The organism is Streptomyces humi, from assembly GCF_001005085.2.
GTDB classification, from domain to species: domain Bacteria; phylum Actinomycetota; class Actinomycetes; order Streptomycetales; family Streptomycetaceae; genus Streptomyces; species Streptomyces humi.
The window spans coordinates 1-57671 of record NZ_LBMU02000040.1; the positions used below are offsets into that span (position 1 = coordinate 1).

The window sequence follows — 57671 nt, forward strand, 5'->3', positions numbered from 1 at the left end:
GGGGGGCTTGGTCGGGGGGGCTTGGTCGGGGGGGCTTGGTCGGTTCCTGACCGGGTTCCTGGCCGGGGGGTCCTGGTCGGTTCCTGGCCGGGTCCTGGCCGGGTTGCTGGCCGGGGGCCCGGGCGCGGTCGGCAGGACGCTTCGGAGTCGCCTGTGTCTCATCTGTGCACTGTGCCGCACTGCCGTGCGGGCATATGCGCGAGAATGGCCCGGTGACCTCAGCGACCCGACAGCCCGAGACCCCTGCCTGCGCGACCCCGCCCCGGCTGATCGCCACCGATCTCGACGGCACCCTGCTGCGCGACGACAAGTCGGTCTCCGCGCGGACGGTCGCCGCGCTGGCGGCCGCCGAGGAGGCAGGGATCGCGGTCTTCTTCGTGACCGGCCGCCCGGCCCGCTGGATGGACGTCGTCAGCGACCACGTCCACGGCCACGGCCTGGCGATCTGCGGCAACGGCGCCGCAGTGGTCGACCTGCACGGCGGCCCCGGCGCCCACCGCTTCGTGAAGGTGCGCGAGCTGGCCAGGGAGAACGCGCTGGACGCCGTACGGCTGCTGCGCGACGCCGCGCCCGGCACGGTGTACGCGATCGAGCAGACGTACGGCTTCCACCAGGAGCCGGCCTACCCCAAGCTGCACATGGAGATACCGGACCACCTGCTGGCCGCCGAGGACATCCTCGCCGTCGACGGTCCGAGTGGCGGCGAGCCCGTGCTCAAGGTCCTGGCGTACCACCCCGACCTGGATCCCGACGCCTTTCTCACCCTCGCCCGGCTGGCCGTCGGCGACCGCGCCACCGTCACCCGGTCCAGCCCCAGCGCCCTGCTGGAGATCAGCGGCCCGGGTGTCTCCAAGGCCAGCACGCTCGCCCTGGAGTGCGCCGAGCGGGGTATCTCGCACGAGGAGGTCGTCGCCTTCGGCGACATGCCGAACGACGTCGAGATGCTGACCTGGGCCGGCCAGTCGTACGCGATGGGCAACGCCCACCCCGCCGTCATCGCCGCCGCCTCCGGCCGCACGGTCGCCAACAACGAGGACGGCGTGGCGGTCGTGATCGAACAGCTGCTGGCGGCACACGGCTGATCCGAACGCCGATCCGGCCGGTCCGGGAGGACGGTCCGGCCGGTCCGGGAGGACGGTCCGGCCGGTCCGGGAGGACGGTCCGGCCGGTCCGGGAGGACGGTCCGGCCGGTCACGTCGCTGCGACCAGCGACTCCGCCGCCGCCTCCCGCTCCGCCATCGTCCGCAACGGGCCGGCCACCGCGACCAGTTCCGCGTACGGCCCGCGCTGCACCACCCGGCCCTCGTCGAGCACGATCACCTCGTCCACCGCGGCCAGGCCCGCCAGCCGGTGCGTGATGAGCAGCGTGGTACGGCCCTCGGTCGCCGCCAGCAGATCCGCGGTGAGCGCGTCCGCCGTGGGCAGGTCGAGATGTTCGGCGGGCTCGTCCAGGACCAGCACCGGGAAGTCCGCGAGCAACGCCCGGGCGAGTGCCAGCCGCTGGCGCTGCCCGCCGGACAACCGCGCCCCGTGCTCACCCACCAGGGTGTCGAGCCCCTCGGGCAGCCCGTCCACCCAGTCGAGCAGCCGGGCCCGGTCCAGCGCGTCCCGCAGATCCGCCTCGTCGGCGCCCTTCCGGGCGAGCAGCAGGTTCTCCCGCACGGAGCTGTCGAAGAGGTGCGCGTCCTGGGCGCACAGTCCGACCAGCCGCCGTACGTCGTCGCTGTCCAGGCCGTACGCGTCCACGCCGGCGACCGTGTAGGTGCCCGCGTCCGGGTCGAGGAACCGCAGCAGGACCTGGGCGAGGGTCGTCTTGCCGGAGCCGGAGGCACCGACCACGGCGACCCTGCGTCCCTCGTGCAGGGTGAGGTCGACCCCGGCGAGCGCGTCCCGTGTCTGCCCGTGGTGCCGGGCCGTCAGCCCCTTCAGTACGACGGGGAAGGGCACGGCGGGCGCCTGGCGCGGCCGCTCCGGCTCACGTACCGGCTCGGGCGCGTCCAGCACCTCGTAGACGCGCTCGGCGCTCTTGCGCACCCGCTGGCGGTGCCGGACGGCCGAAGGCAGGCCCAGTACGGCCTCGAAGGCGGCCAGCGGAGTGAGCACGACGACGGCCGTCGCCACCCCGCTCAGCCGCCCGTCGGCGACCCCCTGGGCGCCCAGCAGCGCGGAGGCGGCCACGGTGAGCCCCATCAGCAGGGTGGTCAGGCCGTCTCCGAGCGCGGTGGCGGTGGCGCCCCGCGAGGCGATCCGGGTGAGCGTGCCGTCGGCCCGCCGGGCCTCGGCGCTCCGGGCGGGCAGCGCACCGGCGACGGTCAGTTCGGCGGTGCCGGTGAGCAGGTCGGTCACCCGGGTGGCGAGCAGCCCCCGGGCGGGTGCCAGCCGGTGCTCGGCCCGGCGGGCGACGGCTGAGGTCAGCAGGGGAACCCCCACGCCGGCGGCCAGCAGCCCCGCCGCGAGTGCCGCCCCGGCCTCGGGCAGCAGCCAGGCGGTGAACCCCACCGCGCCGGCGGACACGGCCACGGCGACGCCGACGGGCAGCAGCCACCGGAGCCAGTAGTCCTGGAGGGTGTCGACATCGGCGACCAGCCGGCTGAGCAGATCGCCCCGCCTGGTCGCCCGGAGCCCGGCCGGGGCGAGGCGCTCCAGCCGCCGGTACACGGCGACCCGCGTATCGGCCAGCATGCGCAGCACCGCGTCATGCGACACGAGGCGCTCGCCGTAGCGGAACACGGCCCGCCCGATCCCGAAGGCCCGGGTGGCCGTCACGGCGACCATCAGGTACAGCACCGGCGGCTGCTGCGAGGCCCGCGAGATCAACCACCCGGAGGTCGCCATCAGACCGACGGCGCTGCCGAGCGCGAGAGCCCCCAGCAGCAGTGCGAGCAGCAGTCGTCCCTGCCGGGCCCGGGAGGCGGCACGTACCCGGCCGAGGACACTCCGCCGACGCACGGACACCGGATCCACGGAGCCGTCCACGGCTCGCACGGACTGTTCCGCGGCCTCCCCGTCCGATGAACCGGGCCGGGTGACCGACGGGGTGTGGTTGGGGGCGTCCAGGGGGCTCCGCGTCCCGGGGACATCGCCGCCGGAGAGCCGCACCACCCGGTCCGCCGCCGACAGCAACGCCGGCCGATGCACCACCAGCAGCACGGTGCGACCCGCGGAGAGCCGCCGTACCGCCGCGACGACCTCCCCCTCGGTCGCCCCGTCCAGTGCGGCCGTCGGCTCGTCCAGCAACAGCACCGGCCGGTCGGCCAGAAACGCCCGTGCCAGCGCCAGCCGCTGCCGCTGCCCTGCGGACAGGCCCGCCCCGTCCTCGCCGAGGACCGTCTCCGCTCCGTCCGGCAGCGCGTCCACGAACTCCAGCGCCCCCGCGTCCCGCAACGCCTCCCGCACCGCGTCGTCGTCCGCGTCGGGACGCGCGAGCCGTACGTTCTCGGCGATCGTCCCGGCGTACAGGTGGGGCCGCTGCGGCACCCACGCGATCCGCGACCGCCACCTCGCCAGATCGACGTCGGCGAGATCCACACCCCCGGCCCGCACCCGCCCCTCGGTCGGCCGCACGAACCCCAGCAGCACGCTCAGCAGGGTCGACTTGCCCACCCCGCTGGGGCCGACCAGCGCGACGGTCTCCCCGGGTTCGACCGTGAACGAGACGTCGGTGACCGCGTCCGCCGACCGGCCCGGATAGCGGACCGTCACCCCTTCGAAAGCGAGGGAAGCCCCCGCAGGCGCCTCACCGGCGCCCGATACCGGTACCGGCGTCTCCAGTACCGCGAAGATCTCCTCGGCCGCCGCGAGCCCCTCTGCCGCCGCGTGGAACTGCGCGCCCACCTGGCGCAGCGGAAGGTATGCCTCGGGCGCCAGCACCAGAATGACCAGCCCGGTGTACAGATCCATGTCGCCGTGCACCAGCCGCATCCCGATGGTCACGGCGACGAGCGCCACCGACAGCGTGGCGAGCAGTTCCAGCGCGAAGGACGAGAGGAACGCGATCCGCAGGGTCCGCATGGTCGCCTGCCGGTACTCGCCGGTGATCCGGCGGATCGACTCGGCCTGCGCCTTGGCCCGGCCGAACACCTTCAGTGTGGGCAGCCCGGCGACCACGTCCAGGAAGTGACCGGACAACCGGGACAGCAGCCGCCACTGGCGATCGGTCCGGGACTGCGTGGCCCAGCCGATCAGGACCATGAAGAGCGGGATCAGCGGTAGCGTCCCGACGATGATCGCCGCCGACACCCAGTCCTCCGTGACGATCCGCGCCAGCACCGCGACCGGCACGACCACCGCGAGCCCCAGCTGCGGCAGGTACCGCGAGAAGTAGTCGTCGAGCGCGTCGACACCGCGCGTGGCGAGGGTCACCAGCGACCCGGTCCGCCGGCCGCTCAGCCAGTCCGGACCGAGGGCGGCCGCCCGGTCGAGAAGCTGCTCTCGCAGGTCGGACTTGACCGCCGCACTGGCCCGGTGCGCGGCGAGCTCGGTGAGCCAGGAGACCAGTGCCCGGCCGACGGCGACGGCGGCCAGCAGCAGCAGAGGAGTGCGGAGTTCGGAGACCGAGTGGCCGTGCTGGAAGGCTCCGACCACCACTTCCGCGATGAGCATGGCCTGGGCGATGACCAGTGCGGCACCGACGGCACCGAGTCCCACCACGGCCACCAGGAACCGGCGGGTGGCGTGCGTGTAGCGCAGCAGACGGGGATCGATTGGTTTCACGTGAAACATGCCCTTCGGTCCGGATGGGGTGTTTCACGTGAAACACCCCCGTCCTCGGACTCAGTGCGCGGCTTCGGTCGCGATGTGCTGCGTACCGATCCGCTTGCGGAACACCCAGTAGGTCCAGCCCTGGTAGAGCATCACCAGGGGCGTGGCGATCACTGCCAGCCAGGTCATGATCTTCAGGGTGTACGGGCTCGACGAGGCGTTGGTGACCGTGAGGCTCCAGTCCCCGTTGAGCGACGACGGCATGACGTTCGGGAAGAGCGAGAGGAAGAGCATCGCCACAGCGGCCACGATGGTCACGCCGGACAGAGCGAAGGCCCAGCCCTCGCGGCCTCGCAGGTTCGCCCCGAGAGCGGCGACCAGCGCGGCGACGGCCACGACGACGGCCACCAGGCTCTTGCCGTCACCACTGTCGATCTGGGTCCACAGCAGGAAGGCAAGCGCGATCACGGCGGTGAGCAGCCCGACCTTGGTCGCCAACTTCCGCGCCCGTACCCGTATGTCACCGACGGTCTTGAGCGCGGTGAACACCGCCCCGTGGAAGGTGAACAGGGTCAGCGTCACCAGTCCGCCGAGCAGCGCGTACGGGTTGAGCAGGTTCCAGAGGGTGCCGACGTACTCGAAGTTCCGGTCGATCTTCACTCCGTGGACGATGTTCCCGAAGGCCACGCCCCACAGGAACGCCGGGATCAGCGAGGTCCAGAAGATCGCGGTCTCCCAGTTGCGCTGCCAGTTCTCCTCGGGCCGCTTCGCCCGGTACTCGAAGGCGACTCCCCGGACGATCAGGCAGACCAGGATGACCAGCAGCGGCAGGTAGAAGCCGGAGAAGAGGGTGGCGTACCACTCGGGGAAGGCGGCGAAGGTCGCGCCGCCCGCGGTGAGCAGCCACACCTCGTTGCCGTCCCAGACGGGGCCGATCGTGTTGATCAGCACCCGCTTCTCCAGCCGGTCGCGGGCGAGCAGCTTGGTGAGGATGCCGACCCCGAAGTCGAAGCCCTCCAGGAAGAAGTAGCCGGTCCACAGGACGGCGATCAGGACGAACCAGACGTCGTGAAGTTCCATGACTGCGTCTCCCTCGGCCTAGTACGAGAAGGCCATCGGCTTGTCGGCGTCACGGGCCTCGCCGCCGATCTTCGTGGGCGGGTTCAGGTCGGCCTCGGTGAGCTCGGGCGGGCCGGCCTTGATGTACTTCACCAGGAGCTTGACCTCGACCACGGCGAGGACGGCGTAGAGCGCGGTGAAGGTGAGCATCGAGATGAGGACCTCGGTCTGGGAAACACCGGGGGAGACCGCGTCACGGGTCTGTAGGACGCCGTAGACGACCCACGGCTGACGTCCCATCTCGGTGAAGATCCAGCCCCAGGAGTTGGCGATCAGCGGGAAGCCCAGGGTCCAGATCGCCACCAGCCAGTACAGCCTGCCGAGCTTCGGGCTGAGGGCCTTGTTCCTGAAGAGGACCAGGTTCGGCACCTCGTCCTCGCCCACCCTCAGATGCTGCGGCAGCATGAACTTCTTGCGGGTCAGCCAGAGCCCGGCCAGGCCGATGGCGAAGGACGCCATCCCGAACCCGATCATCCAGCGGAAGGCCCAGAAGGTGACGGGGATGATCGGCCGGTAGTCGCCGGCTCCGTACTTCTGCTGCTCGGCCTTGTTGGTGTCGTTGATGCCGGGGACGTATGAGTTGAAGTCGTCGTCGGCGAGGAACGACAGCACGCCCGGGACGGAGAGCTCGACGGTGTTGTGGCCCTTGCTCACATCGCCGTAGGCGAAGATCGAGAACGGCGCCGAGTTCTGGCCGTCCCACAGGGCCTCCGCGGCGGCCATCTTCATCGGCTGCTGCTTGAACATGACCTTGCCGAGGGTGTCACCGCTGACAGCGGTGAGCAGACCGCCGATCACCACGGTGATCAGGCCGAGCCGCAGCGAGGTCTTCATCACAGAGATGTGCTTCTTGCGGAACAGGTGGAAGGCGGCGATGCCGACCATGAAGGCGCCGCCGGTCAGGAAGCAGGCGCTCAGCGTGTGGAAGGCCTGGGCCAGGGCGGTGTTCTGGGTGAGCACGGCCCAGAAGTCGGTGAGCTCGGCCCGCCCCTTCGCCTTGTCGATCTTGTAGCCGACGGGGTGCTGCATCCACGAGTTGGCCGCGAGGATGAAGTACGCGGACAGGACGGTGCCGATGGAGACCATCCATATGCAGGCCAGGTGGATCCTCTTGGGCAGTTTGTCCCAGCCGAAGATCCACAGCCCGATGAAGGTGGACTCGAAGAAGAACGCGATCAGCGCCTCGAAGGCGAGCGGAGCGCCGAAGATGTCGCCGACGAACCGTGAGTAGTCCGACCAGTTCATACCGAACTGGAACTCCTGCACGATGCCGGTGACCACGCCCATCGCGATGTTGATCAGGAAGAGCTTGCCCCAGAACTTGGTCGCCCGGAGGTACTTCTCCTTCTCCGTGCGCACCCAGGCCGTCTCCAGGCCGGCCGTGAGCGCGGCCAGCGAGATCGTCAGCGGGACGAACAGGAAGTGGTAGACGGTGGTGATGCCGAACTGCCAGCGCGCCAGTGTCTCCGGCGCCAAAGCCAGGTCCACGTCGTCAGTCTCCTTACGTCGCCGAGGTACAGCGGCATTCGCCCCCTTTGTCACGCGCATCACGCGACAAACAGGACACGCTTGTGAATGCATTCACATTCACAAGCCATTATGACGCACTGATTATCGAAACCCGAAGGGGGGTCGCGCTTGAGCCGTTCGGCACCCCCGCAGACGCACGTGCGGGGCCGCTCGGCCCTTGATCGGCCGCGCGACCCCGCACCCGTGGACACCGCCAGGGCTAGAGCTCCTTGCGGAAGCCCTCCGCCACCTTGAGGAAGATGTCGTTCGCCTCGTTCTCGCCGATCGTGACCCGCACGCCCTCGCCCGGGAACGGCCGGACCACCACACCGTGCTCCTCGCAGGCGCCCGCGAAGGCCCTCGTGCGCTCCCCCAACCGCAGCCACACGAAGTTGGCCTGGCTCTCGGGCACCGTCCAGCCCTGGGCACGCAGCGCACCGACCACCCGCTGCCGCTCGCACACCAGCGAGCCCACCCGGCCGAGCAGCTCGTCCTCGGCCCGCAGCGAGGCGATCGCCGCCTCCTGAGCGAGCTGGCTCACACCGAACGGCACGGCCGTCTTGCGCAACGCCGCCGCCACCGGCTCATGGGCGATCGCGAAGCCCACGCGCAGCCCGGCGAGACCGTACGCCTTGGAGAAGGTCCGCAGGACACAGACGTTCGGCCGCTCACGGTAGATCTCGACGCCGTCGGGCACCTCGGGGTCGCGGATGAACTCCCGGTAGGCCTCGTCGAGCACCACCAGCACGTCGCTCGGCACCCGGTCGAGGAATCGTTCCAGCTCCGCACGGTTCACGACCGTGCCGGTCGGGTTGTTCGGGTTGCAGACGAAGACCAGGCGGGTGCGGTCGGTGACGGCGTCCGCCATCGCGTCCAGGTCGTGCACGTCACCGGGGGTGAGCGGCACCTGCACCGAGCGGGCACCGCTGATCTGCGTGATGATCGGGTACGCCTCGAAGGACCGCCAGGCGTAGATCACCTCGTCGCCGGGGCCGCTGGTGGCCTGGATCAGCTGCTGGGCGACACCGACCGAGCCGGTGCCGGTGGCCAGATGCCCGAGCGGGACCCCGAAGCGGTCCGACAGTTCGTTCATCAGCCCGGTGCAGGCCATGTCCGGGTACCGGTTGAAGGCGGTGGCGGCCGCGGTGACGGACTCCATCACGCCCGGCAGCGGCGGATACGGGTTCTCGTTGGAGGAGAGCTTGTACGCGACCGGCCCGTCGGCCGCGGCCGGCTTGCCCGGCTTGTAGGTGGGGATACCCTCCAGCTCGGCGCGCAGCTTGGGGCTCGTCTCGCTCACCGCAGTCCTCCTCGCGACCACCGGCGGACCGTCCGCACCGCCGGCATCCAATACTGCTCACCTTATGAGGATTCGGCGCCACTGCGTACAGCCGCGGAGCGCGCGAGGGGCCGCGCGGGACGTGTCGGGAACCGGCCGTGGTCAACCTCGTACGTCCCACAGGCATCACGGGCATCACTGTACGAAGGCGCATTTATCGGGGGCGCGCCCTACATATATCTACGCGCCGGTGGCTCACGCCGTAGCGCGCATCACCCGTGCAGGTGAGTTGAGACCTCTTCGAAACATCGGGCACTTGGCAGGCCCATCCGTGCCGACAAGTCACGTCTCGCCATTGGATCGTTCAACTGACTTTCTTTCTAAGGTAGTTGACCCTGTTTGACCTTGCAGAAACGTGCCTGTCAACGCGTGCATATGCGTCCGCACTACCCCACCGCCTGAGCCCTACTATCGGCTCGCCATGACAGCAGCAGGGAAGCACCAGGTGAGCCGCGCGGAAACCTCTCGGCGAGGCAGCCGGCCGGGCCGGGCGGGCATCAGAGACGTGGCCGCCGCCGCCGGAGTCTCCATCACGACCGTCTCCGACGCCCTGAACGGCAAGGGCCGGCTTCCGGATGCCACCCGACGCCATGTCCGCGAGGTGGCCGACCGGCTGGGGTACCGCCCCTCCGCCGCCGCCCGCACCCTCCGTACCGGCAAGTCGGGACTCATCGGCCTGACCGTGACGACGTACGGGGATGAACCTTTCACCTTCACGGAGTTCGCGTACTTCGCCGAGATGGCCCGGGCCGCCACCTCGGCCGCGCTCGCCCGCGGCTACGCCCTGGTCATCCTGCCCGCGACCTCACGCCACGACGTCTGGTCGAACGTCGCCCTGGACGGCACCGTCGTCATCGACCCCTCCGACCAGGACCCGGTGGTCAGCGAGCTGGTCCGGCAGGGGCTGCCGGTCGTCTCCGACGGCCGCCCGGCCGGCTCGCTGCCGGTCACGGCCTGGGTGGACAACGATCACGAGGCCGCCGTACTCGGCATCCTCGACCATCTCGCCGCCGCGGGCGCCCGCCGGATCGGCCTGCTCACGGGCACCACGACGGACACCTACACGCACCTGTCGACCACCGCCTACATGCGCTGGTGCGAGCGCGTCGGCCAGGACCCGGTCTACGAGGCCTATCCCGCGCACGACCCGTGTGCGGGCGCCGTCGCCGCCGACCGGCTGCTCGCCCGCCCGGACCGGCCCGACGCCGTCTACGGCCTGTTCGACCCCAACGGCACCGACCTGCTCGCCGCCGCCCGCCGCTACGGGCTACGGGTCCCCGACGACCTGCTGCTGGTGTGTTGCAGCGAGTCCACCGTGTACGCCAACACCGAGCCGCCCATCACCACGCTCTCGCTGAAGCCGCGCCGGATCGGCACGGCGGTGGTGCAGCTCCTCATCGACGCCATCGAGGGCGTCGAGTCGGACCAGCCGGTCGAACAGGTGATACCGACCGAACTGATCGTGCGTACCTCCTCCCAGCGACGGGCGCCGCGCACCACGGTGAGCCCGCCGCGGGCACCGGAGGAGGAGTAGCACGGACACACGGAGGGGCCCCCGGCCGCCTGCCCGCCACCGCCGGGCGGGGGCCGGCAGGTGAACGGCCGACGGTCGAAGCCCTGCCCAACCGGGGCGAAAGCGGCACCGAACCGGTGGCCGGTCCCGATTCACCACCCCTGGGTCATCACACGGCGCGACCGGCATTCCTATGATGGGCCCACGACACCGCGGGCCGCTGCGACCAGGCAGTCCGAACCGGTGCAGTTGCGGCGCGATGGTGGAGGGGTCTGATGACTCAGGGGGCCGGTCAGGGACCCGAGGCGGAACGGACGGCGACGTTGCGCGATTTCCGGGTGCCCGCGTACGTCAACGAGACCGGTCCGTACGCCCACAGCACCCACCCCGGCGAGGCGGCCCCGGCGCTCGACGAGCCTTACCCCGAGGACTACCCGGAGGGGTACACCCCGACCGAGCGCGACCTCCCCGTGATCAACCGCGGCGACACGCTCCAGATGCCGGTCGAACCCGCCGCCGCCCCGGCCGCGCAGCCCGCGGACGGCCCCGGCCCGCTGTACGTCGTCGGAGACGTGCACGGCTATCTCGACGAACTGCTCACCGCGCTGCGCGAGCAGGGCCTGGTCGACGCCGACGGCCGCTGGTGCGCGGGCACCGCCCGCCTGTGGTTCCTCGGCGACTTCACCGACCGCGGCCCGGACGGCATCGGCGTCATCGACCTCGTGATGCGGCTGTCCGCCGAGGCCGCGGCGGCCGGCGGCTACTGCAAGGCCCTCATGGGCAACCACGAGCTGCTGCTCCTCGGCGCCAAGAGGTTCGGCGACACCCCCGTCCACTCCGGGGCGGGCACCGCCACCTTCCAGGCGGCCTGGCTGCTCAACGGCGGCCAGAAGACCGACATGGACCGGCTCCAGGACCACCACCTCCAGTGGATGGCGCGCCTGGACGCGGTGGAGGAGGTCGACGGCTATCTGCTGGTCCACTCCGACACCACCGCCTACCTCGACTACGGCGACTCGATCGAGGCGGTCAACGACACGGTCCGTGAGACCATCACCCGCAATGACGCGGACGAGGTCTGGGACCTGTTCCGTAAGTTCACCAAGCGCTTCTCCTTCCGCGACGAGGGGGGTGCAGACGCCGTCCGTTCCCTTCTCGATACGTACGGCGGTACCCGCATCGTTCACGGACACAGCCCGATTCCCTACCTGCTGGGCGAAGTCGGCTCCGAGGACGACGAAGAGGGCACCAGGCCCGTTGTGGAAGGTCCGCACATCTACGCGGACGGACTCGCCATCGCCATGGACGGCGGAGTGACCATGGCCGGAAAGCTGCTGGTGAGGCAACTCCCTCTGGACGTATGAGCGTTCTGTACGCTGTTCTGTCCCTCCGGCGTCGCACGCGGGCCACCCCCAATTTCGGGCAACCCCCTGTCACCGCGTGCCTTGACGGCTCTACCATCGGTTTATCCGTAGCAGGCTCCCCTCCGTTTCTGCCCGACGGTTCGCCGGCGTGCGAGCCACAAGCCCTACGGAGCATCGGGGGATGCACATGAACAGCGTTCCGCAGCACCTGCACAGCGAGGACCGCCAGGAATACGAGCGGATCCTCGATGAGGCGCTGCGCTCCGCCCCTTACCGTCCCGAACTGGCCCCCATAGGCCGGCATTTGAACTCCGAACAGCTGCGCACCATGGCGCTCAACGCCACCGCACTGATCACGGCGGCCGCGGCGACCGAGTACCAGCACTACGTGAAGGTCCGCGAGGAACTGCGCAATCCCGCGCGGTCCACCCCTGCCCCCGCCCAGCAGTCCGACTCCGCCGAGCCGGCCGTGGGCGGCGCCCTGGGGCTCGCCACCACCCTCGGCGAGGCCGCCGAGACCACCGGCGCCGGCGGCTTCGCCCTCGCCCTGGTCCTGGCGCCGGTGCTCGCGGGCACCGCCGCCGCGATCTTCCTGCTCGTCGGATACGTCCTGAAGATGCTGGACCCGGCCCCGGCGTTCGCCCAGACCATGCTCACCGCAGGCTGGGTGTTCGGCGCCGTGACCGCGGCCGCCATCCTCATGGCGGGCGCGGGGCTGCTGCTCACCGCACTGCGCAACAGCCCCTCGCTGGAGGCCGGAGCCTACGGCGAACCCGACGGGGAAGTGGCCAAGGCCCGGGAGGCCTGGCGGGACGCCCTGCTGGAGCGTGGCATCCTGCCCTTCCTGCGGGAAGCGCTGGCCACCGACGCGGGCCCGGCCGAACTGCACCGCACGGCACCGTCGGGTCCGGCGGGCCGGATGCCGCGCCTCGGCTACGACCGCCCCGGCTTCAGCACCGACGACGGCGCGACCCCCGCGTCCCGCCCGAGCTTCAGCAGCCCGGACTACACCAGCCCGGACTTCGGAGGCCCGGATCACCAGCCGGAATAGCCCGGTCCGCGCCCCCACCCGGGGGCGCGGACCGGACACCCGGCCAGATCAGTCCGCGATCGGCAGGTACACCCTGTTCCCGCCGGCCGCGAACTCCTTCGACTTCTGGAGCATCCCCTCCGCCGCCTCCTCGGGTGACGCCCCCTCAGCGGCCGCACCACCGAACCGCTCCGTGATGCTGTGACTGATCTTCATGGAGCAGAACTTCGGCCCGCACATGGAGCAGAAGTGAGCCGTCTTCGCCGGCTCCGCCGGAAGGGTCTCGTCGTGGAACTCACGGGCCGTGTCCGGGTCCAGGGCGAGGTTGAACTGGTCCTCCCACCGGAACTCGAAGCGCGCGTCGGACAGCGCGTCGTCCCACTCCTGCGCACCCGGGTGGCCCTTGGCGAGGTCCGCCGCGTGGGCCGCGATCTTGTAGGTGATGACACCGGTCTTGACGTCGTCCCGGTTGGGCAGGCCCAGGTGCTCCTTGGGGGTCACGTAGCAGAGCATCGCCGTGCCCCACCAGGCGATCATCGCGGCACCGATGCCGGAGGTGATGTGGTCGTACGCCGGCGCGACGTCCGTGGTCAGCGGGCCGAGCGTATAGAACGGAGCTTCATCGCAGATCTCCTGCTGAAGGTCGATGTTCTCCTTGATCTTGTGCATCGGGACATGGCCCGGGCCTTCGATCATGGTCTGTACGTGGAAACGCTTGGCGATCCGGTTGAGTTCCCCGAGCGTCCGCAGCTCCGCGAACTGGGCCTCGTCGTTGGCGTCCGCGATGGAGCCGGGCCGCAGACCGTCGCCCAGCGAGTACGTGACGTCGTAGGCAGCGAGGATCTCGCAGAGTTCCTCGAAGTTCTCGTACAGGAACGATTCCTTGTGGTGCGCCAGGCACCAGGCAGCCATGATCGAGCCGCCGCGCGAGACGATGCCGGTCTTGCGGTTCGCCGTGAGCGGGACGAACGGCAGCCGGACACCCGCGTGGACGGTCATGTAGTCCACGCCCTGCTCGGCCTGTTCGACGACGGTGTCCTTGTAGATCTCCCAGGTCAGTTCCTCCGCCCGGCCGTCGACCTTCTCCAGTGCCTGGTAGAGCGGCACCGTGCCGATGGGGACGGGGGAGTTGCGCAGCACCCACTCACGGGTGGTGTGGATGTTGCGGCCGGTGGAGAGGTCCATGACCGTGTCGGCGCCCCAGCGGGTCGCCCACGTCATCTTCTCCACCTCCTCCTCGATGGAGGAGGTCACCGCCGAGTTGCCGATGTTGGCGTTGACCTTCACCAGGAACCGCTTGCCGATGATCATCGGCTCGATCTCCGGGTGGTTGACGTTGGCCGGCAGCACGGCCCGCCCCGCCGCGATCTCCTCACGGACGACCTCCGGCGTGACGTTCTCCCGGATGGCCACGTACTCCATCTCGGGCGTGATCTCACCCCGGCGCGCGTACGCGAGCTGGGTGACCGCCTCACCGGTCCGGCCGCGGCGCGGCTGGCGCGGGCGGCCCGGGAACACCGCGTCCAGGTTGCGCAGACCGCCACGCGGTGAGGTGTGCTTGATCCCGTCGTCCTCGGGACGGACCGGACGGCCCGCGTACTCCTCGGTATCGCCGCGGCCGATGATCCAGTTCTCCCGCAGCGGGGGCAGGCCCCTGCGGACGTCGGTCTCGACGAGCGGATCGGTGTACGGGCCCGAGGTGTCGTAGAGCGTGACCGACTCCCCGTTGGTGAGATGCACCTGACGGACCGGCACCCGCAGATCGGGGCGGGAGCCCTCGACATACCCCTTGTGCCAGCCGATGGACTCTCCGGCCCCCTCGGACATTTCGCCCGCAATGGGCTGTTCGTCCTGGCTGAGGGCAGGCGTGCGTGCGTCCTTGTTGGTCATGAGACCTACTCCCTACGCCGGCATTACCCGGTAACAGGTTCGGCGGTCGACGCAGCGGCTTCCGTGGGGCGGCGCTTCCTGTGGAACATCACTCGTTCCACGTGAAACATCGCGAATACGGAGGTCAGCGCCCTCTCAGCCCGGTGCTCCGAGCTCCCGCGTGTGCAAAGGTGCCTCCACGCTAGCGTCAATTCGGGCGCGGTGAACAGGGGGCCCCTGCCGTTCTTGCGATGATCTGGCGGTGACCACGACACAGCAGTCCTCCTATCCGCCCCCTGACCCAAGGCGCGCCAACGGCGCGCCCCGTGGCGACGGACCCGGCCAGGGGCAGGCTCTTGGGGAGGGCCATGGAGGGCCCGGGCATCAGGAACACGGACCCGGTCACGGTCACGGTCACGGTCACGGTGGTTCCGGTGGCGGGCACGGCCACTCGCACGGCCACGGCCCCGCCGCACCCGTCTCGAAGCATCTCCGCAAGGTCATCGCGGCGATCCTCATCCCCTTCACCGCCGCGGTCGTGGTCGGTCTGGTGGTGCTGTGGCCCGGCGGCGCCCCGCCGCACGAGCGCACCGGTGTCGGTTTCGACCGGCAGACGCAGGCGGCCACGGTCGCCAAGGTCGTCTCGGTCAGCTGCAAGTCGGTCAATGCCTCCGGGGGCGGCGCGACGGGTGACGCCGCCACCGGCGACGGGACCTCCGCGGCGGAGGAGGACGGCGGCACCTGCAAGAAGGCCACGGTCCGGGTCGACACCGGCAAGGACAAGGGCCGCACCTTCACCGAGATCGTGCAGCCCGACCAGTCACGGCAGCTGCACCAGGGCGAGAAGGTCGTGGTCGCGTACGAGCCCTCGGCGCCCAAGGACTTGCAGTACTCGGTCACCGACGTGGACCGGAAGTTCCCTATGGCGCTGCTGGCCGGGATCTTCGCGTTCGCCGTCGTGGTGGTGGGCCGGCTGCGCGGTGTGATGGCGCTGGTCGCGCTGGCCGTCAGCTTCCTGGTACTGACCATGTTCATCCTGCCGGGAATCCTCCAGGGCTCGAATCCGCTGCTGATGGCGGTGGTCGGGTCGAGCGCCATCATGCTGATCGCCCTGTACATCTGCCATGGGCTGTCGGCCCGGACCTCGGTGGCGGTGCTCGGCACACTGGTCTCGCTGTGCCTGATCGGCCTTCTCGGTTCTGAGTTCATCGACTGGGCCGCGCTCACCGGAAACACCGACGACAACACCGGCCTCATCCATGGCCTGTACCCGTCGATCGACATGAGCGGTCTGCTGCTGGCCGGCGTCATCATCGGCTCGCTGGGTGTCCTCGACGACGTGACGGTGACCCAGACGTCGGCCGTCTGGGAACTGCACGAGGCCAACCCGACGATGGGCTGGCGCGGGCTGTACCGGGCGGGCATCCGTATCGGCCGCGACCACATCGCCTCCGTCGTCAACACCCTCGTGCTGGCCTACGCGGGCGCGGCGCTGCCGCTGCTGCTGCTCTTCTCGATCGCGCAGAGCAGTGTGACGACGGTCGCCAACAGCGAGTTGGTGGCCGAGGAGATCGTGCGCACCCTGGTCGGCTCGATCGGCCTGGTCGCCTCCGTGCCGGTCACCACGCTGCTGGCGGCCCTGGTGGTGTCGGCCGACCGGCCGGGCACGGCGGCGGTCGCGGCGGGGGAGGCTTCGGCGCGCGGCGGCCGGGGGCGGCGCCGGAAGCGCTGAGGGGCCAAGGACCCATGAAGGGCCCTCCGCGGCCTACAGGGGGCCCACAAGGGCTCGCAGAAGCGTTCCTGCCCTTCCTCGTCCGGCTCGGGCCGTGCGGCTCGCCCCCGGTGCCGTAACGCTTCAGCCGGTGCTCTGCTCCTCGGCGAGGATGCGGTCCAGCGCCTCGTCCAGATGGGCGTCGAAATCGGCGAGCGCGCCTTCCTGGCCGAGCGGGACCAGCTTGTCCGTACGGTCGAGGAAAGCCACCAGCGGGGGCGCCGAGGACCGAAACATCGCCTGGTCACCGCCGACCTGAAGCCGGATCAGCACCTCGCCCAGCACCTCGGTGTCGGCGGGCGCGATGTGCACATCGCCCTCGCCGCACGGCCGGCCCACCCCGTCGATCAGCAGCTCCCGGCCGAAGGCCCAGGTCACCGGCGCGTCACCGGGCAGATGGAAGGTGAGCCGTACGGCATACGGATCACAGGTCTCGTAGCGCAACTCCACGGGGATGCGGAAGGAGAGCTCCTCCGAGACGAGAAAGCTCATCATGACTTCTGCTTGTACGGACTCGCGCATCGTCTACCCCGTCATATGACGCCGACCGGCCGGGATTTACCCCTTCAATGATGGTCAAATCTTGCTCAACGTACACGGGAGATCACAAGGAGTGAGTTTTCAGATACTGATAGCGATGGCCAGGGAGCCCAGATGACGTCCGACTTCTCCCTGCAACTCCCGCACCGCCGGCAGCAGTCGGTCGGCCTGGTGGAGGGGAAGGGAGATGGCCATCGTGGCGGCCGTGGCGCCGACCGTGATGGGAATCGCCGCGCACACCGTCCCGAGCGCGTACTCCTGGCGCTCCACCACCGGCTCCATCCGCCGGGTGCGTTCCAGTCGGCGCAGCAGCGCGTGGCTGTCACGCACCGTGTACGGAGTGAGGGCCTGGACGGGGTACCGGTCGAGATGGTCGCGGCGGGCGTCCTCGTCCAGTTGGGAGAGCAGACACCGGCCGATGGCGTGGGCGTGGCCGGTCTCGCGGAAGTCCGCCCACTCCTCGACCGCCGGGGTGCCCGGAGCGTCGGAGACGCACCTGACCTCGATCTCGCCGTCCCGGTACATCGCGTAGTAGACCGGCACACCGATGGAATCGCGCCAGCGGGCGAGGGTGTCGACGACCGCGCTGCGACGTTTCTGCTGCGCTCCGCTGCTGCTCAGCCGTTCGGCGGCCTCGCCGAGGAAGAACAGCCCTTTGTCGCGGTGCAGATAACCCTCGTGCACGAGGGTGCGCAGCAGGTGGTAGGCGGTGGGCAGGGCGAGCCCGGTCTCGCGGGCCAGTTGTTTGGCGGGGGCGCCGTGTTCGTGTCCGGCGACGCACTCCAGCAGGCGCATGGCGCGTTGTACGGAGCCGATGAGAGTGGCCGAGTGCGGCTGTGCGGAGTCGGCCCGGGCGGGCGGCCGCTGCACGGGGGGTGTGCTGGAACTGCGTTGGGCGGGGGGTGGGCGGTGTTCCGTGGGTGCAGAGGTGGCGTCAAGCGTGGCCAAGAGTCGCTCCCGGAGCGCGAGGGGGTCAGCGACTCTAACCGTCTGTCGCCGCCTCCGGTCGGCCCGTTGGGGGAAACTTCCCTCGCCCGAGGGAACCGGCGATTACTGTTACCGGCCGCCGATTCCCTCGGTCCTCACCAGTCGCTCTTCGACGAGGAGCTCGACATGAACTTCCGCACGACGTAGATCAGTCCGCCGACCAGCGCCACGAAGATCAGCAACTTGAAGAGCAGGTAGGCCAGGAAGCCGACGATCGCGCCGATCAGGCCGCCGAACACCACGAGCGCGATGACCGGCACCGCGATCCACTTCACCCACCACGGCAGACCCGTGAAGATCTCTCGCATTGCCCAGTCCTCAGCTTTCTCGTGCGCTCGGCACGTATGTCTCGTGCGTCCCGCACGATGCGATGTCCTGCACTCGATGCTAGAGCCGCGAGGGGGCCGTTCGGGGGTCCCGGATCCCTTGTCCTCCCCTGACCCGTCCCCTAGGGAACCCCGAGAGCCGGAGTCAGGCCTCGGGCGGAGAGAAGACGACCAGGACCCGCAGATCCTCGCTGATGTGGTGGAACTTGTGGGCCACCCCGGCCGGTACGTACACGACGCTGCCCCGCGCGACCTGGGTGGTCTCCAGGCCGACGGTGATGGAGGCGCGTCCGCTGACGACGAAGTAGACCTCGTCCTGGTTGTGCGGCTGCTGTGGGTCCCGCTCACCCGCGTCCAGGGCGTAGAGGCCGACCGACATGTTCCGCTCACGCAGGAACTGCAAATAGGCACCGTCGTTGGCGGCGCGCTCCGCCTCCAGTTCGTCCAGCCGGAATGCCTTCATCGCCGTTGTCGCCCTCGTCTCTACTTGCTTTCGATCTCGTCTGTCACGATCAGACACATGAAGAATTTCGTAGTCAAGACGATCGCCAACGCGGGCGCCCTGGCGGTCGCCGTGTGGCTGCTCGACAAGATCACGCTGACCGGCGACAGCACCACCAAGAAGGTCTGGACGCTGATCCTGGTCGCCCTGGTCTTCGGCCTGGTGAACTTCGTGGTCAAGCCGATCGTGCAGGTCCTGACCTTCCCGTTGTTCATCCTCACGCTCGGCCTGATCACGCTGGTGGTCAACGCGCTGATGCTGCTGCTGACGTCGTGGGTCTGCGACAAGCTCGACCTGAGCTTCCACGTGGAGGGGTTCTGGACGGCCGTGCTGGGCGGCCTGATCATCTCGATCGTGTCCTGGGCCCTGAACATGATCCTTCCCGACTCGGACTGAGCGTCCGATGACCTACCGCGTCTGCTTCGTCTGCACCGGCAACATCTGCCGTTCCCCGATGGCCGAAGCCGTCTTCCGTGCCCGCGCCGCCGAGGCCGGGCTCGACGACCGGGTGGCGGCCGACAGCGCCGGTACCGGCGGCTGGCACGAGGGCGACGGGGCCGACCCCCGTACCGTCCGCGTCCTCGAGGAGCACGGTTACGACAGCGCCCACACCGCTCGCCAGTTCCAGGCGTCCTGGTTCGCCCGCCTCGACCTGGTGATCGCGCTCGACTCCGGCCACCTCAAGGCCCTGCGCCGCCTGGCCCCCACCGAGGAGGACGCGCACAAGATCCGGCTGCTGCGCTCCTACGACCCGGCGGCGGGCGACGACCTCGACGTACCGGATCCGTACTACGGCGGTCTGGACGGCTTCGAGGAGTGTCTTGAGATGGTGGAGAGGGCGAGCGAGGGGCTGCTCGCCGCCGTACGCGACGAAGTGGAGGGAACGGCCCTATGAGCGACTCGGGCTTCGACGCCGGTTCCGTGCAGGGCGAGGGCACACGCGCGGTGCGCGCGGGACTGCCCGAGCCGGTCAAGAACGAGCCGACCCTGCCCGGGCCGGTGTTCGCCGCGCACTTCCATCTGCCGGGCGAGGTGAGCGGCCCGTACGCCTACGGGCGGGACGAGAACCCGACCTGGACGCATCTGGAGCGGGCCGTAGGGGAGCTGGAGGCGCCCGGCGAGGACGTCGAGACGCTGGTGTTCGCCTCCGGCGTGGCGGCGATCTCGGCGGTGCTCTTCTCCCAGCTGCGCGCCGGGGACGCGGTCGTCCTGCCCTCCGACGGTTACCAGGTGCTGCCCCTGATCCGCGCCCAGCTGGAGGCGTACGGCATCGAGGTGCGCACCGCCCCGACCGCCGGCGACGCCCAGCTCGACGTCCTGGACGGGGCGAGGCTGCTCCTGATCGAGTCCCCCTGCAACCCGGGGCTCGACGTGTGCGACATCCGCCGGCTCGCGGGGGCGGCGCACGCGCGTGGTGCCCTCGTCGCCGTCGACAACACCCTCGCCACCCCGCTCGGCCAGCGGCCGCTGGCGCTGGGCGCCGACTTCTCCGTCGCGAGCGGCACCAAGCAGCTCACCGGGCACGGGGATGTCCTGCTGGGGTACGTCGTCGGGCGGGACGCGGAGGCCATGGCAGCCGTACGCCGCTGGCGCAAGATCATCGGTGCGATCGCCGGTCCGATGGAGGCCTGGCTGGCGCACCGCTCCCTCGCCACCCTCCAGTTGCGGGTGGACCGGCAGAACGCGACCGCCCTGCTGCTCGCCGAGGCGCTGCGCGGGCGGCCGGAGGTGACCGGGCTGCGCCATCCGGGGCTGACCGACGATCCCGCGCACAAGATCGCCTCGCAGCAGATGCGCCGCTACGGCTCGGTGATCTCGTTCACGCTGCCCTCGCGCGCGCGTGCCGAGCGGTTCCTTCAATCCCTGCGGCTGGTCGACGACGCGACGAGCTTCGGCGGGGTGCGCTCCACGGCCGAGCGGCGCCGGCGCTGGGGCGGGGACGACGTGCCGGAGGGCTTCATCCGGCTGTCGGTGGGGGCCGAGGATCCCGAGGACCTGGTGGCCGATGTGCTGCGCGCACTCGAGGAGTCGGCCCGGTGACCGGATCACGGACACCGGCACGGGTCCGGCTACGCATGACGGACGGTCCGAGCCTCCCCCCTCGTGGCTCGGACCGCCCCGGTTCTCGCGCGCCAAGAACCGCGCGACCAAGGCTAGTTGACTCTGCGTCAGTGTCCAATCACTGTAACGGCAGAGACCTATCGACTTATTTATAGTTGTGGACCTGTCCAGAGCCGGTGGACGAGGCGGGGCGAACGGGAGGGCGTGCGATGGATCTGGCCTTGCTGCGCACCTTCGTGACCGTGCACCGGGCCGGCTCCTTCACCCGCGCCGCCGCCCTGCTCGGCCTCTCGCAGCCGGCCGTGACCTCCCAGATCCGGACCCTGGAACGGCAGCTGGGCCGCCCGCTCTTCCTGCGCCAGGCCCGTGGTGTGACGCCCACGACGATCGGTGACGAACTCGCCCACAAGGCCGCTCCGCACCTCGACGCCCTCGTGGAGATCACGGAACGCGGCCTCGAAGACGACCTCTCGGTACGCACCCTGCATCTGGCCGGCCCGCCCGAGTTCACCGCCGAACGCGCTCTGCCCGCTCTCACGGAGCTCGCCGGCGAGGACGGCCAGGGCTTCGCGCTGCGCGCCTCCTTCGGAAACGCCGAGGAGACCCTGGAGGGGCTGTCCGCCGGACACCACGACCTGGCCATCAGTACGGTCCGGCCACGCGGCGCGCTGCTCACCGCCACCGCGCTCTGCGACGAGGAGCATGTGCTGGTCGCCGCTCCGCGCTGGGCCGAGGAGATCGGCACCGGGACGGTGGGCGACAAAGGGGCGCCCGCCCTGGAGTACCTGCCCGTGGTCGAGGTCCATGAGTCGCTGCCCTTCGTCTCCCGCTACTGGGGCTCCGTCTTCGACGCCCGGCCGGTCGCCTCCGGCACGGTCGTCGTGCCGGATCTGCGCGCGGTCCTCGCGTGCACGATCGCGGGCGCCGGACTCGCCGTACTGCCCCGCTATCTGTGCGCGGCCGCCCTGGAACGCGGTGCGGTGACGGCCCTGCACGATCCCGCGGTGCCTCCGCTGCGGACGTACTTCCTGGTGGTGCGCACCGGCACGCTCGCCATGCCCCATGTGGCGCGGGCACACGAATGGCTCCAGCACGCGGCGGTGGGCTGGGCCTGAGCGGTTTTCCCGGGTTCACGGGTACGGCGACCCGATGACGCTCCACGATGTTTCACGTGGAACCAGCTGGGCCACATTTCTCCCATGACCGTCCGACCCGTGGTCAAGCGCACCGCTCGTGCCGTTCTCCTCGACGGCGATGACCTGATTCTGATCAAGCGCACCAAGCCCGGTGTCGATCCCTACTGGGTCACTCCCGGTGGCGGGGTCGAACCGGAGGACAGCACCGTCGTCGACGCCCTGCACCGCGAGGTGGACGAGGAGCTCGGCGCCAAGATCACTGACGTCGTCCCGTGCTTCGTGGACACCGTGGAACACATAGGCGACAGCGGCAGCGCGACCGGTGTGAAGGTGCAGCACTTCTTCGTCTGCCGGCTGGAGTCCATGGACCCCGCGCTGCGGCACGGCCCCGAGATCGAGGAGCCCGCGGGCGAGTACGAGATCGTCCGGGTCCCCTTCACCCGGGTCGGGATCGCCTCCGTGCACCTCGTACCGCTGTCACTGCGGCACTACCTGGACGGCAACATCGAGGGTGTCCGGGCCATGCACGCCCCCGACCTGGGGTGACGGCTCAGTGGACAACCAGTTCCTCGACCGAGTCGTGCCGTATCCGGTGGGCGGGGACGCCGGCCTCCCGGAGGGCGTGGACACCGTTGCGGATCATGCCGGGCGGGCCCGAGACATAGGCGTCGTACCCGTGCCACGGGCCGTGCCCGCGTAGGGCGTCGGGCAGTTGGACGCGCGCCTGCTGGTCGACGACCGCGTGCACCGCGAGCCAGGGGTGGCTCTGCTGGAGCCTGAGCAGGGTGTCGATGTCGTACAGGTCCTGGTCGGTCCGGGCGCCGTAGAACACCTCGACCGGGCGGTGGGAGCCGCGTTCGGCGACGTCCTCGACCAGCGCCCTGATGGGTGCGATGCCGGTACCGCCACCCAGGCAGAGGAGTCCGTGGTCCTTCGTGTGGTCGACGGTCATCGAGCCGGCGGGCGGCCCGAGGCGGACCACGTCACCGGGGCGGGCGCGGTGCACCAGGGCGTTGGAGACCCAGCCCGCCGGGACGGCCTTCACATGGAACGTGAGCAGGCCGTCCGGGCGGGGCGCGGAGGCGAAGGAGTAGTGCCGCCAGACCCGCGGCCACCAGGGAGTCTCCATGCCTGCGTACTGTCCGGCGAGGAAGGGGTACGGCTGGTCCGGGCGGAGCGTGAGCACCGCGACGTCCGCGGTCCTGAGCTCGTGTGTGACGACCTGTGCGTGCCACCAGGCCGGTGCCCGCAGCTCGTCCGTGGCCGCGGCGTCGATCATCATCTGGGACATCGTCGTGTACGTCCGTACCCAGGCCGCCTCCGTGTCGGAGTCCCAGGCGGCCGATGCGTACCTGCTCAGCGCGCCGATGAGGCACTCGCCGACGGCCGGGTAGTGCTCGGCGCGGGTGCCGTACTTGCGATGCCCGCGGCCCAGGTTCCGGAGGTACTCGGCCAGGACGGGCGGGTTGTCGATGTGCTCGGCGGCCGTGAGCAGCGCCTTCAGCAGCCGGTCCCGCTGAGTGTCCATGGCGGCCGGAAAGAGCGAACGCAACTCGGGATGGCGGACGAAGAGCAGCGCGTAGAAGTACGAGGTGACCTTGTCCGCGATCGGGCGTATCTCCGCCATGGTGGCGCGCACGCGGACCGCGTCCGGAGAGGCGTCGTACCGCGGCGGTGCGCCGCGCTGCGGCGGGACGTGGTGTCCGGGTGCCTCCCGCATGTCATCCGGCGCCACGACCGGCGGCCCGGCGGAGGGTTCGCCCGGAGGGCTGCCGTGGGGCGGTGTGAACCAGCCGCCTCCGCCTGCCCCGTCGTCGCCCGTCGACGTGGTGGTCGGAGCGTCCATGGTGTGCCTCGCCTCGAACATCTTGCGGTCGGTCTGCGCACCTCACTCGGAAGGTGCTTGCGTTCCCCCGTCGACGGCCGGCGGCCGGCCCCTCCTGGTCAGGCCCGAGGCCGACAGGGCCCCATTGAACCCGCGATCCGCGCGTCTACGGACAAGTAAGGCGAGAGTGTGACATGAGCCGCATTTGATCCCGGTGGAACACCTGATCGCCACCACGGACCGGACTCGACACTACCGGCCACCGCCCGGCGCACAAGTACCCCTGGCATCCCCCGCCAATCGCGCAACGGGCGTACCACGGCTTTCCTCAACTTCCTTTCTGCGCAGGCCGATTCATAGGCATCCCACAGATCCCGGCCCGTACAGGAGTACGTCGCGAGACCGGTCCGCACAGTAGTCCGCCGTGTTCCTGATCTCGGCCCAGACGTTCCGGACGTTTCACGTGAAACAACCGGTAGCTGTCCGGGGACTGTGCTCGGGGCTACGGCGTGACCAAAAGCGCGTGCGTCTCCCTTGAAACAGGTGGACGCGGGGGGTGCCGGTCGGCAAGCCTGACCTGCGTGCCAACTCCTTCCGTCACCGCTCTGCCCATTCGCCGACTGACGCCACGGGATCTCACCGCCTGCGCGGACCTGTCCGAGGATCGGGGGTGGCCGCGCGAGGAACACAAGTGGCGTCTCCTGCTGACGGCCGGGCAGGGATACGGCGTCGACGACCCCGGTGGCGGCCTGGTCGCCGCCTGCGTCGTCACCGAGTACGGCCCGGGAGAGCGCCCGGACCTGGGGGCGATCGGCATGGTCCTGGTCGCCGAACGGCATGCTCGTCAGGGCATCGGGCGCCGCCTGATGCGGCACGTCCTCTCGGTGATGGGGACGACACCCCTGACCCTGTACGCGACCCCGTACGGCCGTCCGCTCTACGAGGAGCTGGGGTTCAAGACCACGGGACGCTCGGAGATGCTGGCCGGACGCTTCACTCCCGGCGGACCGGACCCCCGGGTGGCGACCCGGGCGGCCACGGCCGAGGATCTGAGCGCCGTCCTCCGGCTGGACGCGGAGGTGTTCGGCACCGACCGCACCCCGCTCGTCACACGGCTGCCCGCGTTCTCGGATCAGCTGCGCGTGGCCGTGGACGGCGGCCGGATCGTGGGCTACGCGGCCGCCTGGCCGAACATGGACACCCATGTCGTCGGACCCCTGATCGCGCGTGACACGGAGACGGCGAAGTCCCTCATCACCTCGCTCGCCGCGCACAGCGACCGGCGGCTGCGAACCGATGTCGACGTGCGGCACGAAGAGCTGCTGGCGTGGGCGAAGGAGCGCGGGCTGGCCTCCGTCGCCATGAACGCCGTCATGACGTACGGCATCACGGAGCTGCCGGGCGACTGGACACGGCGGTTCGCGCCGCTGACGGTGGCGGCCGGCTGAGCGCTTCCCCGAACAGCGAACGCCGGCTCCCCGGGGAGCCGGCGTTCTGTGCTGAGCGGTGCTGCCGTCCGGCCGGTGCGTGCCGTCAGGCCAGTGCCTTCACGGCGGTGGTGGCGAAGCCGTGGTCCTGGTCGGGAGCACCGCCGCCGACGCCGATCGCGCCGACCAGCCTGCCGTCGCGCTGGACCGGGACACCGCCCGCGATGAAGAGCAGCGGCCGGTCGAGTGCCGTCGGCAGGGTGTGGAAGAGGCCGCCGGGCTGAACGGCGTCGACGAGGTCGGCGGTCGCGGTGTTCAGCTGAAGCGCGGTGTACGCCTTGCGGGTGCTGGTCTCGCCGGAGATCAGTACCGCGCGGTCGTCCCGCCGGAAGGCCAGCAGATGCCCTCCGGCGTCCAGGACGGTGACGCTGACGGTGACACCGGCGGCCTCGGCGGCACGCCGGGCCTCGGCGATCAGCAGCTCGGCGTCCTCGATGGTGAGCGGGGTGACGGTGGTGGTGCTCATGAGGTGGTTCTCCTAGGGGTGTCGCTGAGGTGGCACGGAGTGAGTCGCGTGCGGTGCCGGACCGGGACTCAGTGGCGGACCGGGAGTCAGTGCCGGACCGGGAGTCAGTGGTGGGCCGGCTCGTGCTGCCGGACGGGTGCGCCGTCGGCGGTCACGGCGGCCGGGGAGGTCCCGCGGCGCTCCAGCGCGGCCGACAGGAAGGCGAGGACGAGGGCGGCCGCGGCGAGGGCGGCGCCGACCCAGTTCGGGGAGGTGTAGCCGTAGCCGGCGGCGATGACGATGCCGCCGAGCCAGGCGGAGAGTGCGTTGCCGAGGTTGAAGGCGCCGATGTTCACGGCCGAGGCCAGGGTGGGGGCACCGTGTGCCTGGTCGAGGACGCGCTTCTGGAGCGGCGGCACGGTGGCGAAGCCGAGGGCACCGATCAGGGCCACGGTCACGGCGGCCGCGATCTTGTTGTGCGCGGTGAGCGTGAAGAGGGCGAGGACGACGGCGAGGGCGCCCAGGGACACGTACAGCATGGGCATCAGGGCGCGGTCGGCGAACCTGCCGCCCACGAGGTTGCCACCGACCATGCCGAGGCCGAAGAGGACCAGCAGCCAGGTGACGGATCCGTCCGCGAAGCCGGCGACACGGGTCATCATCGGGGCGATGTAGGTGATGGCCGCGAAGACACCGCCGAAACCGAGCACGGTCATCGCCATGGCGAGCAGAACCTGGGCGTTCTTGAAGGCGGCCAGTTCGTGCCGCAGGTGCACGCCCGCCGACTTGGGCAGTTCGGGAACCAGCTTGGCGATTCCGGTCAGACCGACGACACCGAGAGCGGCGACGACCGCGAACGTGACGCGCCAGCCGACGTGCTGACCCACGAGGGTGCCGAGGGGGACGCCGATCACGTTGGCCACGGTCAGGCCGGTGAACATCATCGCGATGGCACCCGCCTTCTTGCTCGGGGCGACCAGTTCGGCAGCCACCACCGAGCCGATGCCGAAGAACGCGCCGTGGGCGAGGGAGGCGACCACGCGGCCGATCAGCATGACGGCGAAGACGGGGGCCACGGCGGACAGCAGGTTGCCGGCGATGAACAGGCCCATCAGCAGCATCAGCATCCGCTTGCGCGGGACCTTGGTGCCGAGGACGGTCATCAGCGGGGCGCCGATCACCACACCGAGGGCATAGCCGGTCACCAGGAGCCCGGCGGTGGGGATGGAGACCCCGAAGTCGCCCGCGACCTCAGGCAGCAGGCCCATGATCACGAACTCGGTCGTTCCGATTCCGAAGGCCCCGATCGCGAGGGCCAGAAGCGCGAGAGGCATGGGGGTAGAACCTTCCCAGACGATTGCAGGTGCGCTTAACGTGCGTCCACAATAGTTGCAGACGCTGGTTATGCGCAACAGAGGGATATTGCGAACCTGCTCTATCCTGGGTTCACCCGCTCCGGGACGGAGGAAAAGCCCCATGACTGCCACGGACCCCGCACTGACAGCCCTCGCCCAGGGCTGGTGCGCCCTCTCCTTGCTGCACGGGAGGATCGAGGCCCACATCGAACGCGCTCTTCAGGCGAACCACGACCTGAGCGTGCGCGAGTACTCCCTGCTCGACGTCCTCAGCCGGCAGCACGACGACGAGGGGGGACATCTCCAGATGAAGCAGGTCGCCGACGCGGTCGTACTCAGTCAGAGCGCGACCACCCGGCTGGTGACCCGGCTGGAGGACCGCGGCCTCCTCGAGCGCTACCTCTGCCCGACCGACCGGCGGGGCATCTACACCAATGTCACCGAAGCCGGGCTGCGCCTGCTCGAAGAGGCCCGCCCCACCAATGACACAGCGCTGCGCGAAGCCCTCGACGCGGCAGCGAGGAACCCGGAGCTGGCTCCCCTGGTCCAGGTCGTGGAGTCGCTGAGCGCGTCCGCATAGGCTGCGACCATGGGTGATCTTGAGATACGCGCCGCAGAAGCCGACGACCTCCCGGCCGTTGTCGGCATGCTCGCCGACGACCCGCTCGGCGCCGCGCGGGAGTCGCCCGACGACCTCGCGCCCTACCTGAGCGCACTGGAGCGCCTCAGTGCCGACCCCAACCAGCATGTGGTCGTCGCCGTACGCGAGAGCCGCGTCGTCGGCACACTTCAGCTCACGATCATCCCCGGCCTGTCACGGCGCGGCGCCACCCGCTCGGTCATCGAGGGGGTACGGATCCACGCCGACGAACGCGGCAGCGGACTGGGCAGCCGTTTCATCGAGTGGGCGATCGAGGAATCCCGCCGTCAGGGCTGCCGGTTGGTGCAGTTGACGTCGGACAGTTCACGCACCGACGCCCACCGTTTCTACGAACGGCTCGGCTTCACCGCGTCACACGTGGGCTTCAAGCTGGAGATCTGAGCGCCACAGAGGCACGGACGGTGTCGCGGAGAACGGATCGGGGTGGTGTTTCACGTGAAACACCACCCCGATCCGTTCTCGGCTAGCCGATTCCCCGCCACCCCTCCGGGTCCACTCCGCCGGGCACGGAAGACGTCTCGTCGTACGGCTGACGCGTGAACACGAACGATCCGAGGTCCAGGTGGTCGAGCGTGCCGTCCGGCCGCCGCAGGGGCCGTAGAAGCTCTCCGGCGTAGTAACCCTCCAGGCCGGTCCAGGTGCCGTCGCCGTTGGCCCGGAAACGGGCCCGCCGGCCGGCGCCCGAGAGGGGGCCCAGCGAGACCAGGCCGTCGGCCGCCACCCGCAGCACGAAGGAGTGTGTGCCCCAGTACCACTGCCCCGCCAACTCCAGCACCGCCGGATCGACTTGACTCAGTGGCCGCCAGGGCTCGGGGATGCGCGGCTCGGCCTCCGCGACGATACGGACGAGGTCGGCACCGACGGTGGACGTCAGCGGGCCGGAGGTGCAGTTCGTCAGCACCACGGCCGCCACGTCGTCGTCCACGCTGATGGTGAGGCTGGCCAGGAAGCCGGGCAGCGAGCCGCCGTGCCCGACGAGCAGCCTGCCGTCACGGCGCTGGATCTGGAGGCCGAGACCGTAGGTGCTGCCGTCCAGGACGTCGGCGGGCTCGGCGGGCGCCGCCGGAGTCCGCATCTCACGCAGGGACTCGGCGCTCAGCACCCGGTCGTCGCCGGCCACCAGGAAGACGGCGAAGCGGGCCAGGTCTCCGGTGGTCGACCAGAGTTGTCCCGCGGGCGCCATCCGGCCAAGGTCCTCCAGCGGCTCCGGGAGCAGGACGTCGGCCCAGGGATGCACCGCCCAGCCACCCGCGTGCGGCGCCTGCGGCTCTCCGCTCGTGCGGTCGAGGCCCAGGGGTTCGAGCACCTCCCGCCGTAGGACCTCCTCCCAGGGGGCACCGCGGAGTTCCTCGACCAGCGCGCCGAGCAGGGTATAGCCGGGGTTGGAGTAGTGGTGCCGGCGCCCGACGGGATGCAGGAAGGGCTGCTCGCCGAGGACGTCGCTCAGTTCCGGCCGCAGCGAGCCCGGGGTCCGCTCCCACCAGGGCGCCGGTGACTCGGCCGCCAACCCGGCCGTGTGCGCCAGGAGTTCGGCGATCGTCGCCTCCCCCGCCCCGGTGCCCGGCAGGTGCTTCTCCAGCGGGTCACCGAGGTCCAGCAGCCCTTCGTCACGCAGCCGGAGCACCAGGACGGCCGTGAACGTCTTGGTGATGGAGCCGATCCGGTACTGCACGTTCTCGTCGGGTCCGTGCCCGTCCACCGAGGTGCGCGCCCCGTGCCAGACGGCCCGGCCGCCTCGCACGACCGCGGCCACCAGCGACGGGGCCCTGCCGTCGGCCTGGGCCACGGCGATCCGATGCAGCAGCGCCCGCCGCGTGGCGGGGAGCAGCTCTTCCTGGAATGTCGTCATGCGCCCAGTCCACCCGGTGCACGGACCGGCGTCGAGTTCATTTCACCGGCACGGACCCGTCGGCCCCTCAGTCGAGACAGAACTCGTTGCCCTCGACGTCCTGCATCACGATGCACGACTCGTTGTACTCGTCGGCGACGAGCAGCCGTTCGCATGTGGCGCCGAGGGCGACCAGTCGCGCGCACTCGGCCTCGAGTACGGCGAGGCGCTCCTCACCCACGAGCCCGGTGGCCACCCGCACGTCGAGATGGACCCGGTTCTTGACGACCTTCCCCTCGGGAACGCGCTGGAAGAACAGGCGCGGGCCGACACCCGACGGGTCGGCACAGGCGAACGCCGCACCCTGACGCTCCGGCGGCAGCGTGCGGTCGTAGTCGTCCCAGTCGGCGAACCCTTCCGGCGGTGGCGGTACGACGTACCCCAGCACCTCGCACCAGAACCGGGCCACACGCTCCGGTTCGGCACAGTCGAAGGTGACTTGGACCTGCTTGATCGATGCCATCAGCCCACCATGATCGGAAAAGGACACGGGAGCAGCGAACCTACCGGCATCGATCAGGTCTGTGCCATGTCCACGAAGCGGGAGTAGTGGCCCTGGAAGGCCACGGTGATGGTCGCGGTCGGGCCGTTGCGGTGCTTGCCGACGATGATGTCCGCCTCGCCGGCGCGCGGTGACTCCTTCTCGTAGGCGTCCTCGCGGTGCAGCAGGATGACCATGTCGGCGTCCTGCTCGATGGAGCCGGACTCACGCAGGTCGGACACCATCGGCTTCTTGTCCGTGCGCTGCTCGGGACCACGGTTCAGCTGGGAGAGCGCGATCACCGGGACCTCCAGCTCCTTCGCCAGCAGCTTGAGGTTACGGGACATGTCCGAGACCTCCTGCTGACGGCTCTCGGAGCGCTTGCCGCCGGACTGCATCAGCTGGAGGTAGTCGATGATCACGAGCTTGATGTCGTTGCGCTGCTTGAGCCGACGGCACTTGGCGCGGATCTCCATCATCGACAGGTTCGGCGAGTCGTCGATGTACAGCGGCGCGGCGGAGACATCCGGCATCCGGCGGGCGAGCCGGGTCCAGTCGTCGTCGGTCATGGTGCCGGAGCGCATGTGGTGCAGGGCCACCCGGGCCTCGGCGGACAGCAGGCGCATCGCGATCTCGTTGCGGCCCATCTCGAGGGAGAAGATGACGCTGGGCAGGTTGTTCTTGATCGACGCGGCCCTCGCGAAGTCCAGCGCGAGGGTGGACTTGCCCATCGCGGGACGGGCGGCGATGACGATCATCTGTCCCGGGTGCAGGCCGTTGGTGAGCGAGTCCAGGTCCGTGAAGCCGGTGGGCACACCGGTCATCTCGCCGGTGCGGGAGCCGATCGCCTCGATCTCGTCGAGCGCGCCCTCCATGATGTCGCCGAGCGGCAGGTAGTCCTCGCTGGTCCGCTGCTCGGTGACGGCGTAGATCTCGGCCTGGGCGCTGTTGACGATCTCGTCGATGTCGCCGTCGGCCGCGTATCCCATCTGCGTGATGCGCGTACCGGCCTCGACCAGGCGGCGCAGCACCGCCCGTTCGTGGACGATCTCCGCGTAGTACTCGGCGTTCGCCGCCGTCGGCACCGTCTGGACGAGGGTGTGCAGGTACGAGGCGCCGCCGACCTTGTTGATCTCGCCGCGCTTGGTGAGCTCGGCCGCGATGGTGATGGGGTCGGCCGGCTCGCCCTTGGCGTAGACGTCGAGGATCGCCTGGTAGATCGTCTCGTGTGCGGGCTTGTAGAAGTCGTGGCCCTTGAGGATCTCGACGACGTCGGCGATGGCGTCCTTGGAGAGCAGCATGCCGCCGAGCACGGACTGTTCGGCGTCCAGGTCCTGCGGAGGGATCCGCTCGAAGGTGGCGCCCGAGCCCTCCCAGTCGCCGCTGTCCCGGCCCCGGTCGTGCCGGTCGTCCCGGCCGCGGCCGCCCTCGCCGCGTCGGCGGGAGGCGGGCAGACGATCACTGGGACCGGCGTCGGCCCACGGATCGTCCAAGGGCTCGGAAATGCTCACCGAGCCACCTCCTCCCGTCCGCCCGGCGGACCTCGCCATGCCCTCTTTTCTACGGCACGGCACTGACAACTAGGTCGCCCCATTCCGGTTCTGACCACGTCGGTTTCGTGAGGTTTCCGGGGCCGTGACAAGGAGCGGGTGCCGGACCACGTTAGGCCCGTGGGCACCGTCAGCCAATCTGGTTATCCACAGGCCATGTGGACGACCGCCCGTATGCTGTGGAGAACTCCCCAAAACCTGTGCACGATGCGGTGGACAGCCCTGTGAACAAGCCCTCGATCCTTTCGAGCGACCTGCTCTGACCTGCTGATTTCCCGTCCACCGGCTGTGCAGAAGAAAAACTTTCCCAGTCGGACCAAGATCGCCTCGAACAGCGCGCGAAAGCGTGGCGCACACAACTGTCAGTAAGGGTCAGTACTCGATTGCATCTCTTACCTGTGGACGATTAGATTAGCGTCCATGCCACAGGCTCCCGCGATCCCCCAGGCCACCCGTCGGCAGCACGACCGAGAGATCGTCGCCCTCGCCGTCCCGGCCTTCGGCGCCCTCGTCGCCGAGCCGCTTTTCGTGATGGCGGACAGCGCGATCGTCGGCCATCTCGGCACCGCACAGCTCGCCGGCCTCGGGGTCGCCTCAGCCCTCCTCACCACCGCGGTGAGCGTCTTCGTCTTCCTGGCCTACGCCACCACGGCCGCGGTCGCCCGCCGGGTCGGCTCCGGTGATCTCCCAGCCGCCATCCGCCAGGGCATGGACGGCATCTGGCTGGCACTGCTGCTCGGCGCCGCGGTGATCGCCCTGGTCCTGCCCCTCGCCCCCGGCATCGTGGACGTCTTCGGCGCCTCGGCCACCGCGGCTCCCTACGCGACCACCTATCTGCGGATCTCCTCGCTCGGCATTCCGGCCATGCTGGTCGTGCTCGCCGCCACCGGTGTCCTGCGCGGTCTCCAGGACACCCGGACCCCGCTGTACGTCGCTGTCGCGGGCTTCGTCGCCAACGCCGGACTCAACGCGGCGCTCGTCTACGGCGCCGGACTGGGCATCGCCGGCTCCGCCTGGGGCACAGTCATCGCCCAGTGCGCCATGGCAGCCGTCTATCTGACCGTCGTCGTGCGCGGCGCCCGCAAGCACGGGGCCTCTCTGCGTCCCGACGCCGCCGGCATCCGGGCCTCGGCGCAGGCCGGTCTGCCCCTGCTCGTCCGGACGCTCTCGCTGCGGGCCATCCTGATGATCGCCACAGCCGTCGCGGCCCGACTGGGTGACGCCGACATCGCGGCCCACCAGATCGTGTTGTCCCTGTGGAGCCTGCTGGCCTTCGCCCTGGACGCGATCGCCATCGCCGGACAGGCCATCATCGGCCGCTACCTCGGTGCGGACGATGCCGCCGGTGCCCGCGCAGCCTGCCGGCGCATGGTCCAGTGGGGCATCGCCGCCGGTGTGGTGCTGGGTCTGCTGGTGGTGGCCGCCCGCCCCCTGTTCCTCCCGCTCTTCACGAGCGATCCCACGGTCAAGGAGACCGCGCTGCCCGCGCTCCTCATCGTGGCGCTCTCACAACCGATCTCCGGTGTGGTCTTCGTCCTGGACGGCGTTCTGATGGGCGCCGGAGACGGTCCGTACCTCGCTGGGGCCATGGTCGTCACCCTCGCCGTCTTCACCCCCGTGGCGCTTTTGGTCCCCGCTCTCGGCGGTGGGCTCACCGCCCTCTGGGCAACCATGACGTTGATGATGGCCGTACGGCTGACGACCCTGTGGCTTCGGGCACGCTCAGGCCGCTGGATCGTCACGGGCGCGACGCGCTGAGCGCCACGCCTCGCGCCACGCCTCATCGCCTGTTTCACGTGAAACAGCACAAGACCTCGCGTTTCACGTGAAACAAAAGGGGCCGCACCCATGACGGGTGCGGCCCCTTCCAGCTACTGCTCAAGCAGAGCGCAGCGTCAGGCCGCGACGACCTCGATGTTGACCTTGGCGGCAACCTCGGGGTGCAGACGGACGGACGTCTCGTGGGCGCCCAGCGTCTTGATCGCCGAGGCGACCTCGATGCGACGCTTGTCGACCTCGGGGCCACCGGCGGCCTTGATCGCCGAAGCGATGTCGGCCTGGGTGACGGAACCGAAGAGGCGACCGGCGTCGCCGGCACGGACGGCCAGACGGACCTTGACGCCCTCGAGCTGGGCCTTCACCTGGTTGGCCTGCTCGATGGTCTGGATCTCGTGGATCTTGCGAGCACGACGGATCTGCTCGACGTCCTTCTCGCCACCCTTGGTCCAGCGGATCGCGAACTTCCGCGGGATCAGGTAGTTGCGGGCGTAGCCGTCCTTGACGTCGACGACGTCGCCGGCGGCACCGAGGCCAGAGACCTCATGGGTAAGGATGATCTTCATTATTCGGTCACCCTTCCCTTAGCGCGCGGTGGAGGTGTAGGGCAGCAGCGCCATCTCACGGCTGTTCTTGACGGCCGTGGCGACGTCACGCTGGTGCTGCGTGCAGTTGCCGGTCACGCGGCGGGCACGGATCTTGCCGCGGTCGGAAATGAACTTCCGCAGCATGTTCGTGTCCTTGTAGTCCACGTACTGGACCTTGTCCTTGCAGAAAGCGCAGACCTTCTTCTTAGGCTTGCGCACAGGCGGCTTCGCCATGGTGTTTCTCCTGTGTGATCAAGAAGTTTGGGGTGTGCCCCGCGCCTCGGCCCGAGGGCCTAGAAGGGGGGCTCGTCCGAGTAGCCGCCGCCACCGCCGCCGCCGCCGGAGCCACCGCCCCAGCCGCCGCCACCCTGGTTGCCGCCCCCTGCGGGAGCGCTGGAGGCCCAGGGGTCGTCGTTGGGAGCGCCGCCCTGCTGGCCGCCGCCGGAGCCACCGCCCCAGCCGCCGCCACCCTGGCCGCCACCGCCGCCGTAACCGCCCTGGCCACCGCGGCCACCGCCACCGGCGGCGGTCTTGGTGACCTTGGCCGTGGCGTTCCGCAGGCTGGCGCCGACTTCCTCGACGTCCAGCTCGTAGACCGTGCGCTTGACACCCTCACGGTCCTCGTAGGACCGCTGCTTCAGCCGGCCCTGCACGATGACGCGCATGCCTCGCTGGAGCGACTCGGCGACGTTCTCCGCCGCCTGCCGCCAGACCGAGCAGGTGAGGAAGAGGCTCTCGCCGTCCTTCCACTCGTTCGTCTGGCGGTCGAAGGTGCGGGGAGTGGACGCGACGCGGAACTTCGCGACCGCCGCACCGGACGGGGTGAAGCGCAGCTCGGGGTCGTCGACAAGATTGCCGACGACCGTGATGACGGTCTCGCCTGCCATGGGGGAACCTCTCGGCGGGTTTGCTGCTGGCTGCTTGCTGCTACTCGAATCCCGAGATCAGCTGAGCGGGAGGCTCAGTGGGTCTCGGGGCGGAGGACCTTGGTCCGGAGGACCGACTCGTTCAGGTTCATCTGGCGGTCGAGCTCCTTCACGACCGCAGGCTCGGCCTGCAAGTCGATGACCGAGTAGATGCCCTCAGGCTTCTTCTTGATCTCGTACGAGAGACGACGACGGCCCCAGGTGTCGACCTTCTCCACCTTGCCGTTGCCCTCACGGACGACGGAGAGGAAGTTCTCGATCAGGGGGGCGACAGCGCGCTCCTCCAGATCGGGGTCGAGGATGACCATCACCTCGTAGTGACGCATGTGGAACCCACCTCCTTTGGACTCAGCGGCCACGGTCGTTCCGTGGCAGGAGGGTTGTGATGCGTACGCAACGGTATCGGCGGCCACTGACAATCGGGGGGTTCCCGCGGGATCCCCTGTCACGGCCTGGGCAGACACCGGTGCAGACGGTACAGACTACCTGCACACCTGCTTCCGGTTGAAATCCGGGCGCCCGGGCACGCAATCTGTACACATCGGGTGTGTATGGCGCTACGATGCGCCGCCTTCCGCAGGAGGTGCCCTATGGCACAGGCATTGCGACCCAACACCGCCGGATCCCTGTTCGCCACGGACGGCAAGAGCCATCCGCTCCAGGACTCACTGATGGCAGTGACCCTGGTGCTCGGACTGATCGCCTTCATCACGTGCTTCTTCCACGGCCTCCACCTGCTCAGCTCCTGGGCCGGTCTGATCGGCATCTTCACCGGCCTGTACGGGCAGTGGGTCTCGATCACCACACGCGAGCGCTTCGGTGTGATCCTGGGTCTCGGTGCCTCGGGCATCGGCTTCTTCATCGGGATGGCGAACGGCGGGCTGTTCGGCTAGCCCTCCGGCACCCCCCGCACCACAGCGGAACGTCCCGGCCGCGCACGGCCGGGACGTTGGTGCCGTACGCCCAGTCAGGCCGCGGGCGAGGCGCAGTAGGCTTCGGCGCGAGAGCCGGAGCCCCTGTACCCATGGGGACACACCAGCCCGAGGAGCGCCCCGACATGAGCCTGACCCTGAGGACCATCAGCCGCGAACAGCATCTGGCGTACATCCAGAGCCTGCCTGCGGCTAGCCACATGCAGGTCCCGGCCTGGGCCGATGTCAAGGCGGAGTGGCGTTCGGAGAACCTCGGCTGGTTCGACGAGCGCACCGGTGAGATGGTCGGTGCCGGTCTGGTCCTGTACCGCCAGCTGCCCAAGATCAAGCGCTATCTGGCGTACCTGCCCGAAGGTCCGGTCATCAACTGGTTCGCGCCGAATCTGGACGACTGGATCCAGCCGATGCTGGCCCACCTCAAGCACCAGGGCGCGTTCTCGGTGAAGATGGGCCCGCCGGTGATCATCCGGCGCTGGGAGGCCAACTCCATCAAGGCCGGCATCCAGAACCCGGACGTGAAGCGGCTGCGCGACATCGAGGCCGACTTCATCGAGCCGCGCGCCTTCGAGGTGGCCGACAAGCTCCGCCGGATGGGCTGGCAGCAGGGTGAGGACGGCGGCGCCGGCTTCGGCGACGTCCAGCCGCGCTACGTCTACCAGGTGCCCCTGGCGAACCGCTCCCTGGAAGAGGTCCACAAGAACTTCAACCAGCTGTGGCGGCGCAACATCAAGAAGGCCGAGAAGGCCGGCGTCGAGGTCGTCCAGGGCGGCTACCAGGACCTGGCGGAATGGCAGCGGCTGTACGAGATCACGGCCGTGCGCGACCACTTCCGGCCGCGCCCGCTGTCGTACTTCCAGCGCATGTGGACGGCCCTGAACACCGAGGACCCCAACCGGATGCGGCTCTACTTCGCCCGGCACAACGGGGTGAACCTGTCCGCGGCGACCATGCTGATCGTCGGCGGGCACGTCTGGTACTCCTACGGCGCCTCCGACAACATCGGCCGTGAGGTGCGGCCGTCGAACGCCATGCAGTGGCGGATGCTGCGGGACGCCTACGCGCTCGGCGCCACCGTCTACGACCTGCGCGGTATCTCGGACTCGCTGGACGAGACGGACCACCTCTTCGGTCTGATCCAGTTCAAGGTGGGCACCGGCGGACAGGCCGCCGAGTACCTGGGCGAGTGGGACTTCCCGCTCAACAAGCTGCTCCACAAGGCGCTCGACATCTACATGTCGCGCCGCTGACGTCACGCTCCGTGCTTCTATAGCCCTGACACAACGCAGTCCTCTGGCACCCCAGCCATCCAGAAAGGTCCCAGGTCCGGCCATGGCGCTCACGCTCTACGTCGACACCGCGCGCTGGCGGGCGCACCACAAGCACGTGCAGGAGCAGTTCCCGGGCCTGGTCCCGGTCTGCAAGGGCAACGGCTACGGCTTCGGGCACGAACGCCTGGCGGAGGAGGCCACGCGGCTGGGCTCGGACGTCCTCGCCGTGGGCACGACGTACGAGGCCGCCCGCATCAAGGACTGGTTCGGCGGGGACCTGCTGGTGCTGACGCCGTACCGGCGCGGCGAGGAGCCGGTGCCGCTGCCCGACCGGGTCATCCGCTCGGTCTCGTCGATCGACGGCGTGTACGGCCTGGTGGGCGCCCGGGTGGTCATCGAGGTGATGTCCACCATGAAGCGGCACGGCATCAGCGAGCAGGACCTGCCGCAGCTGCACTCCGCCATAGAGAACGTCCGCCTGGAGGGCTTCGCCATCCATCTGCCGCTGGACCGCACCGACGGCTCGGACGCCGTCGAGGAGGTCATCGGCTGGATGGACCGGCTGCGCGCGGCCCGGCTGCCGCTGCACACGATGTTCGTCAGCCACCTCAAGGCCGACGAACTGGCCAGACTGCAACAGCAGTTCCCGCAGACCAGGTTCCGGGCGCGGATCGGCACGCGGCTGTGGCTGGGGGACCACGACGCCACCGAGTACCGCGGTGCGGTCCTGGACGTCACCCGCGTCGCCAAGGGCGACCGGTTCGGCTACCGCCAGCAGAAGTCGGCCTCGGACGGCTTCCTGGTGGTCGTGGCGGGCGGTACGTCGCACGGGGTGGGCCTGGAGGCGCCGAAGGCCCTGCACGGCGTCATGCCGCGCGCCAAGGGCGTCGCACGGGCCGGCCTCGCCACCGTGAACCGGAACCTTTCCCCGTTCGTCTGGGGCGGCAAGCAGCGCTGGTTCGCGGAGCCGCCGCACATGCAGGTGTCGATTCTCTTCGTGCCCTCCGACGCGCCGGAGCCGAAGGTCGGCGAGGAGCTGGTGGCCCATCTGCGGCACACCACCACCCAGTTCGATCGCATCGTGGACCGCTGACGCGGTTTCAGGCACACCGACCGGACGCCGGAAGGGCCGTACACGGGACTCCGTGTACGGCCCTTCTCATGCCGTGGACCCCGGCTGTTCGCTCAGAGCGAACCACTCTCGGAGGATCGGCTTCCCCATTCCACCTGGGGCCCCTCGAAGGGGGCCGCGTGGGCGGCGGTGCGGCCGGCCGCACCGAGCACGAAGACGTCCTCCGCCCCGTCCAGCACCCCGCCCGAGGGGTCGTCGTCACCGGCGCGGCGCACCACGTCCCGCTCGGGCATGAGAATGTCGCGCACGACCATGGCGCACAGGTAGAGCGTGCCCAGCAGGTGCACGGCGATGGCCCAGTGGTAGCCGTCGGTCGGCAGCCCCTTGTGGGCGTCTCCGCTGGTCGTGTAGGCGAGGTACATCCAGATCCCCACGAAGTACGCCACCTCGCACGCCTGCCAGATCAGGAAGTCCCGCCACTTGGGCCGGGCGAGGACGGCCAGCGGGACCAGCCACAGGACGTACTGCGGGGAGTAGACCTTGTTGGTGAGGATGAAGGCCGCCACCACCAGGAAGGCCAGCTGGGCGAACCGCGGCCGGCGCGGTGCGGTCAGGGCCAGGGCGGCGATGCCCAGGAAGCAGAGCAGCACCAGGGCCATGGCCGCGTTGTTCACGAAGTCGGTGCTGAGCGGGCTGGTCGTGTTCTGTGCCCAGATCAGCCAGAACGAACCGAAGTCCACGCCCCGTTCCTGGCTGAACGTGTAGAACTTCGACCAGCCGTCGAAGGCGAAGATCATCACCGGCAGGTTCACGACGAACCAGGAGACGACCGCGCCACCCGTCGCGATGAAGAACTCCCGCCATTTGCCGGCGCGCCAGCACAGCAGGAACAGCGGCCCCAGCAGGAACACGGGATACAGCTTGGCGGCCGTGGCAAGGCCCAGGAGGACGCCGAAGGCGAGGGGGCGGCTCCGGGACCACATCAGCATCGCCGCGGCCGTCAGAGCAACCGCCAGGAGGTCCCAGTTGATGGTCGCGGTCAGCGCGAAGGCGGGCGACAGGGCGACCAGCAGACCGTCCCAGGGGCGCCGGCGATGCGTACGCACCACGCACACCGCGATGACGGCGGCGCAGATCATCAGCATCCCGGCGTTGACGAACCAGTACACCTGCTCCTGGAGCTGGATGCTGCCGCTGCCCGGCGTGAGCCATGCGGCCACCTCCATGAACACACCGGTCAGCACCGGGTATTCGAGGTAGTCCATGTCACCGGGCAGCTTGTCGAAGTACGGCACCAGACCGTCGGCGAAACCGCGCCCCTGGTAGAGGTGCGGAATGTCCGAGTAGCAGGCGTGGGTGTACTGGGAACTGGCGCCGAAGAACCAGGCGCCGTTGTAGCAGGGTGCCTTCTGGACCAGGCCCAGGGCGAACATGCCGATCGCGACGAGGACCACGACTCGTAGGGGCGTCCACCAGGACGTCCCGAGCAGGGCACGCCGGCCGATGGGGCCGCCGATCAGCTCACTCCCGGCCGCGGCGACCGCGTCTTCCCTGGTCGGCCGCACGGGCTCCGGCTCACGCACGCCCGCGGGCGTCGTCTCTGCACTGGGCATGGGGCCCATCCTGCCGTACCTCTCTAGGAATACGCCGAGGGCCGCCGCACCTCGCTGGGTACGGCGGCCCATGTTTCACGTGAAACACACTTCGGCGGGCGAAAAGGACACCAACCGGTCAGTCCGCGCGGCTAGCCGTTCGATCCGCCGAAGAGGTTCCCTCCTCCGTTGGCATTGCCTCTGGTGTTGCCCTCACCGGTCGTCTCGGTGGCTGTCGGTGAGGAGGTGGTCCCCGAGGTGCTTCCGGTGTCACCGCCGTCGGTCGAGCAGTTCCAGGCGAACCGGCAGGTCTCGGTCACGGTGGGCGAGGGCGAGGTGAACGTCTCGCTGGGCGTGGCGCTGGGCGTCTCGCTCGGCGTCTCGCTCGGCGTGATGCTCGGGCTGGGCGTCGGCGAAGGCATCCCCAGCTCGTCCGAGATCTCACCGATCTTGGTGGCGTCCGGGAAGCCGGGGTCGTTCTTGCCCTTCAGCGCGGCCTTCATGTACTCGGTCCACACCGAGGTCGGGATGTCACCACCGTGGATGGACGCCACGCCGGCGGTCCCGTTCATGGAGAGCAGCTCGGCGTCCTTCGGGTTCTCACGGAACATCGCCACCGACGTCGCCAGCTGCTGGGTGTAGCCGACGAACCAGGCCGACTTGTTGCTGTCGGTGGTACCGGTCTTGCCCGCCGCCGTACGGCCCAGGGCCTTGGCGTTGGTACCCGTACCGTTCTGGATGACGTTCTGGAGGACGTCCGTGACGTTGTTCGCCACGTTCTCGTCCATCGCCCTGGTCAGCTTGGGCTTGCTGAAGCCGGACAGCTCCTGCCCGTCCTGCTTGACCGCGGTCACGGAGTACGGGTCCACGTGTTCACCGGAGGCCGCGAAGGTCGCGTACGCGTCGGCCATGCGGATGGCACTGGGGGTGGACGTACCGATGGCGAACGACGGGTTCAGGTTCTGCGACATGCTGTTCGGCAGGATCCCGGACGCCTGGGCCATGTCCCGTACCTTCGTCATCCCGACATCCACGCCGAGCTGCACGAACGGGGTGTTGATCGACTGCTCCATCGCCTTGCGCAGGGTGATGTAGCCCCAGGGGTACTCGCTCTCGTTCCGCTGACGGAAGATCGAGTTGTCCTTGTTCAGGTAGTACGTACCGTCTGGCCTGCGCACCTTGAGGTTGTCGTCACCGTTGTACTTGCTCAGCGGCGACACCCCGACACCGTCGGTCTTGTACGTCCCGTCTTCCATGGCCGCCGCCAGTACGAACGGCTTCCACGTCGAACCCACGGGGACACCGGAGGTGTCGGCGTTGTTCGTGAAGTGGTTGTTCTCGTAGCCGGCGCCGCCGTACAGGGCGACGATCGCACCGTCCTTGGGCACCACCGAGGCGGCACCGAACTGGACGTACTTGTCCTTCTCCCGGTTCTTCGGGTCCAGACGCGCCTTCTGGATCTTCTGCACGGCCGCGCTCAGCGCGTTGACCTTGTCCTTGTCGAAGGTCGTGTAGATCTGGAAGCCGCCCTGGTCGAACTGCGTCTCGGTGATGTTGGAGTGCGCGAGGACGTACTTCTTGGCCGTGTCGGCGAGGTAGCTGATCTGGCCGGTCATGCCCTTGATCGCCTTGCGACCCTGGGGCAGCGGGTACTTCTTGACGGCTTCCTGGTACTCGGCGTCGGTGAGGTGCTGGTCCTTGTGCATCTCCTCGAGGATCCAGGCCCAGCGGTCGTGGGAGCGCTTGTAGTTGGCGTCCTTGGTGGCCGAGGGATCGATGTCCGGGTTGCCCGCCGGGTCGTAGTACGTCGCACCCTTGAGCAGCGCGGCCAGGACCGCGCACTGGCTCGGCTTGAGGTCCTTCGCGTCCACGCCGTAGTAGGTCTGGGCGGCGGCCTGGATGCCGTACGCGCCACGGCCGAAGTACGAGGTGTTCAGGTAGCCCTGAAGGATCTGGGGCTTGGTGAGCTTCGTGCCCACCTTGATGGAGATGAACATCTCCTTGAACTTGCGGGTGACCGTCTGGTCCTGGCTGAGGTAGGTGTTCTTCACGAACTGCTGGGTGATCGTCGAACCACCCTGCGTCTGACCACCCCGGGCCATGTTGACCAGAGCACGGGCGATGCCCATGGGGTCGACACCCGAGTCCGAGTAGAAGCTCTTGTTCTCGGCCGAGATCACCGCGTTCTGCATGGCCTTGGGGATCTGGTCGATGGTGACGTTCTGCCGGTTCGCACCGGTGCCCGTCGCGACCATCTGCTGGCCGTTGGCCCAGTAGTAGACGTTGTTCTGGGACTTCGCGGCGGTGTTCTCGTCGGGCACGCCCACCATGGCGTAGCCGACACCCACCAGCGCGACCAGACTGCCCAGGAAGGTCAGGCTCAGCCCGGAGACGAGCCGCCAGGAAGGCACCCAGCGGCGCCAGCCGAACCTGTTCGCCCTCGGGTAGTCGATGAGGCGCTTCTTGCCGGGCGCGGTTGACGGCCGGCCTCTGCCGCGCCCCGGCCCGGCAGGACCACCCGGACCGTAGCTTCCGTTGTCGGGCCCTCTGCGGCGGCCTCCTGTGGTTCTCTGCGCCGCCCGGCGGGCCTCGGCCCGACTGCCGTAGGGGCGCTCTTCACCTCCCGGGCCCTGGGAGTCCGACCCATAGGAAGGTGACCCATAGGAGTCGGAAGGAGACCCGGTGGCGCCTCGCGGTGCCGCACGGCGGCCGGAGGACGGGGCGGACTGACCGCGTCGGGCCGCGGCACGTCCGCCTCCGCCTCCCTGCGGCTGCGGCGGTTTGCGACGGTGCTCGCTCATCGAACGATTACTCCTCGGGCAGGCGCACCCTTGCGCGCCTGGAAACGGCGGCTGGTTTCCGGTCCCCCCGAAGTACGGATGTGGTCGGTCCTGCATTCACCCGTACTGCACCAGGGACGTCGACGCCCCCCAGGCGTCTCTTGGTTCCCGGTGGTCTGCATGCCGCACAGACTACGCACCGCTAAAACCCACCGAGCCCCGAAGTTCACCCCAAATCAGGCAAGTTGCCTCCTACGAAACGGTGATGTGATCCCGTTCACCGTCACTGCTCTTGTCGCACAGGGGAGGCCGATCTATCGTCGTGATGTATCGAGTCGATACATCAGAGCGAGATAAGCGACCTGCGGACGAGTGGAGGCGATCATGAGCCGGCGTTCCGGCATCCTTGAGTTCGCCGTGCTCGGCCTGCTCCGCGAGTCGCCGATGCACGGCTATGAGCTGCGGAAACGGCTCAACACCTCGCTGGGCGTGTTCCGTGCGTTCAGCTACGGAACGCTCTACCCCTGCCTCAAGACGCTGGTCGCCAACGGCTGGTTGATCGAGGAACCGGGGAACACCGGCGAGGATCCGCTCGCCGTCCCGCTCTCCGGCCGCCGCGCGAAAATCGTCTACCGGTTGACGGCGGAAGGTAAGGAGCACTTCGAGGAGCTCCTCTCGCAGACCGGCCCCGACGCGTACGAGGACGAACACTTCGCGGCGCGGTTCGCCTTCTTCGGGCAGACCTCGCGCGATGTACGCATGCGCGTGCTGGAGGGCCGCCGCAGCCGGCTGGAGGAACGCCTGGAGAAGATGCGCGCCTCGCTGGCACGCACCCGGGAACGCCTCGACGACTACACGCTTGAGCTCCAGCGCCACGGGATGGAGTCCGTGGAGCGCGAAGTGCGCTGGCTGAACGAGCTCATCGAGAGCGAGCGGGCCGGACGGGACCTGAAGGGCCCCGCCTCCGGGGGGTCCGCTCAGCAGAACACCACCAATGGAACGCCGGGCAACCTGCCCCGGTCCGAGGACACCCCTCGGCCGGATTTGCCCGGCGACACCGCCACGTGAGTCCCGCGCAGGGCCTCACTCGTACACACAGGGAGCAACCGGAATGGGTTCGGTTCGCGTAGCCATCGTCGGCGTGGGCAACTGCGCCGCCTCGCTGGTGCAGGGAGTCGAGTACTACAAGGACGCCGACCCGGCGTCCAAGGTCCCCGGCCTGATGCACGTCCAGTTCGGCGACTACCACGTCAAGGACATCGAGTTCGTCGCCGCGTTCGACGTGGACGCCAAGAAGGTAGGCCTCGACCTGGCGGACGCCATCGGCGCCTCCGAGAACAACACCATCAAGATCTGCGACGTGCCCCACACCGGTGTGAAGGTGCGGCGCGGCCACACCCTCGACGGCCTCGGCAAGTACTACCGCGAGACCATCGAGGAGTCCGCGGCCGAGCCGGTCGACGTCGTGAAGATCCTCAAGAAGAAGCAGGTCGACGTCCTCGTCTGCTACCTGCCCGTCGGCTCCGAGGCCGCGGCGAAGTTCTACGCCCAGTGCGCCATCGACGCCAAGGTCGCCTTCGTCAACGCCCTCCCGGTCTTCATCGCCGGCACCAAGGAGTGGGCGGACAAGTTCACCGAGGCCGGTGTCCCGATCGTCGGTGACGACATCAAGTCGCAGGTCGGCGCCACCATCACGCACCGCGTCATGGCGAAGCTCTTCGAGGACCGGGGCGTCGTCCTGGACCGCACGATGCAGCTGAACGTCGGCGGCAACATGGACTTCAAGAACATGCTGGAGCGCGACCGCCTGGAGTCCAAGAAGATCTCCAAGACGCAGGCCGTCACCTCCCAGATCCCCGACCGGGACCTCGGCGAGAAGAACGTCCACATCGGCCCGTCCGACTACGTCGCCTGGCTCGACGACCGCAAGTGGGCCTATGTCCGCCTGGAGGGCCGCGCCTTCGGTGACGTCCCGCTGAACCTGGAGTACAAGCTCGAGGTCTGGGACTCCCCGAACTCCGCGGGTGTCATCATCGACGCCCTGCGCGCCGCGAAGATCGCCAAGGACCGCGGTATCGGCGGCCCGATCCTCTCCGCGTCGAGCTACTTCATGAAGTCCCCGCCGGTGCAGTACTTCGACGACGAGGCCCGCGAGAACGTGGAGAAGTTCATCCGCGGCGACGTCGAGCGGTAGCTCGACACAGCGCTGAGCGCTGACGTCTCCGTAGCTCGCAAAAAACGCTCCTGCCAGGGCTCCGAGGGTCCCCGGGTCACCAGACCCGGGGACCCTTCCCATGGGTGCGACCCCATATGTGAGGCTGTGCCCCATGCCCGTCGTACGTGACCTGCGTGTCCTGCTGCGCCTGCGGGACTTCCGCCGCCTGCTGGCCGTACGGCTGCTCTCCCAGGGAGCCGACGGCGTCTACCAGGTCGCGCTCGCCGCCTATGTCGTCTTCTCGCCGGAGAAACAGACCTCACCGGGCGCGATCGCCTCGGCCATGGCGGTCCTGCTGCTCCCCTACTCCCTGGTCGGCCCCTTCGCCGGCGTCCTGCTGGACCGCTGGCGCCGCCGCCAGGTCTTCCTGTACGGCAATCTGCTGCGCGCGCTGCTGGCCGCGATCACCGCGGTCCTGATGGCCGGACAGGTGCCCGACTGGCTCTTCTATGTCTCCGCCCTGTGCGTCACGGCCGTCAACCGCTTCGTCCTTTCGGGTCTGTCGGCCGCGCTCCCACGAGTGGTCGACACCGACCGGCTGGTGCTGGCCAACTCCCTGTCCCCGACCGCCGGCACCCTCGCCGCGACCGCCGGTGGCGGCCTGGCCTTCGCCGTTCGGCTCATCGCCTCGGACTCCGACGCAGCGGTGGTGCTGCTGGGCGCCGCGCTGTATCTGTGCGCGGCCCTCGCCTCCCTGACCATGGCCCCGGGACTCCTCGGCCCCGACCGGCATCCGGCACAGCCGAGTCTCGCGGCGGCCGTACTCACCACCGCACGCGACCTGCGGGAGGCGATACGGCATCTCGCGGCACCCCGGCGCCGCGAGGCTGCCTGGGCACTGCTCACCATGACGGTGATGCGCTTCTGCTACGGCGCGCTGCTCGTCCTGGTGCTGATGCTGTGCCGCTACGCCCTCTCCTCCGACCCCGACGACGGCCTCGCCCTGCTGGGACTGGCGCTGGGTGTCTCCGGTGCCGGCTTCTTCGCGGCGGCCTTGGTGACGCCGGGGGCCGCCGGGAGGCTGGGTGCCGGCCGCTGGATCGTCGTGTGCGCCGCATCGGCCGCCGTACTGGAACCAGCGCTGGGTCTCCCGTTCGCGACCGCCCCCATGCTCGTCGCCGCCTTCGTGCTGGGACTGATCACCCAGGGAGCGAAGATCGCCACGGACACCCTCGTGCAGTCCTCCGTCGAGGACGGTTTCCGCGGCCGGATCTTCTCCGTGTACGACGTCCTCTTCAACGTCGCGTTCGTCGGGGCCGCCGGTGTCGCCGCCCTGATGCTGCCACCGGACGGCCGCTCCGCGACCCTCGTCATCACGGTCGCGTTCATTTACGCGGCGGTGGCGGCAGCCATGGCCCGCGCCGGAGCGAAGCAAGCCGTGGAGCGAGACCCGAGGCGGTGAGGAGGAACGGCTCGGGGGCGATGTTTCACGTGAAACATCGCCCCCGGCCGCTTCCCGGACGGTTCGTGTTTCACGTGAAACATGACCCCGGGCCGGGCACTCAGCCCTGCTCGGCCCACCACTCCTTGAGGGCGGCCACCGCGTCGTCGTGCTCCATCGGCCCGTGCTCCAGCCTCAGCTCCAGCAGGTGCTTGTAGGCCTGACCCACCTCCGGGCCGGGACGGATCCCCAGGATCTCCATGATCTGGTTGCCGTCCAGGTCCGGACGGATCGCGTCGAGCTCCTCCCTCTCCTGGAGCTCGGCGATCCGGTCCTCCAGGCCGTCATAGGCACGGGAGAGCGCCGCGGCCCTCCGCTTGTTGCGGGTGGTGCAGTCGGACCGGGTCAGCTTGTGAAGGCGGTCGAGCAGCGGGCCCGCGTCCCGGACGTACCGGCGGACCGCCGAGTCCGTCCATTCCCCGGTGCCGTAGCCGTGGAAACGCAGGTGGAGCTCCACCAGTCGCGACACGTCCTTCACCAGGTCGTTGGAGTACTTCAGCGCGGTCATGCGCTTCTTGGTCATCTTCGCGCCGACCACCTCATGGTGGTGGAACGAGACCCGGCCGTCCTGCTCGAAGCGGCGGGTACGCGGCTTCCCGATGTCGTGCAGCAGGGCGGCGAGACGCAGGACCAGGTCGGGGCCGTCCTCCTCCAGCGCCATCGCCTGTTCCAGGACGATCAGCGTGTGGTCGTAGACGTCCTTGTGCCGGTGGTGCTCGTCGCTCTCCAGCCGCAGGGCGGGCAGCTCAGGCAGCACCTGCTCCGCGAGCCCGGTCTCGACGAGCAGCGTCAGCCCCTTGCGGGGGTGGGCGGAGAGGATCAGCTTGTTCAGCTCGTCCCGGACCCGCTCGGCCGAGACGATCTCCAGACGTCCGGCCATGTCCGTCATCGCCGCGACGACCTCGGGGGCCACCTCGAAGTCGAGCTGAGCCGCGAACCGGGCGGCGCGCATCATCCGCAGCGGGTCGTCCGAGAAGGACTCCTCGGGCGTGCCCGGGGTGCGCAGCAGCCGCGCGGCAAGGTCCTCCCGGCCCCCGTGGGGGTCGATGAACTCCTTCTCCGGCAGAGCCACCGCCATCGCGTTGACGGTGAAGTCACGCCGGACGAGATCCTCCTCGATGGAGTCCCCGTACGACACCTCGGGCTTGCGCGAGGTGCGGTCATAGGCCTCGGAGCGGTACGTGGTCACCTCGATCTGGAAGGACCGGACGGTGTCGCCGACGCGGGCGTCCTTCTGCGCGCCGACCGTGCCGAAGGCGATCCCGACCTCCCAGACGGCGTCCGCCCAGGGCCGGACGATCTTCAGTACGTCCTCGGGGCGGGCGTCGGTGGTGAAGTCCAGGTCGTTGCCGAGCCGGCCCAGCAGCGCGTCCCGGACCGAGCCGCCGACCAGGGCGAGGGAGAACCCGGCCTCCTGGAATCGGCGGGCGAGGTCGTCGGCGACGGGCGCCACCCGCAGCAGCTCGCTCACCGCGCGCTGCTGCGCCTGGCTCAGGGCAGAGGAAGTGTCTTCATTGGCGTTCGGCACAACAGCACAGGGTACGTGCCCCCGGCCGCCCGAAGCGCCTCCATATTCCCGCCGCACTCCCCGCAGAGCGTCCATACACGGTGGCGGAGCAGTCCCTTCCATACCGGTGCAAGCCCTGTGCTCGACGCTTACCAGACCCTCTCCGCGATACTGGATATAGAGGACGGGCCGATACTCTTCTCCGATCTTGTGAAGCGGACCGCGGCACTTCAGCTCAGCGCGCCTCGTTACCATGCGTGGACGCACATTCCGACGACCACTGACGATGACGAGGGACGGACGAGCGCGTGGCCGAGGCGGCAGACTTCCAGGGGACGCCCTCACCTGCCCGCCGCTGGCTGCGGCGCACCGGGGCACTGCTCGCGAGCGCGCCTCTGCTGGCCGGACTGATGCAGCTGCCGGCCGCGGCCCCGGCCCAGGCGGCCGGGTCGAACGCGGTGTCCGTGGCCCTGGACTCGCTGAGCCCCAGCGCCCCCACCGACGGGGACACCCTGACGGTCTCCGGCACGGTGACCAACAACGGCAAGCAGGCCGTCACGGACGCCCACGTGGATCTGCGGGTGGGTTCCCCGCTCGGCACCCGGTCGGCGATCGACACGGCCGCCCGGCAGTCCGACGAGCTCCAGTCGGGCCTCGGCACCGAGATCGGCGGCAAGTACACCGAGGACTTCGACTCGCTGGCCCCGGGCGTCGCCGAGCACTTCAGCATCTCCGTGCCGGTCGACAAGCTCGACCTGGGACAGGACGGCGTGTATCCGTTCGGGGTCACGCTGTCCGGCAAGACGTCGGCGCAGCAGTGGGACCAGGTGCTCGGCATCCAGCAGACGTTCCTGCCGTGGCAGTCCTCCGAGGCCGACACGAAGACCAGGACGACGTACCTCTGGCCGCTGATCTCCACCGTCCACATGACGGCGAAGACGGGAGCGGGCGAGCTACAGACCCCGGTCTTCCTCAACGACGACCTGGCCAAGGAGATCTCGCCCGGTGGCCGGCTGGCCCAGATGCTGGCGCTCGGCAAGGACCTGGACGTCACCTGGGTGCTCGACCCGGACATGCTGGCCTCCGTGGACGCGATGACCCGCGGCTACCGGATCCAGGGCGCCGGTGACACCACCACGGCGGGCACCCATCAGGCGGTGGCCAAGCAGTTCCTGGCCGACCTTCAGAACGCGGTGGCCGACAAGGAGGTCGTGGCGCTCCCCTTCGCCGACCCGGACCTCGCCTCCCTCGCCCACAACGGCACCACCGTGACCGGTTCACTGAGCCACCTCAAGGACGCCACCGACGTCGCGGCCACCACGGTCGAGACCGTGCTCCATGTCACACCGAACACCGACTTCGCCTGGCCCGTGAACGGCGCCGTCGACCCGTCGATCATCAAGGTCGCCACCTCGGCGGGCGCCGACAAGGTGATCGCCCGCAGTGACAGCCTCCAGGAAACCGGCGGGCTGTCCTACACGCCCTCGGCGGCCCGCCCGATCGGCGGTGGCACGACGGCCGTGGTCGCGGACGCCCGGCTGTCCACGGCGTTCGAGGGCGATCTGACGCAGGCCGACGCGGCGACGCTCGCGGTACAGCGGTTCCTGGCCCAGAGCCTGGCGCTGAACACCCAGACCGACAAGCAGCGCAGCATCGTCGTCGCCCCGCAGCGGACGCCGTCGGCGAGCCAGGCACAGGCGATGGCGACGGCCATCACCGCGCTCCAGGACAGCAACTGGTCGCAGCCCCAGGACCTCACGGCGGCCGCCAAGGACAAGCCCGATCCCGGTGCGACCACGAAGATCCCGTCGTCGTCCGCCTACCCCTCCTCGTTGCGCAGGCAGGAACTGCCCCGAACGGCCTTCGAGCAGATCGCCCGCACCCAGGACAAGCTCGACAACTTCCAGGTGATCCTCAGCAACCAGTCCCGGGTGGTGACCCCGTTCGGACGGGCCATAAACCGGGAGATGTCCACGTCGTGGCGGGGCCGCGGGACCGAGGCGGACAGCTTCCGCACGGGCGTGGAGTCCTGGCTCGACGACCTCATCGGCCAGGTCAAGCTCATCGACAAGTCCGAGACCAAGCTCTCCGGACGCAGTGCCACCATCCCGGTCACCGTCCAGAACAACCTGGTCCAGGGCGTCGACCACCTCGTCCTGCGACTGACCTCCACGATGCCGACCCGGCTGGAGATCGGGGGCAAGCCCTACTACGAGCAGCGCGTCGAGGTCTCCGGCGGCCACAGCCAGTCCGTGAAGTTCTCCACCTCGGCCAACGCCAACGGCCGGGTCGAGGTCACCGCGCAGCTCTACACCGAGGACGGCCAGGAGTACGGCTCGCCCGTCCGGTTCGACGTGAAGGTCACCGAGGTCACGCCCACCGTGATGCTGGTCATCGGCGGCGGTGTGCTGCTGCTGGTGCTCGCCGGCTTCCGGATGTACACCCACCGCAAGCGCACGGCCGCCCGCCAGGCCGAGGACGGCGACGGGCCTGACCCGGCCGGCGGGGACGCCCCGGACACCCCGGAGGACGAGGGCCCCGAGAACACCGCAGGACCGGGGAACCCCGACACACGGGGCGATCGTCTCCCGGAAGAGTCCGGCCACCGGTCCGGGGCGGACGAGCCGGAGCAGCCGAGTGACCCGACACCGGACACCGCACCGGAAAGCGCCGACCCGTCCGGGACGGGTGAGAGAGTGGACCGTTGAGCGATGTCGTGGCCGGTGTGGCCCGGGACGATGAGGTGGGGTAACCATGAACGCGCCGTACGACGGTGAACGCGGCCAGGGCGCGGCCGGCTCGGGCTACCCCGAGCCACCGCCGGAGCCCGGCCAGGTCCCGCCGCAGCACGCGGCTGACATGTACCTCCAGGACGCCTACGACCAGGACCCCTACCGGGCACAGGACCTCTCCGCCCAGGACCCGGTCGCGGAGGCGCTCTACGACCGTGCCGCGCACCCCCCGCCGCCGCCGGGCACCTACCCCCAGCAGCCGCTCTACGGGCAGCCCGCCCAGTCGCCGTACGCCCCCGACCCCCAGGTGTGGGCCCAGACCCCGGCACCGGAGCCGGAGGGCCAGAACCAGTACCTGCCGTACGGTGACAACCCCCGCACGACCCAGTTCGTGGGCGTGGACGACCTGGTCTCGCACTCCGGTGAGGAACGCCACGAGCCGGACGCCTTCGCCCACCTCTTCCGGGACCAGCAGCAGAGCGGCTACCGGGATCCGCAGCAGGGCGGGGCACAGCTGCCGTCCGAACCCGCGTCGGTGCCCGGTCCGGCGGCCGCGCCGGGCGCACCCGGGCCCCGGTACCAGGCGACGACCCCTCCGGCCACCGACCAGACCCTGAACCTCGGTGCCGCGCCCGTTGCGGCGGCGGAGGTCCCCGCCCCGGCCCCGGCTTCCGCCGCTCCCGCGAAGAAGGGCGGGAAGGCGGCGGGGCTGCTCAAGTCGAGTGCCGTGATGGCCGCGGGCACCATGGTCTCCCGGCTCACCGGATTCGTCCGCTCCGCGCTGATCGTCTCCGCGCTGGGCTTCGGCCTGCTCGGCGACACCTTCCAGGTCGCCTACCAGCTGCCCACGATGATCTACATCCTGACCGTCGGCGGCGGCCTGAACTCGGTCTTCGTACCCCAACTGGTGCGCGCCATGAAGGAGGACGAGGACGGTGGCGAGGCGTTCGCCAACCGACTGCTGACCCTGGTGATGGTGGCGCTGGGCCTGCTCACCGCGGCCACCATCGCGGGCGCGCCCTTCCTCATCCGCCTGCTGTCCGACTCCGTGGCGAGCGACCCGGCGGCCAACGGCGTCAGCATCACCTTCGTCCGCTACTTCCTGCCCTCGATCTTCTTCATGGGCATCCACGTCGTGATGGGGCAGATCCTCAACGCACGGGGCAAGTTCGGCGCGATGATGTGGACACCGGTCCTCAACAACATCGTCATCATCGTCACCCTCAGCCTGTTCATCTGGGTGTACGGCACGGCCGCCCACTCCGGCATGAAGGTCACGAACATCCCGCCGGAGGGCCAGCGACTGCTCGGCATCGGCGTGCTGCTCGGCCTGGTGGTCCAGGCCCTCGCGATGATCCCCTACCTGCACGAGACCGGCTTCCGGCTGCGGCTGCGCTTCGACTGGCGGGGCCACGGCCTCGGCAAGGCCGCCACCCTCGCCAAGTGGACCGTGCTGTTCGTCCTCGCCAACCAGGCGGGCGCGCTCGTCGTCTCCCAGCTGTCGACCGCGGCCGGCAAGCACTCCCCGGTCAAGGGCACCGGCCTCACCGCCTACGCCAACGCCCAGCTGATCTGGGGCCTGCCGCAGGCGATCATCACGGTCTCCCTGATGGCCGCCCTGCTGCCGCGGATCTCCCGCTCGGCCGCGGAGAACGACACGGGCGCCGTCCGCGACGACATCTCCCAGGGCCTCAGGACGACCGCGGTCGCGATCGTCCCCATCTCCTTCGGTTTCCTGGCGCTCGGCATCCCGATGTGCACGCTGATCTTCGGTTCCGGCGGCACCAACGACGCCACCAACATGGGGTACATGCTGATGGCCTTCGCCCTCGGCCTGATCCCCTACTCGGTGCAGTACGTCGTCCTGCGCGCCTTCTACGCGTACGAGGACACCCGCACCCCCTTCTACAACACGGTGATCGTCGCCGCGGTCAACGCGGGCGCCTCGGTCGCCTGTTACGTTCTGCTCCCGGCCCGCTGGGCGGTGGCCGGCATGGCCGCCTCGTACGGCCTGGCCTACGCGATCGGCGTGGGGGTGGCCTGGCGGCGGCTGCGCAAGCGGCTCGGCGGGGACCTGGACGGCTCCCGCGTGACCCGTACGTACGCCAGGCTGTGCCTCGCCTCCGTGCCGGCGGCCGCCCTCAGTGGTGCGGCCTGCTACGGCATCAGCCACACTCTGGGGCAGGGCGTGATCGGTTCCTTCGCCGCGCTGCTGGTCGGCGGAGCCGTCCTGCTCGGCGTCTTCTACGTGGCCGCGCGGCGCATGCGCATCGAGGAGCTCAACTCCCTCGTGGGTATGGTGCGCGGGCGTCTGGGGCGCTGAGTCAGGGGTAAGCGCACAACCATCGTTCGCCGCCGCGTGTCGTGCATAGCGGGGGACTGTGGGCACAATTGGTTTCGGCGTCGAACAGCGTGCAACGGATGGGGAGGCAGGGAACGACGGTGGCGGAACGGAGCACGGCTGCCGTCGACGTGGCAGACAACAGCGGTGACAAGCCGCTGACCGCCAAGGCGGACCAGTCCACGGCCGACGGGGTGGCCCAGAACCCGGAGCGGGACACGGAAAGCGACGAGGCCCAGGGGAGCGGTACGGCCGCGGACCCTGGCAAGAAGACCTCACCTCCCGAACTGCACAGCGGTCACAAACTCGCCAGACGCTACCGTCTCGAGGAGTGCGTCACCCGTCTGGACGGATTCAGCAGCTGGCGTGCGGTCGACGAGAAACTCCGGCGTGCCGTCGGCGTCCACATCCTGCCCGCAGACCACGCACGCAGCCGGGCGGTGCTGGCCGCGGCCCGCTCCGCCGCACTGCTCGGCGATCCCCGGTTCGTGCAGGTACTGGACGCCGTCGAGGAGAACGACCTCGTCTACGTCGTGCACGAGTGGCTGCCCGACGCCACCGAGCTGTCCGCGCTGCTCGCGGCCGGTCCGCTGGAGCCGCACGACGCCTATCAGATGGTGAGTCAGATCGCCTCCGCGATGGCGGCGGCACACCGCGAGGGCCTGGCCCATCTCCGGCTCAACCCGAACGCGGTGCTGCGTACCTCCACCGGCCAGTGGCGCATCCGTGGGCTTGCGGTGAACGCGGCGCTGCGCGGCATCAGTTCCGACACGCCCCAGCGCACCGACACCGAGGCGATCGGCGCCCTGCTGTACGCGGCGCTGACCCAGCGCTGGCCGTACGAGAGCGACGCCTACGGCCTGGCCGGGCTGCCCAAGGACGTCGGCCTGATCGCACCCGACCAGGTGCGTGCCGGGGTCCACCGCGGCCTGTCCGAACTCGCCATGCGCGCTCTGGTCAACGACGGCGCCACCGCGTCCCGTCACGAGTCGGCGTGCACCACGCCCGAGGAGCTGGTGAAGGCGATCGGCGAGATGCCCCGCATCCGCCCGCCGGAGCCGACGTTCACGGGACCGCCCGAGTACCAGCGCACCACCTACCAGCAGGGCACCTACGGCCGCCCCACGCCCCCCGGCGCGACGCAGCCCATCCAGCCCCCGCCGCCCCCGCTCCAGAGCCGCACCGGCAAGGCCTTGAAGTGGGCTGTCTCGGCCCTTCTCATCGCGGCCCTGGGCCTGGGCAGTTGGCAGCTCGCGGACGCCCTGATGGACCAGGGCGACAAGTCCGACGGCAACACCACCACGCAGACGACGGACGACGGCGACAAGAACAGCGCCAGCCCCGCGCCCGTCACCGCGATAAAGATCCAGAACGCCCAGGAGTACGTGGCCGACGGCGGCGCGCAGCATCCGGGCGATGTGAAGCTGACCTACGACGGCAGCGCCTCCACCTTCTGGCGGACCAAGAGCTTCACGGACGGACCGGAACTCGCGCCCTACAAGGCCGGCGTGGGCATCGTCTACGACCTCGGCTCGGCCAGGGAACTCACCACGGGAACCATCTCCCTTCGCTACGCTGGCGATCACACGACGGTCGCGCTGTACGCCGCCGACTCGCTGAGCCCGGGGTCGATCGGCTCGATGACGAAGATCGGCGGTGTCACCACCACCGGCAGCACCGCCACGGTGAAGGTCAGCAAGAAGGTGAAGAGCCAGTACGTCCTCGTATGGCTCACCGCCATGCCGTATTCGGGCAACGACTCGAGCGCCTACGCCGGAGCCGGTTACAAGCAGGCCATCACCGAAGTGAAGTTCACGGGCTGACGTTCACCGGGGGCACCGAAGGCGGAGGGGGCAGATGGCGGAAGGCGCCGGATACGGCGGAGTGAGCGACCAGGATCTGCTCGCTCGGCATGTGGAGGGCGACCCCGATGCCTTCGGTGAGATCGTACGGCGGCACCGGGACCGCCTCTGGGCGGTCGCCCTGCGGACCCTTGGGGACCGCGAGGAGGCCGCTGACGCCGTCCAGGACGCCCTGGTGTCCGCCTACCGGGCCGCCCACACCTTCCGGGGCCAGTCGGCCGTCACTACCTGGCTGCACCGGATCACGGTGAACGCCTGCCTGGACCGCGCCCGCAAGGTCGCCTCCCGCAAGACCTCGCCGGTCGACGACACCGAGCGGCTGGAGCAACTGCTGGAGCCGCATGAATCGGCCTCCGCTCCAGCCGAACGCAACGACCTTCACCGCCAGCTTCTGGAAGCCCTCGGCACGCTGCCGCACGACCAGCGCGCCGCCCTCGTCCTGGTCGATATGCAGGGCTACCCGGTCGCGGAGGCGGCCCGGATCCTCGACGTGCCCACGGGGACGGTGAAGAGCCGCTGTGCTCGCGGCAGAGCCAGACTCCTGCCGCTGCTCACCCATCTCCGGCCGGAAAGCACCGGTGACGAGGACAACCCGGACGCGGCACGGAACCGGGCGGAGGGGACATCCGTCCCACCGGCAGCGGGTCCCCAGAACGGAGACCCACGGAACACCGGGCCGAATGACTCGGCCACAGTGAAGGGCGGAGGTGGACGAGCGTGACGTCGACGACGGACACGACCGGGCACCCGGACGTCTCGGAGATCTCCGATCTCACGGAAGGCCTGCTCCCGCCCGCCCGGGCCGCGGAAGTACGACAGCACCTGGACGCGTGCGAGCTCTGTGCCGATGTGCATGCCTCGCTGGAGGAGATCCGGGGCCTGCTCGGCGCGGTTCCCGGCCCGGTGCGCATGCCGGCCGACGTGGCGGGCCGGATCGACGCGGCGCTCGCCGCCGAGGCCCTGCTCAGCGCCACCATTCCTGAGGCCCATGTTTCACGTGAAACATCGCCCCGTCAGGCGCCGGCTCCCGAGAACCGCCCCGCCGGGCGGCCGAGCGCTACGACCGGCCCCGGACGCAAGGACCAGAAGGGCCGCAGGAACCAGAAGGACCGGATGGACAGGCTGGACCGCCCGGACCGTGGACGTGGTCGGCGTCGCCGGACCGTCGTCCTCGGCACCGTGTTCACCGCCGCCGTCCTGGGTGCCGGCGCGCTCTTCCTCCAGTCACTCGGAGGCGACGGAACGACGACCGCGCAGGGAACGCCCACCAGTTCCGCCGGGACCTTCTCCAAGGGCACCCTCCAGCATCAGGTCAACAATCTGCTCGACACCAAGAAGAACCTGCCGCGAGGCTCCCAGAAGCCCTTCGGTGTCGAGTCGCAGCCTTCGGAGTCGGCCACCACGGCCACCCCCTACACCACGCGGATCGACCCCTCGGAGTCGGTACCCGTGTGTGTTCGCGAGGGCGTCGGCCAGACCGGCGATGTCATCGGTGCGAAGAAGGGGACGTACCAGGGGAAGAGCGCCTACCTCCTCGTTCTCCCCGACTCCTCCGACGCCTCCCGGGTGACCGCCTTCGTCGTCGACGCCACCTGTGTCGGCAAGGCGGCCGCATCTCCTGGCAAGGTCCTGCTGACGGAGTCCCTGACCCGCCCCTGAGCTTTCTCCGTCACGGCTCTCGTGCCGTGACGCATCTCTTGTCCCAGCGCGGAAATCCGTACGGTGTGGGATGCCCGTGTGCCCGGACACACCGGGAATGCGCGCCCCGTAGGATCCGTTGGGTGGGGTGAGAGGTTCCGATGGAAACTCCCACCGGTCGACTGACACAGACCAGAGACGAGGAATCAAGCCGTGAGCGACGTCCGTAACGTGATCATCATCGGCTCCGGGCCCGCCGGCTACACGGCGGCGCTCTACACCGCGCGCGCGTCGCTGAAGCCCCTCGTGTTCGAGGGTGCCGTCACTGCGGGCGGTGCGCTGATGAACACCACTGAGGTGGAGAACTTCCCGGGCTTCCGCGACGGCATCATGGGCCCCGACCTCATGGACAACATGCGGGCGCAGGCCGAGCGCTTCGGCGCCGAGCTGGTTCCGGACGACGTCGTCTCCGTCGACCTGACCGGTGAGATCAAGACCGTCACGGACACCGCCGGCACGGTACACAAGGCCAAGGCCGTCATCGTCACCACCGGCTCCCAGCACCGCAAGCTCGGCCTGCCCAACGAGGACGCCCTCTCCGGCCGCGGTGTCTCCTGGTGCGCCACCTGTGACGGGTTCTTCTTCAAGGACCAGGACATCGCCGTGATCGGCGGCGGTGACACCGCGATGGAGGAGGCGACCTTCCTCTCCCGGTTCGCCAGGTCCGTGACGATCGTCCACCGCCGGGACACCCTGCGCGCCTCGAAGGCGATGCAGGAGCGTGCCTTCGCCGACCCGAAGATCAAGTTCGCCTGGGACAGCGAGATCGCCGAGGTCCAGGGCGAGCAGAAGCTGGCCGGCCTGAAGCTGCGCAACGTCAAGACCGGCGAGCTCTCCGACCTGCCGGTGACCGGCCTGTTCATCGCGATCGGCCACGACCCGCGCACCGAGCTCTTCAAGGGCCAGCTCGACCTCGACGAGGAGGGCTACCTCAAGGTCGCCGCGCCCTCGACGCACACCAACGTCACGGGTGTGTTCGCCGCCGGTGACGTGGTCGACCACACCTACCGCCAGGCGATCACCGCGGCCGGCACCGGCTGCTCCGCCGCTCTCGACGCCGAGCGTTTCCTCGCCGCCCTCGCGGACGAGGAGAAGGCCGAGCCCGAGAAGACCACCGTCTGATCATCCCCCTTCCGCCCCACCGCACCGTCAAGAAAAAGGAGCCCGCCGTGGCCGGCACCCTGAAGCATGTGACCGACGCCGACTTCGAAGAGGTCGTCCTCAAGAGCGACAAGCCTGTCCTGGTGGACTTCTGGGCCGAGTGGTGCGGCCCGTGCCGCCAGATCGCCCCGTCGCTCGAGGCGATCGCCGCCGAGCACGGCGAGAAGATCGAGATCGTCAAGCTGAACATCGACGAGAACCCGAACACGGCGGCCAAGTACGGCGTCATGTCGATCCCCACCCTGAACGTGTACCAGGGCGGCGAGGTCGCCAAGACCATCGTCGGCGCCAAGCCGAAGGCCGCACTGGTCCGCGACCTCGA

49 protein-coding genes (1 of these 49 running past the window's edge) are annotated in these 57671 nt (G+C 69.5%); 27 read left to right on the plus strand and 22 right to left on the minus strand.

Translation table 11 applies throughout. The features are described 5' to 3' along the window. Positions 1-194 precede the first annotated feature (194 nt). Complete coding sequence (locus AAW13_RS18475; RefSeq protein ID WP_206306234.1) at positions 195-1082, plus strand: HAD hydrolase family protein; 888 nt, start codon at positions 195-197, stop codon at positions 1080-1082. A 109-nt stretch (positions 1083-1191) separates the two neighbouring features. Here the strand turns inward: AAW13_RS18475 and cydD are convergent, their stop codons facing one another. From cydD to hisC, 4 genes are all read right to left on the minus strand, one after another. Then, the gene (gene cydD, locus AAW13_RS18480) at positions 1192-4722 is read right to left on the minus strand and encodes a thiol reductant ABC exporter subunit CydD (RefSeq protein WP_046727564.1); all 3531 of its coding nucleotides are present in this window, start codon (positions 4720-4722) and stop codon (positions 1192-1194) included. 51 nt (positions 4723-4773) lie between these two features. Continuing rightward, complete coding sequence (gene cydB / locus AAW13_RS18485; protein ID WP_046727565.1) at positions 4774-5781, minus strand: cytochrome d ubiquinol oxidase subunit II; 1008 nt, start codon at positions 5779-5781, stop codon at positions 4774-4776. Positions 5782-5799: 18 nt separating this feature from the next. Beyond that, positions 5800-7308, minus strand: coding sequence for a cytochrome ubiquinol oxidase subunit I (locus tag AAW13_RS18490; RefSeq protein ID WP_046727566.1), 1509 nt, complete (start codon positions 7306-7308; stop codon positions 5800-5802). Between the two features lie 241 nt (positions 7309-7549). Further along, positions 7550-8629: a histidinol-phosphate transaminase gene (hisC, locus tag AAW13_RS18495; protein WP_046727567.1), complete on the minus strand. Its 1080-nt coding sequence runs from the start codon at positions 8627-8629 to the stop codon at positions 7550-7552. A 460-nt stretch (positions 8630-9089) separates the two neighbouring features. On the opposite strand from hisC, the gene AAW13_RS18500 reads away from it, so the two are divergent. The 3 genes from AAW13_RS18500 (at position 9090) to AAW13_RS18510 (ending at position 12596) form a co-directional block, all read left to right on the plus strand. After that, positions 9090-10202 (plus strand): LacI family DNA-binding transcriptional regulator, encoded by a 1113-nt coding sequence (locus AAW13_RS18500; protein ID WP_071659597.1) that lies wholly within the window; start codon positions 9090-9092, stop codon positions 10200-10202. 254 nt (positions 10203-10456) lie between these two features. Further along, the gene (locus AAW13_RS18505) at positions 10457-11545 is read left to right on the plus strand and encodes a metallophosphoesterase (protein ID WP_046727569.1); all 1089 of its coding nucleotides are present in this window, start codon (positions 10457-10459) and stop codon (positions 11543-11545) included. Between the two features lie 181 nt (positions 11546-11726). Next, entirely contained in the window at positions 11727-12596 is an 870-nt protein-coding gene (locus AAW13_RS18510; protein WP_046727570.1) for a hypothetical protein, read from the plus strand. Positions 12597-12644: 48 nt separating this feature from the next. Here the strand turns inward: AAW13_RS18510 and thiC are convergent, their stop codons facing one another. Continuing rightward, positions 12645-14465, minus strand: a complete 1821-nt coding sequence (thiC, locus tag AAW13_RS18515) for a phosphomethylpyrimidine synthase ThiC (RefSeq protein ID WP_046727571.1) — start codon at positions 14463-14465, stop codon at positions 12645-12647. Between the two features lie 241 nt (positions 14466-14706). On the opposite strand from thiC, the gene AAW13_RS18520 reads away from it, so the two are divergent. After that, on the plus strand, positions 14707-16176 hold the full coding sequence (locus tag AAW13_RS18520) for a YibE/F family protein (protein WP_046727572.1): 1470 nt from the start codon (positions 14707-14709) through the stop codon (positions 16174-16176). A gap of 123 nt (positions 16177-16299) precedes the next feature. On the opposite strand, the gene AAW13_RS18525 is transcribed toward AAW13_RS18520, so the two are convergent. From AAW13_RS18525 to AAW13_RS18540, 4 genes are all read right to left on the minus strand, one after another. Beyond that, positions 16300-16737: an SsgA family sporulation/cell division regulator gene (locus AAW13_RS18525; RefSeq protein WP_046727573.1), complete on the minus strand. Its 438-nt coding sequence runs from the start codon at positions 16735-16737 to the stop codon at positions 16300-16302. Between the two features lie 99 nt (positions 16738-16836). Continuing rightward, positions 16837-17550, minus strand: a complete 714-nt coding sequence (locus AAW13_RS18530) for an IclR family transcriptional regulator (protein WP_046727574.1) — start codon at positions 17548-17550, stop codon at positions 16837-16839. 287 nt (positions 17551-17837) lie between these two features. Beyond that, positions 17838-18050, minus strand: a complete 213-nt coding sequence (locus AAW13_RS18535; RefSeq protein WP_046727575.1) for a DUF5326 family protein — start codon at positions 18048-18050, stop codon at positions 17838-17840. A 163-nt stretch (positions 18051-18213) separates the two neighbouring features. Next, entirely contained in the window at positions 18214-18531 is a 318-nt protein-coding gene (locus AAW13_RS18540; RefSeq protein ID WP_046727576.1) for a cupin domain-containing protein, read from the minus strand. A gap of 57 nt (positions 18532-18588) precedes the next feature. On the opposite strand from AAW13_RS18540, the gene AAW13_RS18545 reads away from it, so the two are divergent. From AAW13_RS18545 to AAW13_RS18565, 5 genes are all read left to right on the plus strand, one after another. Continuing rightward, on the plus strand, positions 18589-18966 hold the full coding sequence (locus AAW13_RS18545) for a phage holin family protein (protein ID WP_046727577.1): 378 nt from the start codon (positions 18589-18591) through the stop codon (positions 18964-18966). 7 nt (positions 18967-18973) lie between these two features. Beyond that, positions 18974-19465: a low molecular weight protein-tyrosine-phosphatase gene (locus AAW13_RS18550; protein WP_046727578.1), complete on the plus strand. Its 492-nt coding sequence runs from the start codon at positions 18974-18976 to the stop codon at positions 19463-19465. Then, positions 19462-20610 (plus strand): cystathionine gamma-lyase, encoded by a 1149-nt coding sequence (locus AAW13_RS18555; protein ID WP_046727579.1) that lies wholly within the window; start codon positions 19462-19464, stop codon positions 20608-20610. The genes AAW13_RS18550 and AAW13_RS18555 overlap by 4 nt, the downstream gene beginning before the upstream one ends. 230 nt (positions 20611-20840) lie before the next feature. Then, positions 20841-21746 (plus strand): LysR family transcriptional regulator, encoded by a 906-nt coding sequence (locus AAW13_RS18560; RefSeq protein ID WP_046727580.1) that lies wholly within the window; start codon positions 20841-20843, stop codon positions 21744-21746. 84 nt (positions 21747-21830) lie between these two features. Next, positions 21831-22313 (plus strand): NUDIX domain-containing protein, encoded by a 483-nt coding sequence (locus AAW13_RS18565; protein ID WP_046727581.1) that lies wholly within the window; start codon positions 21831-21833, stop codon positions 22311-22313. 4 nt (positions 22314-22317) lie between these two features. Here the strand turns inward: AAW13_RS18565 and AAW13_RS18570 are convergent, their stop codons facing one another. Further along, entirely contained in the window at positions 22318-23613 is a 1296-nt protein-coding gene (locus AAW13_RS18570) for a globin domain-containing protein (protein WP_079178862.1), read from the minus strand. Between the two features lie 560 nt (positions 23614-24173). Here AAW13_RS18570 and AAW13_RS18575 point away from each other — a divergent pair. Beyond that, positions 24174-25040, plus strand: a complete 867-nt coding sequence (locus tag AAW13_RS18575; RefSeq protein WP_046727582.1) for a GNAT family N-acetyltransferase — start codon at positions 24174-24176, stop codon at positions 25038-25040. Between the two features lie 85 nt (positions 25041-25125). On the opposite strand, the gene AAW13_RS18580 is transcribed toward AAW13_RS18575, so the two are convergent. After that, positions 25126-25545, minus strand: a complete 420-nt coding sequence (locus AAW13_RS18580; RefSeq protein ID WP_046727583.1) for a GlcG/HbpS family heme-binding protein — start codon at positions 25543-25545, stop codon at positions 25126-25128. A 104-nt stretch (positions 25546-25649) separates the two neighbouring features. Further along, positions 25650-26858 carry an MFS transporter gene (locus AAW13_RS18585; protein WP_046727584.1) on the minus strand — a complete coding sequence of 403 codons (1209 nt, stop codon included), beginning with the start codon at positions 26856-26858 and terminating at the stop codon, positions 25650-25652. A 142-nt stretch (positions 26859-27000) separates the two neighbouring features. On the opposite strand from AAW13_RS18585, the gene AAW13_RS18590 reads away from it, so the two are divergent. Then, on the plus strand, positions 27001-27459 hold the full coding sequence (locus AAW13_RS18590; RefSeq protein ID WP_046727585.1) for a MarR family winged helix-turn-helix transcriptional regulator: 459 nt from the start codon (positions 27001-27003) through the stop codon (positions 27457-27459). Positions 27460-27468: 9 nt separating this feature from the next. Further along, a complete protein-coding gene (locus AAW13_RS18595; RefSeq protein WP_046727586.1) occupies positions 27469-27921 on the plus strand; it encodes a GNAT family N-acetyltransferase in 453 nt (150 codons plus the stop codon). Between the two features lie 82 nt (positions 27922-28003). Here the strand turns inward: AAW13_RS18595 and AAW13_RS18600 are convergent, their stop codons facing one another. The 3 genes from AAW13_RS18600 to dnaB all read right to left on the minus strand — a co-directional run bounded on the left by AAW13_RS18600 (position 28004) and on the right by dnaB (position 31420). Continuing rightward, on the minus strand, positions 28004-29389 hold the full coding sequence (locus tag AAW13_RS18600) for a serine hydrolase domain-containing protein (protein WP_046727587.1): 1386 nt from the start codon (positions 29387-29389) through the stop codon (positions 28004-28006). A 67-nt stretch (positions 29390-29456) separates the two neighbouring features. Further along, on the minus strand, positions 29457-29891 hold the full coding sequence (locus AAW13_RS18605; protein WP_046727588.1) for a VOC family protein: 435 nt from the start codon (positions 29889-29891) through the stop codon (positions 29457-29459). Between the two features lie 53 nt (positions 29892-29944). After that, positions 29945-31420, minus strand: a complete 1476-nt coding sequence (gene dnaB, locus AAW13_RS18610) for a replicative DNA helicase (protein WP_046727589.1) — start codon at positions 31418-31420, stop codon at positions 29945-29947. Between the two features lie 459 nt (positions 31421-31879). Between dnaB and AAW13_RS18615 the strand changes: the two genes are divergently transcribed. Continuing rightward, the gene (locus AAW13_RS18615; RefSeq protein ID WP_046727590.1) at positions 31880-33217 is read left to right on the plus strand and encodes an MATE family efflux transporter; all 1338 of its coding nucleotides are present in this window, start codon (positions 31880-31882) and stop codon (positions 33215-33217) included. Positions 33218-33354: 137 nt separating this feature from the next. Here the strand turns inward: AAW13_RS18615 and rplI are convergent, their stop codons facing one another. From rplI to rpsF, 4 genes are all read right to left on the minus strand, one after another. After that, positions 33355-33801, minus strand: a complete 447-nt coding sequence (gene rplI, locus AAW13_RS18620) for a 50S ribosomal protein L9 (protein WP_046727591.1) — start codon at positions 33799-33801, stop codon at positions 33355-33357. Positions 33802-33819: 18 nt separating this feature from the next. Next, positions 33820-34056: a 30S ribosomal protein S18 gene (gene rpsR / locus AAW13_RS18625; protein WP_006381652.1), complete on the minus strand. Its 237-nt coding sequence runs from the start codon at positions 34054-34056 to the stop codon at positions 33820-33822. A gap of 59 nt (positions 34057-34115) precedes the next feature. After that, a complete protein-coding gene (locus tag AAW13_RS18630; RefSeq protein WP_046727592.1) occupies positions 34116-34709 on the minus strand; it encodes a single-stranded DNA-binding protein in 594 nt (197 codons plus the stop codon). Between the two features lie 74 nt (positions 34710-34783). Continuing rightward, positions 34784-35074, minus strand: a complete 291-nt coding sequence (rpsF, locus tag AAW13_RS18635) for a 30S ribosomal protein S6 (protein ID WP_005482942.1) — start codon at positions 35072-35074, stop codon at positions 34784-34786. A 264-nt stretch (positions 35075-35338) separates the two neighbouring features. Between rpsF and AAW13_RS18640 the strand changes: the two genes are divergently transcribed. The 3 genes from AAW13_RS18640 (at position 35339) to AAW13_RS18650 (ending at position 38041) form a co-directional block, all read left to right on the plus strand. Next, the gene (locus AAW13_RS18640) at positions 35339-35641 is read left to right on the plus strand and encodes a hypothetical protein (RefSeq protein WP_046727593.1); all 303 of its coding nucleotides are present in this window, start codon (positions 35339-35341) and stop codon (positions 35639-35641) included. 164 nt (positions 35642-35805) lie between these two features. Next, complete coding sequence (femX, locus tag AAW13_RS18645) at positions 35806-36927, plus strand: peptidoglycan bridge formation glycyltransferase FemX (RefSeq protein WP_046727594.1); 1122 nt, start codon at positions 35806-35808, stop codon at positions 36925-36927. 82 nt (positions 36928-37009) lie between these two features. Beyond that, positions 37010-38041, plus strand: coding sequence for an alanine racemase (locus tag AAW13_RS18650; protein ID WP_046727595.1), 1032 nt, complete (start codon positions 37010-37012; stop codon positions 38039-38041). Positions 38042-38133: 92 nt separating this feature from the next. On the opposite strand, the gene AAW13_RS18655 is transcribed toward AAW13_RS18650, so the two are convergent. Both AAW13_RS18655 and AAW13_RS18660 read right to left on the minus strand, forming a co-directional pair. Continuing rightward, complete coding sequence (locus tag AAW13_RS18655) at positions 38134-39633, minus strand: glycosyltransferase family 87 protein (RefSeq protein WP_046727596.1); 1500 nt, start codon at positions 39631-39633, stop codon at positions 38134-38136. Positions 39634-39764: 131 nt separating this feature from the next. After that, positions 39765-42023, minus strand: a complete 2259-nt coding sequence (locus AAW13_RS18660; protein WP_046727597.1) for a transglycosylase domain-containing protein — start codon at positions 42021-42023, stop codon at positions 39765-39767. Between the two features lie 753 nt (positions 42024-42776). Between AAW13_RS18660 and AAW13_RS18665 the strand changes: the two genes are divergently transcribed. The 3 genes from AAW13_RS18665 (at position 42777) to AAW13_RS18675 (ending at position 46009) form a co-directional block, all read left to right on the plus strand. After that, positions 42777-43460, plus strand: coding sequence for a PadR family transcriptional regulator (locus AAW13_RS18665; RefSeq protein ID WP_046727728.1), 684 nt, complete (start codon positions 42777-42779; stop codon positions 43458-43460). A 43-nt stretch (positions 43461-43503) separates the two neighbouring features. Continuing rightward, entirely contained in the window at positions 43504-44586 is a 1083-nt protein-coding gene (locus AAW13_RS18670; protein WP_046727598.1) for an inositol-3-phosphate synthase, read from the plus strand. A gap of 133 nt (positions 44587-44719) precedes the next feature. Next, positions 44720-46009, plus strand: a complete 1290-nt coding sequence (locus AAW13_RS18675; protein WP_046727599.1) for an MFS transporter — start codon at positions 44720-44722, stop codon at positions 46007-46009. A gap of 100 nt (positions 46010-46109) precedes the next feature. Here the strand turns inward: AAW13_RS18675 and AAW13_RS18680 are convergent, their stop codons facing one another. Next, a complete protein-coding gene (locus AAW13_RS18680; protein WP_046727600.1) occupies positions 46110-47576 on the minus strand; it encodes a CCA tRNA nucleotidyltransferase in 1467 nt (488 codons plus the stop codon). Positions 47577-47863: 287 nt separating this feature from the next. Between AAW13_RS18680 and AAW13_RS18685 the strand changes: the two genes are divergently transcribed. The 7 genes from AAW13_RS18685 to trxA all read left to right on the plus strand — a co-directional run. Next, positions 47864-50263, plus strand: a complete 2400-nt coding sequence (locus tag AAW13_RS18685; protein WP_046727601.1) for a DUF6049 family protein — start codon at positions 47864-47866, stop codon at positions 50261-50263. 46 nt (positions 50264-50309) lie between these two features. Continuing rightward, on the plus strand, positions 50310-52610 hold the full coding sequence (gene murJ / locus AAW13_RS18690; RefSeq protein ID WP_046727602.1) for a murein biosynthesis integral membrane protein MurJ: 2301 nt from the start codon (positions 50310-50312) through the stop codon (positions 52608-52610). A 119-nt stretch (positions 52611-52729) separates the two neighbouring features. Further along, positions 52730-54451 (plus strand): protein kinase family protein, encoded by a 1722-nt coding sequence (locus AAW13_RS18695; RefSeq protein WP_046727603.1) that lies wholly within the window; start codon positions 52730-52732, stop codon positions 54449-54451. 34 nt (positions 54452-54485) lie between these two features. Next, positions 54486-55211, plus strand: coding sequence for an RNA polymerase sigma factor SigM (gene sigM, locus AAW13_RS18700; RefSeq protein ID WP_046727604.1), 726 nt, complete (start codon positions 54486-54488; stop codon positions 55209-55211). Continuing rightward, on the plus strand, positions 55208-56149 hold the full coding sequence (locus AAW13_RS18705; RefSeq protein ID WP_046727605.1) for an anti-sigma factor family protein: 942 nt from the start codon (positions 55208-55210) through the stop codon (positions 56147-56149). The genes sigM and AAW13_RS18705 overlap by 4 nt, the downstream gene beginning before the upstream one ends. A 192-nt stretch (positions 56150-56341) precedes the next feature. Next, positions 56342-57310, plus strand: a complete 969-nt coding sequence (trxB, locus tag AAW13_RS18710; protein ID WP_046727606.1) for a thioredoxin-disulfide reductase — start codon at positions 56342-56344, stop codon at positions 57308-57310. A 47-nt stretch (positions 57311-57357) separates the two neighbouring features. Further along, on the plus strand, positions 57358-57671 hold the 5' portion of the coding sequence (trxA, locus tag AAW13_RS18715) for a thioredoxin (protein ID WP_046727607.1). Its footprint extends 19 nt past the window's final position; only the first 314 of its 333 coding nucleotides appear in the window; it begins with the start codon at positions 57358-57360; the stop codon falls past the right edge of the window.

Coding starts and splice junctions, on each gene's coding strand:
- AAW13_RS18475 (WP_206306234.1), top strand. CDS start 195: ATGCGCGAGAATGGCCCGGTGACCTCAGCGACCCGACAGCCCGAGACC.
- cydD (WP_046727564.1), bottom strand. CDS start 4,722: ATGTTTCACGTGAAACCAATCGATCCCCGTCTGCTGCGCTACACGCAC.
- cydB (WP_046727565.1), bottom strand. CDS start 5,781: ATGGAACTTCACGACGTCTGGTTCGTCCTGATCGCCGTCCTGTGGACC.
- AAW13_RS18500 (WP_071659597.1), top strand. CDS start 9,090: ATGACAGCAGCAGGGAAGCACCAGGTGAGCCGCGCGGAAACCTCTCGG.
- AAW13_RS18505 (WP_046727569.1), top strand. CDS start 10,457: ATGACTCAGGGGGCCGGTCAGGGACCCGAGGCGGAACGGACGGCGACG.
- AAW13_RS18510 (WP_046727570.1), top strand. CDS start 11,727: ATGCACATGAACAGCGTTCCGCAGCACCTGCACAGCGAGGACCGCCAG.
- thiC (WP_046727571.1), bottom strand. CDS start 14,465: ATGACCAACAAGGACGCACGCACGCCTGCCCTCAGCCAGGACGAACAG.
- AAW13_RS18525 (WP_046727573.1), bottom strand. CDS start 16,737: ATGCGCGAGTCCGTACAAGCAGAAGTCATGATGAGCTTTCTCGTCTCG.
- AAW13_RS18530 (WP_046727574.1), bottom strand. CDS start 17,550: ATGCGCCTGCTGGAGTGCGTCGCCGGACACGAACACGGCGCCCCCGCC.
- AAW13_RS18535 (WP_046727575.1), bottom strand. CDS start 18,050: ATGCGAGAGATCTTCACGGGTCTGCCGTGGTGGGTGAAGTGGATCGCG.
- AAW13_RS18540 (WP_046727576.1), bottom strand. CDS start 18,531: ATGAAGGCATTCCGGCTGGACGAACTGGAGGCGGAGCGCGCCGCCAAC.
- AAW13_RS18545 (WP_046727577.1), top strand. CDS start 18,589: ATGAAGAATTTCGTAGTCAAGACGATCGCCAACGCGGGCGCCCTGGCG.
- AAW13_RS18550 (WP_046727578.1), top strand. CDS start 18,974: ATGACCTACCGCGTCTGCTTCGTCTGCACCGGCAACATCTGCCGTTCC.
- AAW13_RS18555 (WP_046727579.1), top strand. CDS start 19,462: ATGAGCGACTCGGGCTTCGACGCCGGTTCCGTGCAGGGCGAGGGCACA.
- AAW13_RS18560 (WP_046727580.1), top strand. CDS start 20,841: ATGGATCTGGCCTTGCTGCGCACCTTCGTGACCGTGCACCGGGCCGGC.
- AAW13_RS18565 (WP_046727581.1), top strand. CDS start 21,831: ATGACCGTCCGACCCGTGGTCAAGCGCACCGCTCGTGCCGTTCTCCTC.
- AAW13_RS18570 (WP_079178862.1), bottom strand. CDS start 23,613: ATGGACGCTCCGACCACCACGTCGACGGGCGACGACGGGGCAGGCGGA.
- AAW13_RS18580 (WP_046727583.1), bottom strand. CDS start 25,545: ATGAGCACCACCACCGTCACCCCGCTCACCATCGAGGACGCCGAGCTG.
- AAW13_RS18585 (WP_046727584.1), bottom strand. CDS start 26,858: ATGCCTCTCGCGCTTCTGGCCCTCGCGATCGGGGCCTTCGGAATCGGA.
- AAW13_RS18590 (WP_046727585.1), top strand. CDS start 27,001: ATGACTGCCACGGACCCCGCACTGACAGCCCTCGCCCAGGGCTGGTGC.
- AAW13_RS18595 (WP_046727586.1), top strand. CDS start 27,469: ATGGGTGATCTTGAGATACGCGCCGCAGAAGCCGACGACCTCCCGGCC.
- AAW13_RS18600 (WP_046727587.1), bottom strand. CDS start 29,389: ATGACGACATTCCAGGAAGAGCTGCTCCCCGCCACGCGGCGGGCGCTG.
- AAW13_RS18605 (WP_046727588.1), bottom strand. CDS start 29,891: ATGGCATCGATCAAGCAGGTCCAAGTCACCTTCGACTGTGCCGAACCG.
- AAW13_RS18615 (WP_046727590.1), top strand. CDS start 31,880: ATGCCACAGGCTCCCGCGATCCCCCAGGCCACCCGTCGGCAGCACGAC.
- rplI (WP_046727591.1), bottom strand. CDS start 33,801: ATGAAGATCATCCTTACCCATGAGGTCTCTGGCCTCGGTGCCGCCGGC.
- rpsR (WP_006381652.1), bottom strand. CDS start 34,056: ATGGCGAAGCCGCCTGTGCGCAAGCCTAAGAAGAAGGTCTGCGCTTTC.
- AAW13_RS18630 (WP_046727592.1), bottom strand. CDS start 34,709: ATGGCAGGCGAGACCGTCATCACGGTCGTCGGCAATCTTGTCGACGAC.
- rpsF (WP_005482942.1), bottom strand. CDS start 35,074: ATGCGTCACTACGAGGTGATGGTCATCCTCGACCCCGATCTGGAGGAG.
- AAW13_RS18640 (WP_046727593.1), top strand. CDS start 35,339: ATGGCACAGGCATTGCGACCCAACACCGCCGGATCCCTGTTCGCCACG.
- femX (WP_046727594.1), top strand. CDS start 35,806: ATGAGCCTGACCCTGAGGACCATCAGCCGCGAACAGCATCTGGCGTAC.
- AAW13_RS18650 (WP_046727595.1), top strand. CDS start 37,010: ATGGCGCTCACGCTCTACGTCGACACCGCGCGCTGGCGGGCGCACCAC.
- AAW13_RS18655 (WP_046727596.1), bottom strand. CDS start 39,633: ATGCCCAGTGCAGAGACGACGCCCGCGGGCGTGCGTGAGCCGGAGCCC.
- AAW13_RS18665 (WP_046727728.1), top strand. CDS start 42,777: ATGAGCCGGCGTTCCGGCATCCTTGAGTTCGCCGTGCTCGGCCTGCTC.
- AAW13_RS18670 (WP_046727598.1), top strand. CDS start 43,504: ATGGGTTCGGTTCGCGTAGCCATCGTCGGCGTGGGCAACTGCGCCGCC.
- AAW13_RS18675 (WP_046727599.1), top strand. CDS start 44,720: ATGCCCGTCGTACGTGACCTGCGTGTCCTGCTGCGCCTGCGGGACTTC.
- murJ (WP_046727602.1), top strand. CDS start 50,310: ATGAACGCGCCGTACGACGGTGAACGCGGCCAGGGCGCGGCCGGCTCG.
- sigM (WP_046727604.1), top strand. CDS start 54,486: ATGGCGGAAGGCGCCGGATACGGCGGAGTGAGCGACCAGGATCTGCTC.